At 34.2% G+C, this 57,671-nt stretch carries 57 protein-coding genes, 2 tRNA genes, 1 pseudogene and 1 other annotated feature (1 of these 61 running past the window's edge); of the genes and pseudogenes, 11 read left to right on the top strand and 49 right to left on the bottom strand.

Going from position 1 to position 57,671, the window contains the following annotated elements; genetic code table 11:
- A protein-coding gene (locus tag ACLTBU_RS12340) for a hypothetical protein (protein ID WP_412219144.1) crosses the window boundary here: on the top strand, positions 1–2,065 show its 3' portion. The gene continues 209 nt to the left of window position 1, outside the view; the window shows 2,065 of its 2,274 coding nt (coding positions 210–2,274); the start codon falls outside the window, past its left edge; its stop codon occupies positions 2,063–2,065.
- Positions 2,066–2,210: 145 nt separating this feature from the next.
- On the opposite strand, the gene ACLTBU_RS12335 is transcribed toward ACLTBU_RS12340, so the two are convergent.
- On the bottom strand, positions 2,211–2,534 hold the full coding sequence (locus ACLTBU_RS12335) for a winged helix-turn-helix transcriptional regulator (protein WP_177671736.1): 324 nt from the start codon (positions 2,532–2,534) through the stop codon (positions 2,211–2,213).
- A 132-nt stretch (positions 2,535–2,666) separates the two neighbouring features.
- Here ACLTBU_RS12335 and ACLTBU_RS12330 point away from each other — a divergent pair, with 132 nt between their 5' ends.
- On the top strand, positions 2,667–3,071 hold the full coding sequence (locus ACLTBU_RS12330) for a pyridoxamine 5'-phosphate oxidase family protein (protein ID WP_412219141.1): 405 nt from the start codon (positions 2,667–2,669) through the stop codon (positions 3,069–3,071).
- 92 nt (positions 3,072–3,163) lie between these two features.
- On the opposite strand, the gene ACLTBU_RS12325 is transcribed toward ACLTBU_RS12330, so the two are convergent.
- From ACLTBU_RS12325 to ACLTBU_RS12235, 19 genes are all read right to left on the bottom strand, one after another.
- Complete coding sequence (locus tag ACLTBU_RS12325; protein WP_320649675.1) at positions 3,164–4,786, bottom strand: ABC transporter ATP-binding protein; 1,623 nt, start codon at positions 4,784–4,786, stop codon at positions 3,164–3,166.
- Entirely contained in the window at positions 4,780–6,426 is a 1,647-nt protein-coding gene (locus ACLTBU_RS12320) for an ABC transporter ATP-binding protein (protein ID WP_412219138.1), read from the bottom strand. Before ACLTBU_RS12320 ends, ACLTBU_RS12325 begins: the two co-directional genes overlap by 7 nt.
- A 140-nt stretch (positions 6,427–6,566) precedes the next feature.
- Complete coding sequence (gene msrA, locus ACLTBU_RS12315) at positions 6,567–7,094, bottom strand: peptide-methionine (S)-S-oxide reductase MsrA (protein ID WP_177671732.1); 528 nt, start codon at positions 7,092–7,094, stop codon at positions 6,567–6,569.
- A gap of 72 nt (positions 7,095–7,166) precedes the next feature.
- Positions 7,167–8,210 (bottom strand): PTS fructose transporter subunit IIC, encoded by a 1,044-nt coding sequence (locus ACLTBU_RS12310; RefSeq protein WP_320649677.1) that lies wholly within the window; start codon positions 8,208–8,210, stop codon positions 7,167–7,169.
- Positions 8,211–8,365: 155 nt separating this feature from the next.
- Positions 8,366–9,532 (bottom strand): AI-2E family transporter, encoded by a 1,167-nt coding sequence (locus tag ACLTBU_RS12305; RefSeq protein ID WP_177671730.1) that lies wholly within the window; start codon positions 9,530–9,532, stop codon positions 8,366–8,368.
- A 13-nt stretch (positions 9,533–9,545) separates the two neighbouring features.
- On the bottom strand, positions 9,546–10,499 hold the full coding sequence (locus ACLTBU_RS12300) for a carbohydrate kinase family protein (RefSeq protein WP_249332775.1): 954 nt from the start codon (positions 10,497–10,499) through the stop codon (positions 9,546–9,548).
- 76 nt (positions 10,500–10,575) lie between these two features.
- On the bottom strand, positions 10,576–11,193 hold the full coding sequence (locus ACLTBU_RS12295) for an ATP-binding cassette domain-containing protein (protein WP_412219136.1): 618 nt from the start codon (positions 11,191–11,193) through the stop codon (positions 10,576–10,578).
- Complete coding sequence (locus ACLTBU_RS12290; RefSeq protein ID WP_412219133.1) at positions 11,190–11,948, bottom strand: ABC transporter permease; 759 nt, start codon at positions 11,946–11,948, stop codon at positions 11,190–11,192. Before ACLTBU_RS12290 ends, ACLTBU_RS12295 begins: the two co-directional genes overlap by 4 nt.
- Complete coding sequence (locus ACLTBU_RS12285) at positions 11,923–12,888, bottom strand: ABC transporter substrate-binding protein (RefSeq protein ID WP_249332778.1); 966 nt, start codon at positions 12,886–12,888, stop codon at positions 11,923–11,925. The genes ACLTBU_RS12290 and ACLTBU_RS12285 overlap by 26 nt, the downstream gene beginning before the upstream one ends.
- Before the next feature lie 28 nt (positions 12,889–12,916).
- Positions 12,917–13,453, bottom strand: a complete 537-nt coding sequence (locus ACLTBU_RS12280) for a Fe-S-containing hydro-lyase (RefSeq protein WP_177671725.1) — start codon at positions 13,451–13,453, stop codon at positions 12,917–12,919.
- Between the two features lie 15 nt (positions 13,454–13,468).
- Positions 13,469–14,311, bottom strand: coding sequence for a fumarate hydratase (locus ACLTBU_RS12275; protein WP_249332779.1), 843 nt, complete (start codon positions 14,309–14,311; stop codon positions 13,469–13,471).
- 10 nt (positions 14,312–14,321) lie between these two features.
- Positions 14,322–15,443: a sporulation integral membrane protein YtvI gene (gene ytvI / locus ACLTBU_RS12270; protein ID WP_249332780.1), complete on the bottom strand. Its 1,122-nt coding sequence runs from the start codon at positions 15,441–15,443 to the stop codon at positions 14,322–14,324.
- A 1,120-nt stretch (positions 15,444–16,563) separates the two neighbouring features.
- Positions 16,564–18,621: a hypothetical protein gene (locus ACLTBU_RS12265; RefSeq protein ID WP_412219128.1), complete on the bottom strand. Its 2,058-nt coding sequence runs from the start codon at positions 18,619–18,621 to the stop codon at positions 16,564–16,566.
- A 213-nt stretch (positions 18,622–18,834) separates the two neighbouring features.
- Positions 18,835–19,431 (bottom strand): recombinase family protein, encoded by a 597-nt coding sequence (locus ACLTBU_RS12260; RefSeq protein ID WP_412219126.1) that lies wholly within the window; start codon positions 19,429–19,431, stop codon positions 18,835–18,837.
- A gap of 259 nt (positions 19,432–19,690) precedes the next feature.
- Positions 19,691–20,809 (bottom strand): phospholipase D-like domain-containing protein, encoded by a 1,119-nt coding sequence (locus ACLTBU_RS12255; RefSeq protein ID WP_412219125.1) that lies wholly within the window; start codon positions 20,807–20,809, stop codon positions 19,691–19,693.
- Positions 20,810–20,875: 66 nt separating this feature from the next.
- Positions 20,876–21,394 (bottom strand): hypothetical protein, encoded by a 519-nt coding sequence (locus ACLTBU_RS12250; protein ID WP_412219124.1) that lies wholly within the window; start codon positions 21,392–21,394, stop codon positions 20,876–20,878.
- Positions 21,395–21,583: 189 nt separating this feature from the next.
- Positions 21,584–21,859, bottom strand: coding sequence for a hypothetical protein (locus ACLTBU_RS12245; RefSeq protein ID WP_412219122.1), 276 nt, complete (start codon positions 21,857–21,859; stop codon positions 21,584–21,586).
- 281 nt (positions 21,860–22,140) lie between these two features.
- Positions 22,141–24,333, bottom strand: a complete 2,193-nt coding sequence (locus ACLTBU_RS12240; protein ID WP_412219120.1) for a phage/plasmid primase, P4 family — start codon at positions 24,331–24,333, stop codon at positions 22,141–22,143.
- Positions 24,334–24,359: 26 nt separating this feature from the next.
- A complete protein-coding gene (locus ACLTBU_RS12235; protein WP_412219118.1) occupies positions 24,360–24,551 on the bottom strand; it encodes a helix-turn-helix transcriptional regulator in 192 nt (63 codons plus the stop codon).
- A 198-nt stretch (positions 24,552–24,749) separates the two neighbouring features.
- Here ACLTBU_RS12235 and ACLTBU_RS12230 point away from each other — a divergent pair, with 198 nt between their 5' ends.
- Complete coding sequence (locus ACLTBU_RS12230; protein ID WP_412219116.1) at positions 24,750–25,223, top strand: helix-turn-helix domain-containing protein; 474 nt, start codon at positions 24,750–24,752, stop codon at positions 25,221–25,223.
- Positions 25,224–25,259: 36 nt separating this feature from the next.
- Here ACLTBU_RS12230 and ACLTBU_RS12225 read toward each other — a convergent pair whose 3' ends face one another.
- Both ACLTBU_RS12225 and ACLTBU_RS12220 read right to left on the bottom strand, forming a co-directional pair.
- Positions 25,260–26,204 carry a tyrosine-type recombinase/integrase gene (locus ACLTBU_RS12225; protein WP_412219114.1) on the bottom strand — a complete coding sequence of 315 codons (945 nt, stop codon included), beginning with the start codon at positions 26,202–26,204 and terminating at the stop codon, positions 25,260–25,262.
- Between the two features lie 142 nt (positions 26,205–26,346).
- Positions 26,347–26,431 (bottom strand) — tRNA-Leu (locus ACLTBU_RS12220).
- 193 nt (positions 26,432–26,624) lie between these two features.
- Here ACLTBU_RS12220 and ACLTBU_RS12215 point away from each other — a divergent pair.
- Complete coding sequence (locus tag ACLTBU_RS12215; RefSeq protein ID WP_177671722.1) at positions 26,625–27,866, top strand: AI-2E family transporter; 1,242 nt, start codon at positions 26,625–26,627, stop codon at positions 27,864–27,866.
- A gap of 62 nt (positions 27,867–27,928) precedes the next feature.
- Here the strand turns inward: ACLTBU_RS12215 and trxA are convergent, their stop codons facing one another.
- The 17 genes and pseudogenes from trxA to eis form a co-directional block, all read right to left on the bottom strand.
- The gene (gene trxA / locus ACLTBU_RS12210; RefSeq protein ID WP_177671721.1) at positions 27,929–28,246 is read right to left on the bottom strand and encodes a thioredoxin; all 318 of its coding nucleotides are present in this window, start codon (positions 28,244–28,246) and stop codon (positions 27,929–27,931) included.
- A 78-nt stretch (positions 28,247–28,324) separates the two neighbouring features.
- Complete coding sequence (locus tag ACLTBU_RS12205; protein ID WP_177671720.1) at positions 28,325–28,546, bottom strand: hypothetical protein; 222 nt, start codon at positions 28,544–28,546, stop codon at positions 28,325–28,327.
- Between the two features lie 54 nt (positions 28,547–28,600).
- Positions 28,601–29,245, bottom strand: coding sequence for a tRNA (guanosine(46)-N7)-methyltransferase TrmB (gene trmB, locus ACLTBU_RS12200; RefSeq protein ID WP_412219112.1), 645 nt, complete (start codon positions 29,243–29,245; stop codon positions 28,601–28,603).
- Between the two features lie 23 nt (positions 29,246–29,268).
- Positions 29,269–29,946 carry a deoxyribose-phosphate aldolase gene (gene deoC / locus ACLTBU_RS12195; protein ID WP_177671718.1) on the bottom strand — a complete coding sequence of 226 codons (678 nt, stop codon included), beginning with the start codon at positions 29,944–29,946 and terminating at the stop codon, positions 29,269–29,271.
- 191 nt (positions 29,947–30,137) lie between these two features.
- The gene (locus ACLTBU_RS12190; protein ID WP_412219110.1) at positions 30,138–31,736 is read right to left on the bottom strand and encodes a DUF6128 domain-containing protein; all 1,599 of its coding nucleotides are present in this window, start codon (positions 31,734–31,736) and stop codon (positions 30,138–30,140) included.
- A gap of 136 nt (positions 31,737–31,872) precedes the next feature.
- Entirely contained in the window at positions 31,873–32,256 is a 384-nt protein-coding gene (locus ACLTBU_RS12185) for a RidA family protein (protein ID WP_177671716.1), read from the bottom strand.
- A gap of 25 nt (positions 32,257–32,281) precedes the next feature.
- The gene (gene pheA, locus ACLTBU_RS12180) at positions 32,282–33,232 is read right to left on the bottom strand and encodes a prephenate dehydratase (RefSeq protein ID WP_177671715.1); all 951 of its coding nucleotides are present in this window, start codon (positions 33,230–33,232) and stop codon (positions 32,282–32,284) included.
- Between the two features lies 1 nt (position 33,233).
- Positions 33,234–34,262, bottom strand: a complete 1,029-nt coding sequence (gene aroF / locus ACLTBU_RS12175; protein WP_412219108.1) for a 3-deoxy-7-phosphoheptulonate synthase — start codon at positions 34,260–34,262, stop codon at positions 33,234–33,236.
- 103 nt (positions 34,263–34,365) lie between these two features.
- The gene (locus ACLTBU_RS12170) at positions 34,366–34,497 is read right to left on the bottom strand and encodes a hypothetical protein (protein ID WP_412182993.1); all 132 of its coding nucleotides are present in this window, start codon (positions 34,495–34,497) and stop codon (positions 34,366–34,368) included.
- 50 nt (positions 34,498–34,547) lie between these two features.
- Positions 34,548–35,432, bottom strand: coding sequence for a 16S rRNA (adenine(1518)-N(6)/adenine(1519)-N(6))-dimethyltransferase RsmA (gene rsmA, locus ACLTBU_RS12165; protein ID WP_177671713.1), 885 nt, complete (start codon positions 35,430–35,432; stop codon positions 34,548–34,550).
- 122 nt (positions 35,433–35,554) lie between these two features.
- Entirely contained in the window at positions 35,555–36,577 is a 1,023-nt protein-coding gene (locus ACLTBU_RS12160; RefSeq protein ID WP_177671712.1) for a ubiquitin-like domain-containing protein, read from the bottom strand.
- A gap of 585 nt (positions 36,578–37,162) precedes the next feature.
- Positions 37,163–37,927 carry a TatD family hydrolase gene (locus ACLTBU_RS12155; RefSeq protein ID WP_412219106.1) on the bottom strand — a complete coding sequence of 255 codons (765 nt, stop codon included), beginning with the start codon at positions 37,925–37,927 and terminating at the stop codon, positions 37,163–37,165.
- A 110-nt stretch (positions 37,928–38,037) separates the two neighbouring features.
- Positions 38,038–38,238, bottom strand: a complete 201-nt coding sequence (locus tag ACLTBU_RS12150; RefSeq protein ID WP_249332790.1) for a heavy-metal-associated domain-containing protein — start codon at positions 38,236–38,238, stop codon at positions 38,038–38,040.
- 25 nt (positions 38,239–38,263) lie between these two features.
- Positions 38,264–38,533, bottom strand: a pseudogene (locus ACLTBU_RS12145) (heavy metal translocating P-type ATPase); the annotation flags it as partial.
- A 143-nt stretch (positions 38,534–38,676) separates the two neighbouring features.
- A complete protein-coding gene (locus ACLTBU_RS12140) occupies positions 38,677–39,270 on the bottom strand; it encodes a 5' nucleotidase, NT5C type (protein WP_177671710.1) in 594 nt (197 codons plus the stop codon).
- A 71-nt stretch (positions 39,271–39,341) separates the two neighbouring features.
- Positions 39,342–39,542, bottom strand: coding sequence for a hypothetical protein (locus ACLTBU_RS12135; RefSeq protein WP_177671709.1), 201 nt, complete (start codon positions 39,540–39,542; stop codon positions 39,342–39,344).
- Positions 39,543–39,556: 14 nt separating this feature from the next.
- A complete protein-coding gene (gene eis, locus ACLTBU_RS12130) occupies positions 39,557–40,729 on the bottom strand; it encodes an enhanced intracellular survival protein Eis (protein WP_412219102.1) in 1,173 nt (390 codons plus the stop codon).
- Between the two features lie 160 nt (positions 40,730–40,889).
- On the opposite strand from eis, the gene ACLTBU_RS12125 reads away from it, so the two are divergent.
- Positions 40,890–42,254 carry a glycoside hydrolase family 18 protein gene (locus ACLTBU_RS12125; protein ID WP_320649688.1) on the top strand — a complete coding sequence of 455 codons (1,365 nt, stop codon included), beginning with the start codon at positions 40,890–40,892 and terminating at the stop codon, positions 42,252–42,254.
- Between the two features lie 166 nt (positions 42,255–42,420).
- On the opposite strand, the gene metG is transcribed toward ACLTBU_RS12125, so the two are convergent.
- Positions 42,421–44,379 carry a methionine--tRNA ligase gene (gene metG / locus ACLTBU_RS12120; RefSeq protein WP_412219099.1) on the bottom strand — a complete coding sequence of 653 codons (1,959 nt, stop codon included), beginning with the start codon at positions 44,377–44,379 and terminating at the stop codon, positions 42,421–42,423.
- 142 nt (positions 44,380–44,521) lie between these two features.
- Complete coding sequence (locus ACLTBU_RS12115; RefSeq protein ID WP_177671705.1) at positions 44,522–45,091, bottom strand: NUDIX hydrolase; 570 nt, start codon at positions 45,089–45,091, stop codon at positions 44,522–44,524.
- 209 nt (positions 45,092–45,300) lie between these two features.
- Positions 45,301–45,565: a binding site (T-box leader), on the top strand.
- Positions 45,566–45,631: 66 nt separating this feature from the next.
- Here ACLTBU_RS12115 and ACLTBU_RS12110 point away from each other — a divergent pair.
- From ACLTBU_RS12110 to ACLTBU_RS12095, 4 genes are all read left to right on the top strand, one after another.
- Positions 45,632–46,663, top strand: coding sequence for a methionine ABC transporter ATP-binding protein (locus tag ACLTBU_RS12110; protein ID WP_320649689.1), 1,032 nt, complete (start codon positions 45,632–45,634; stop codon positions 46,661–46,663).
- Complete coding sequence (locus ACLTBU_RS12105) at positions 46,632–47,312, top strand: methionine ABC transporter permease (protein WP_177671786.1); 681 nt, start codon at positions 46,632–46,634, stop codon at positions 47,310–47,312. Before ACLTBU_RS12110 ends, ACLTBU_RS12105 begins: the two co-directional genes overlap by 32 nt.
- 40 nt (positions 47,313–47,352) lie before the next feature.
- The gene (locus ACLTBU_RS12100; RefSeq protein WP_412219096.1) at positions 47,353–48,177 is read left to right on the top strand and encodes a MetQ/NlpA family ABC transporter substrate-binding protein; all 825 of its coding nucleotides are present in this window, start codon (positions 47,353–47,355) and stop codon (positions 48,175–48,177) included.
- A gap of 98 nt (positions 48,178–48,275) precedes the next feature.
- Positions 48,276–49,442, top strand: a complete 1,167-nt coding sequence (locus tag ACLTBU_RS12095) for a M20 family metallopeptidase (RefSeq protein WP_177671702.1) — start codon at positions 48,276–48,278, stop codon at positions 49,440–49,442.
- A 70-nt stretch (positions 49,443–49,512) separates the two neighbouring features.
- On the opposite strand, the gene ACLTBU_RS12090 is transcribed toward ACLTBU_RS12095, so the two are convergent.
- Positions 49,513–50,856 carry an amino acid permease gene (locus ACLTBU_RS12090; protein ID WP_412219094.1) on the bottom strand — a complete coding sequence of 448 codons (1,344 nt, stop codon included), beginning with the start codon at positions 50,854–50,856 and terminating at the stop codon, positions 49,513–49,515.
- Between the two features lie 146 nt (positions 50,857–51,002).
- Between ACLTBU_RS12090 and ACLTBU_RS12085 the strand changes: the two genes are divergently transcribed.
- Positions 51,003–51,347, top strand: a complete 345-nt coding sequence (locus tag ACLTBU_RS12085) for a PH domain-containing protein (protein ID WP_177671700.1) — start codon at positions 51,003–51,005, stop codon at positions 51,345–51,347.
- Positions 51,348–51,444: 97 nt separating this feature from the next.
- On the opposite strand, the gene ACLTBU_RS12080 is transcribed toward ACLTBU_RS12085, so the two are convergent.
- Complete coding sequence (locus ACLTBU_RS12080; RefSeq protein WP_177671699.1) at positions 51,445–53,103, bottom strand: phosphoenolpyruvate carboxykinase (ATP); 1,659 nt, start codon at positions 53,101–53,103, stop codon at positions 51,445–51,447.
- A 188-nt stretch (positions 53,104–53,291) separates the two neighbouring features.
- Positions 53,292–53,870: a DUF1836 domain-containing protein gene (locus tag ACLTBU_RS12075; RefSeq protein ID WP_177671698.1), complete on the bottom strand. Its 579-nt coding sequence runs from the start codon at positions 53,868–53,870 to the stop codon at positions 53,292–53,294.
- Positions 53,871–54,039: 169 nt separating this feature from the next.
- Between ACLTBU_RS12075 and trhA the strand changes: the two genes are divergently transcribed.
- Entirely contained in the window at positions 54,040–54,687 is a 648-nt protein-coding gene (trhA, locus tag ACLTBU_RS12070; protein WP_177671697.1) for a PAQR family membrane homeostasis protein TrhA, read from the top strand.
- Between the two features lie 42 nt (positions 54,688–54,729).
- Here the strand turns inward: trhA and ACLTBU_RS12065 are convergent, their stop codons facing one another.
- The 5 genes from ACLTBU_RS12065 to ACLTBU_RS12045 all read right to left on the bottom strand — a co-directional run bounded on the left by ACLTBU_RS12065 (position 54,730) and on the right by ACLTBU_RS12045 (position 57,614).
- On the bottom strand, positions 54,730–55,305 hold the full coding sequence (locus tag ACLTBU_RS12065) for a DUF975 family protein (RefSeq protein WP_177671696.1): 576 nt from the start codon (positions 55,303–55,305) through the stop codon (positions 54,730–54,732).
- 118 nt (positions 55,306–55,423) lie between these two features.
- Positions 55,424–55,621, bottom strand: a complete 198-nt coding sequence (locus ACLTBU_RS12060; protein WP_177671695.1) for a cold shock domain-containing protein — start codon at positions 55,619–55,621, stop codon at positions 55,424–55,426.
- Between the two features lie 248 nt (positions 55,622–55,869).
- On the bottom strand, positions 55,870–56,607 hold the full coding sequence (locus ACLTBU_RS12055) for a hypothetical protein (protein ID WP_412219090.1): 738 nt from the start codon (positions 56,605–56,607) through the stop codon (positions 55,870–55,872).
- 83 nt (positions 56,608–56,690) lie between these two features.
- Complete coding sequence (locus ACLTBU_RS12050) at positions 56,691–57,428, bottom strand: alpha/beta fold hydrolase (protein ID WP_177671693.1); 738 nt, start codon at positions 57,426–57,428, stop codon at positions 56,691–56,693.
- Positions 57,429–57,532: 104 nt separating this feature from the next.
- Positions 57,533–57,614, bottom strand: a tRNA-Tyr gene (locus ACLTBU_RS12045).
- Positions 57,615–57,671: the final 57 nt, after the last annotated feature.

Here is a 57,671-nt window from a genome sequence, read left to right as displayed (position 1 = left end):
AAGCAACTACCAACTAGAACTTACATTATTTGTGCAAAATCACTCTGATCATGATTTTACTCCTAAAAGGCTCGAACTCAGGTTAGGTATTGATACTTATATGGAAAAGTTCCCTGACTGGGATAACCGCTTCTTCCCTACTATGATACGTTGTGAAAGCACACATACTTGGGGATACATGCGTTCACCAAAAGGAAGCCTACTAGCTCTTGCATCCAAAGACCCTATAGCTTCTTGGCATCATAGTTACTCACGTGCTTACTATGACCCAGTATACAGTGATACGGGGCATCGTATTTACACAACGAGTTTGGATTTACTAAATGAAGGACCTCTCCCCATACGTCACCCTCAATCTCTTAGTTGTATACCTGCTAGAGAATCTAAAATCTTTCGTATATTACTTGCACATGTAGAAACAGAGGAAGAATTACTTCCTACTTTAGAGCATTACATAGGTATGGCTAGCATTAAAATGGATAAATACACTTATGAACTAGGTGAACAAGCTACAGCAACTTCCTTTGGCGCTCTCACCTTTAAGGCCCCAAGTGGAAAGGTTTATACAGATACAACTTGCGTTACACTAGATGAATACGGTATATGGCAAGTCCTTTCCTCTCACCAAGATAAGATAAATGAGGCACTGATTTATGTACGCCAGCCTTGGTCTTATTATCTAGATGAGGCACGTAAAGCTGCCCTTACTTATAAGCAGAAAGCTACTACGCATACAGAATCCTGGTATGGCTTTTTCTCTGCCTTCTTAGCTAGGAAGTATCATCCACAGCCTGAGCTTGATGAAGCTCTAGAGCAAAAATTTGAAGAGGTTTATCAAGTTATGCTCCATGAGGATATCCCTGTCGAAGCTGCCCTTCCAGGTCGCATCCAAAACTGGGCCCAGATGATTGGGCTCCTTGTAGATGCCTATGAAGCTACCGGTAACCTTCTTTATCTAGATAGAGCGGACAAACTTGCAAGCCATGTTATGAAACACCAAAGTGACGATGGTGCTTACCGCTGTGGCTACGGTGTACATTATACTTGTGTCATTTACATTGCTAAGGCTATGCTTGAACTTTATCTAGCAGAAATTTCTAGAGCGGAGCCTGTTTATAAGGAACGCGCTCTTATTCACTACGAAAGTGCTAAATGTGCTATAGATGATTTAGAGAAGTTCAAAGATAACATACAAACTGAAGGAGAGATGACCTTTGAAGATGGTATGATTTCTTGTAGTAGCCTGCAGCTTGGCATGTTTGCTCTTATCCAGCAAGAGCAAGTCCCAGATGACCACGTAGACCCTACACCTTATATCCAAGCTGCACGCTATATGTTAGATAAACACCGCTGCTTAGAACTTACCCAAATCCCTGACTGCCGTATGCGCGGTGCTACCCTTAGATTTTGGGAGAGCATGTATGACGTTATGATTTTACAAGGCCTAATGACAAGCCCACATGGCTGGACTTCTTGGAAAAACTACGCAACTTACTACTTATATCGCTTAACAGGTGAAAAATGTTACCTCACTGACCTTATGGATACACTTGGTGCCTGCATGCAAGTTATCGACTATCAGACTGGTAAATTAAGATGGGCCTTTGCCACAGACCCTTACATAGAAGCTGACGTATTCGTTCCAGATGAAATGCGCCCTGGCAAAGGCAAAATGGTTAAACAAGTTATAGGGGAACAATATATTGATATGGTATCCGATTGGTGGCATACAGATCCAGCCATAGTTAGCATGGGCTACGCCTACCCAGATAGAAATATGACAGATGGTATCTACCAGGGCGGTGCCTGTGATAATGATGTCCACGAGCACTTTAAGTGCCTTGAAGAAGTTGCGCTCACCAAATCCTACATTCACCAAGAAGATGATGAATTGCTTCACTATAACTGTAAGATATCCCTTACAGATAACCACCTTACGATTACGCCTTCTGAAGCACTTGTAAATGAAGTTATTATTCGATTAGAAACATCACTTACGCTCCACATTCCAGAGTGGAACCGTACCCTTGAACTACTCCCTGGACTTTATACAATTCAAAAATAATTAAGCTATTATCTTAGATATATTGTTTTATACATACTACTTCTTAGCTTCAAATATAAATAGATAGATATATTTATCCTACATAAATTTCAACATTAAAAAGAGCCTCCTTCGATAGAAAGGGGCTCTTTTTAAGACCCAGATTTTAATCCTTATACATGCTCTGATAATGTTCTCCCCATTTCCATAGTGCATCCATAACAGGTTGTAAGCTATAGCCTAACTCAGTTAATGAATATTCTACTCTAGGTGGTACCTCAGGGTAAACTTGGCGTATCACAAGTCCATCGGCTTCCATAGCACGTAAATTCTGCGTTAATACCTTTTGACTAATATTTCCTATGGAGCTTTTTAACTCTCCAAAACGTTTAGTTCCCGGGAGTAAGTCTCTTAAAATTAAAACTTTCCATTTATCACCAATAAGATATAGCGTTGTTTCAATAGGGCAAGGTGGTAAAAGTCGTTGCATCACTCATCCTCCAATAGTTTCTTTTAGGTACCTATAGCACTTTAAAGTGCTTACTTTCCAAACGATACTTTTAATATTATTATAAATTCATAAGCAACCGGTGGCAATAAAATGAATAGGAAGGCATTAACAATGAATGAAGTGATACAATTTTTAAATGAAAATCCAGTACAATATTTTGCTACAGTAGGTTTAGATGGTAGACCAAAAGTAAGACCTTTTCAATTTATGCTTGAGCAAGGTGGCAAACTATACTTCTGCACAAATAATACAAAAGAAGTTTATAAAGAAATGCAAAATACTCCTTATGTAGAAATAGTAACATCAAGCTCAACTTTTGCTTGGATGCGATTAAGTGGGAAGGTAACATTCTCTAATGATTTAGAAATTAAGAAAGCGATCATTGAAGCAAGCCCACTTGTAAAATCTCTCTATCAAACAGCAGAAAATCCTATTTTCGAGATTTTCTACCTTGATGAAGCAAATGCTGTGATAGCTGATTTTTCAGGAAATCCACCTAAGACATATGTATTATAAATTAAGATATAACTATACATATAGCACCTCTTAACGCTTAGAGGTGCTATATCATTTACTAAAACAACTAATCTCCTAGGTAGTTCATATTTCTACATACTCACTACTTGTTGATGATTGACTTTAAGCACCTTATCATAGCGATGCTTCGTATCTTTAAAAAGTACATGACTTACATTAATAACTGTTACGCCTTCTAAGGCTAGTATACTTTCTTCTATTTCCTTTGCCCTTTCCATATCAAGTGCTGCAAAGGCTTCATCTAGGAAGATAATACTTGCATGTGCTAGAAGCCCTCTTGCAATAACCACTCTGCTTCTTTCCCCTCCTGATATGTTCTTACCATTATCATAAATCATAGTATCTAATCCATCAGGCAAACTTGCTACAAAGTCTGTAAGCCCCGCCTTCTTAAGGGCCTCCTCAATCTCTTCTTCACTATAATCCTTATAAAGGGTAATGTTATTTCTCAAGGTATCTTCAAAGATGAATACCTGTTGTTCTACATTGGCTACCTGTGAAAAGAAGTCTTGTTTTTTAATATCCTTTAGGCTATGCCCATCAATTAGAATTTCACCCTTTGTAGGGTTAAAGTACTTTCTAAGAAGTTTAAGTAGTGTAGACTTCCCACCTCCACTTGGCCCTACAATGAGATATTTCCCACCTTTTTTAAGTTCTAGCTGTACATTCTCAAGTATCTTATCAGACTCCTCATAACCAAAGTCTACATTTTCAAGGATGATACCTTCTTTAAAATCCTTAAAGGCTACAGTCTCTTTATAGTTATCTTCATTTTTAAGGGTTTCTTCAATCTTTTTCATTAAGTCTTTAACTGTAAAAATCTTTGGCAACTGCTCAGTCATATTCATAACAGGCCACATAACCTTTTGAAATCCTTGCACGACAAGGAATACACCACCTATAGTAATGGTTCCTTTAATAGCCATAAATCCGCATACGGCACATACTGTATACATCATTAAGTTCATTAAAGCATTTTCTGAAGCTTGGATGTAAGAAAGAATCTTATCTATAACATATCCTTTTTGCTGAACCTCTTCGCTCTTTTCATTAAAACTATTTTGTACACGTTCACGTAAGTTGTTACTCTTAATAATATGAAAAGCTGATAACACTTCTTTAGTATAAGAAGTATAACCCTCGAATAAATTACTGCGCTCCTTCATATGCCCAGAAACAGGTTTAGAAGTCGCCATAGAGAAAATAATACTTAAACACATAACACCTAATGCTAATAAAATCACCCAAGGTGTAACTGTAGCAATCATCCAAATACCTGCAAAAAAGTTAAGTAGACATACTCCAATTTCATAGATACTATCCGTTAGATTGACCTCTAACAGGTTAAAGTCATTTGTTAAGCTAGAAATATATTTAGCGTTATTCTCTTTATGAAATTCACTAATATTTTTACCGAAAACACCTTTTACATAGTAGCGCTTCATATTAAGGTTCGCCCGTCTCTTATATAAAGCTCTTGTAACTGCTGTTAAAATACATAAAGGTACAAGACATACAGCCATCAAAATCAACACGCCAGCTGTTTCTTTAAAATGGGTCATATCACCACTTAACGCAATATCCATAAGCTCTTTCATTTTAATAAAAGTATAAGAGTCTACTATGGCAAGTACTCCTGCACTCACTAGTGCTATACATAATATAGGCAGTGCCTTAAACAATTGCTTTAACATACAACCACCTCCCCAAAGTAGTCTTTTGCACTGTACGTATGAACTTTTCGATTCTTAAGCTCTAATACATAGTCATACTCTTGTGTTATCCCTTCATAGTAGCGATGGCTAATGGCTACTACAGTACAATCTAAACCAAGAAGTTCCTGCTCAATTTTTCTCCCCATCTCTTCATTGAGAGCTGAAGTTCCTTCATCTACAAAAAGAATTTTTGCATTTTTCGCTAAGGCCCTTGCTATAGAAATTCTTTGTCTTTGTCCACCTGAAAGATTCTTACCATTTTCTAAAAGCATGGTTTCAAGACCATCCTTCCCTTCAAGTAAGTCATCAAGCCCCGCTTTATGGGCTGCTTCTAATACCTTCTGGGTAGATATATCTTTATAAAGGCTAATATTGTTATGAATAGTATCTTCAAAGAGAAATACATCTTGGTATACAAAGGCTACCTGATTGTTAAAATCACTTTCCCCTATAGCCTTATAATCTTTTCCATCTACCACAATACTTCCCTCATAGTCATCATAAATCATAGATAATAGCTTCATCAAAGTAGATTTGCCCGCACCACTTACCCCTTTAATGAGATACTTCTTACCCGCTTCTATGGTAAACTGTGCCTCCTCTAAAATTTTGCCTGCCTCATAACTAAAGCTTAAATCCTTTACTTCTATAACCTGATTAAAGTCAAATGTTAACCCTTCTTTATTTTCATTTACAGAGCAGCCTTCCTTCTGTGTAATCTTATCAAAGATACGCTTAGAAGACTTAATTACATTAAAACGTGGTAGTATCTCTACAAGAGGGAATATCAAACTGCTACAAAGCTGTACGGTTATCATTTGTATCCCTAAGTTCCCTCCATTAGCCATCTTAATACCTACATAAACAACAACACCTACTAATATAATGTAACTTGCAAACATCATTAAACTACGTTGCTGTTCACTGTAAATATTAAAAGCAACTTTTCTCTTTTCAACTTTATTAATAGCTTCTAAACTCTTATCTAAGAACTTATCTTCTATATTATTAAGCTTTAAAATCTCTAATCCATTAAAAGTATTCGCTACATCTACTGTAAAATGTTCGTTTTGCTCAGAGACTTGTTCCTGCAAGCTTTCTGTCTTATTAGAAAAGAGCCTTGCAAAGAAAAACATTCCTATAGAAATCCCTGTCATAACAATTCCCAGTTTAAAGTCTACTACATAAAGAATAATCAGGCATACACTATAAAGTCCACCCATATAAATGACATTAAGCAAGTTTAAAAAGAAGTTATTCTCAAAAGTATTTACATCATTAATAAGATGTGACATATAGACTTCTTTAGACTGCTTACTGAAATCTTTATATGAAATGCTAAGGATTTTATCAAAAGCTCTTTTTCTTACTTCTAATAAAATATCCCTCATAAATCCAATACGCATTAATCTACTTGCAATGTGTAACCCACCTGCTAAAACAGATGCCCCTATAGCCAAGATGACAATCCATCTAAAAAGTATAATATCTTTTTTATCTAGAACCTCAAACATCATTCCAAATAGCCCCATACGTATAAGGCTATCTACTACTGGTAAGAAACAGGCAATGATATAAATTGCAAACTGCTTCTTTTTATTAAGTAAAAGTTCTTTCATTTAATCCTCCCCCTTCATATGATTCAATTGTTTGAATTCTAAAATAATATTAAAGAAACATTGTTTCGTTGTCAATATAATTACGCAATATTGTTTTATTTATTTATGAATAAAAAAATAAGAGCCGAAGCTCTTAGATTTTAATCTGTCCAAGTTTGTTTAATAAAATCAGCTCGTCCAGATTCTATATATTCTTTTTGATAAGCATCAGGATTCTTTTTATAATAATCCTGATGATATTCTTCTGCTAAATAGAAAGGCATAGCAGGTAGTACTTTTGTGACAACAGGTTTGCTAAACTTACCACTAGCATCTAGATCCCTAATGTAGCCCTCTACAATGTCTCTTTGGTTTTCGTCTTGATAGAATACTGCTGTTGTATAACTTTCACCTCTATCAATAAACTGTCCTGCCTCATCTGTCGGATCGATAACCTTAAAGAAAATATCTACTAGCATTTCAAAACTTATCTTGTCTTCATCAAAAGTAATTTCTACTGCTTCTCTATGTCCTGTAGTCTGAGTTTTAATTTGCTCATAAGTAGGATTTTCTACATATCCTCCCGTATAACCTGATAATACACTTTTTACACCTTCATACTTATCAAAAGGCTTAATCATACACCAAAAACATCCACCTGCAAAAATCGCTTTTTGTAATTTACCCATTTCTAACCCCCCTCTACTCTAATTTCTTTCTTACTTTTTATTCCTTTAACTTCTTGATCTTAAATTTCTTATCTATTGTACTTCTTCCTCTACTACAGGTTTTTTAAGGAATCCTATCATAAGTGCTGCAACCACCACACCACTTAAAAAAGCAATCACAAACCCTATAGGATTTTCAATAACCGGAAGGATAAAAATACCACCATGTGGTGCTCTGGATGCACATCCAAAGAACATAGCAAGTCCCCCTGCTACTGCTGACCCCAGTGTTACTGAAGGTAATACACGAAACGGATCTGCTGCCGCAAAAGAAATAGCTCCTTCTGTAATAAATGAAAGACCTAATATATAGTTTGTAAGCCCTGCTTCTCTATCTTTTTTAGTAAATTTATTTTTGAATAATGTAGTTGCAAGCGCGATACTTGTAGCTGGCACCATACCACCAATAATAACCGCTGCCATAGCCGCATAGTTACCTGCATCAAAACAGATAACCGCAAACATGTAAGCCCCTTTATTTAAAGGTCCTCCCATATCTACTGCCATCATAGCTGCTAGTACGATTCCAAGTAAAATCTGACTTGACGCTCCCATACCCGTTAAAGTTTCAGTAATCATAGTATTAAGCATTGTAACAGGCGGGTTAACTACAAACATCATAACTGCACCTACTAATATAAGTCCTAATAAAGGATAAAGCAACATAGGTTTTAAGCCCTCTAAAGACTTAGGAATAAAGCAAAGCACTTTTTCAAGTAAAACTACTATGTATCCTGCTATGAAACCAGCAAGTAAAGCTCCAAGGAATCCTGCCCCACTTTGCTGAGCCAATACTCCGCCAATAAAACCAACTACCATACCTGGTTGACCTGCTATACTTACTGCAATGTAAGCTGCAAAAACAGGTAGCATAAATCCAAAGGTTAAATCCCCGATTTGCTTAAGAAAAGCAGATAACGGTGTATTTGAACCAAAGTTAGACGGATCTATTGCATAGTCATCAAATAAAAATGCTAATGCAATAAGAAGTCCCCCGCCAATTACAAACGGAAGCATATGTGTGATGCCATCCATCAAATTGCGATAAATCTTTTGCCCTATTGATTCTTTTTTCATTTTGTCTCTCCTCATTCATGCCGTCCACTTTTGTTTTCATGATGTCAGCATTCATTATTATATATACAAAAACAGCTTCAACCCGCACAGTTAGGGGCGAGATATTTTAAACCACTAAAATATCTCGCCCCTACTGCTATGCAGTACTGTCTTGTTTACTTTTTACCTATTTTGCATTTATATAAACGATCTATATAGACACCTATCAGTGCAGCCGTTGGTACGGAAGCTATCATTCCTATACCTCCAAAATAACTCCCTCCAATTAGAACAGCTATTAAGATCCACACTGGTAGAAGTCCTACCTTGTCCCCTACTATTTTAGGTTGAACAATATTACCATCAATTTGTTGATAAAGTAAAAGAAGTACAGCTCCTGTTATACCTAATCCTAAACTTGTAAAAGCTCCGAGTACAAACGCAAGTCCCGAACCTACAATAGGTCCTACATACGGAATAACATTTGTAAAACCTGCTGCAACTCCTATTAAAATAGCAAATGGATGTTTAATAAGTATCATAAGTAGTACCGATACAACCCCTACAATAAAGGAATCCAGTATTGTACCCAATAAATACTTTCCAACCACATCATCTAACGTTTTGACAAAATCAATTATATTATCTTTTACCTTTGGTGTACATACAATAGTTCCAAATTTACTAATCATGGCAAAAAGTTTTTCCTTATCTTTAAGGAAATAGAACGTTAAAATCACTGATACAACTAAATCTATTACAAAAGAACTGAAAGAAGAAATTAATCCACCCAGGCTATTAATCAGCAACTGTCCTCCATTAATAAGGAAGTCTTTAACATAATTAAAGATATTAATATTGGTTATATCTATATTTAAAGTATTTAAAACTTTGCCTATTTCTTTCATCCATATATTAAACTGTGCTTCATACTTAGGAATAGAATGAATTAGAATTTTAATGTTGTCAAATAATGGTGGAATGATAAAGTTAATAATCATTGCAATAAGTCCTATTACAGCTAGAAAAATAAGCGTTACACTTATAAGTCTAATACTCGCTTTACGTTTTTCTCTATCTCTTTTAGGTACAAGTTTATCAAGTCCTTTATTTATCCAATTCTCAATATATACAACAGGATAATACAGTAAGTATGCAGCTATAAAAGCATTTATAACCGGAGAAATAACACCAAAGAAATTCTTAATAGCTTCCCAAATTGTCATGATTAAATTAGGTGCATTATCTACTGTCTTAAAAATGACAATCAAAATACTTCCTACGACAACCGATGTAAGCCCTACCAAAAAATACTTTTTATAAGCCTTTAACTTTTCTAGCATCTATTGATCCTTTCTAATAGCTTTTTTCTACCCATACAAGCTGCTCTCTATGATGAAGTACAGCTTCCTCACTCATTTCCGGGGCAATTGTTTCTTCATGTGCAATTGTTAAGACAGACATAGTATTAGCAAATTTAACAGTATCTTTCATACTCTTGCCATTCATATATCCATAACCAATTCCTGCAACAAAGGCATCTCCAGCACCTGTTACATTAACAACCTTTGGATTAATTACTCTAACAGTACCTTCTTTTTCACCATCAAAATAATAAATCCCATCACTATCAAGGCTAATAAAAACCTTTTTAAGCCCTTGTGCAATAAAGTATCTTCCTGCTTCTCTTATAGATTCTTCATTATCAAGTGGGAATCCACATAAGATTTCTGCCTCATAACGATTTGGCTTAAATGTATGAAGATGTGGAATAAGGTGTTTTACTGTTTCCGCTTTTGCAGCAGATACAGGGTCTAAAATAATATTAGTATACTGTGCAAAATTCTTTACAATGTACTCTGCAATTTTTGGATTATCCGCATCTAAGATAACATACTCTGCATTTTTAATAAGCTCCGCTTTAGAATCTACAAATTCCTCTGTGAATAAATCCGCAATACTAATATCTACCACAGCCGAAACCATCTCACCATTATCATCTAAAATCGCGATATAAGTTGGTGTAGATGCACCCTCTACAATTAATGAATCACTCATATCAAAATTTTGTTTATTTGCATGTTCTCTAAGGCCTTTGCCTCTTTCGTCATCACCTAGAACAGAAATAAATTTTGTATTTACACCTACTCTAGCCATATTTTCAGCAATATTTCGGCACACTCCACCATAAGACATCTTTACTGAGCCAGGATTGGAGTCGTAAGCTCTATAGTTTGAATGGGTGAATCCAAAAATATCACAAATGGACATCCCAAATACAAGTATATAAGGTTCATTTAATCGAGTCATTTTTTCGTCTTCCTTTTCTTTATGATTATGCTATTTTATCATACTCTTAAAGAGATTTCATTCATCTGTATAATATTTAAATTTTGTAAAATTTTACAGGCTTTTCGGCAAGCTTGTAGATAATATCACCTAATAACATCCCCTCTTGTTGGTTATGCGTAATAAGAAATACCGTTGTCCTATTCTCCCTCCAATGTACCTTAAGCCTTGTTATAATGCGCAATCTAAGTTCATCATCTAATCCTTTAAAAGGCTCATCCATAAAAAGAATACTATCCCTACATACAATAGCTCGAGCTAATACCACACGCCTTTGCATCCCACCACTTAAATCTTTAACAGAATAATTCACATAATCTATTAATTCCACAAGTTCCAATGCTTTATTAATTAGCTTATCCATTTCTTGCTTTTCTACAGATGATTTTAAAACAAAAGCAACATTTTCATATACATTCATCCATTCCACAAGACGATCTTCTTGAAATACTACAGCTATTTTTTTATGACTAAACCCTAAAATTTGACCTGCTTCATATTTTTCTAGCCCCAGCATCATCCGAAACAAAGTAGTTTTACCACTACCAGAACTACCAAGAATGACATTCACCTTGCTTTCTTCAAAAGCACAATTAAAGTTTCTATACAAAAATTCACCTTTATATATTTTGGAGAGATTTTTAATTTCTATCATATTTTATTCCCTCCCCTTCTTATAAGTTTTGCTACTAGCATCTCGCACAAACTACTTAGTATTACAATGATAACCACCCAAGCAAATAAAGTTTCCGTCTCCAAATAAGACTTAGCACTCAAAAGATTATATCCCATAGAATACTTGGGTACTGCTAATACTTCTGCAGCGATGACTACCTTCCAAGACAAACCTATAATCATACCCAAGGCAGACTCTATATAAGGCCTAACTTGCGGCAAGTAAAGATCTTTTAAAATATATCTTTGCTTTACCTTAAAGATATATGCCATTTCAAGTAGATCCTTATTTACCTCTTGAAGGCCCTTTAAAATATTCGTATAAACAACAGGGTAGCACATTAAAAAGCAAACAAAGATAGGCACATTATTTTTGGTAAACCATAAAAGTGCCAATATAATTACTGCCATTACAGGCGTACTTTTCAAAGTAGTTACAAAAGGTGTAAAAAGTTCCTTTATAATAGGTAAAAAATAAGCCATCAGTGCACTCAAACTTCCTAAAACAAAAGAGATGACTACTCCCATAAAAACTCTATAAAAGGTCATACCTATATCATAATAAAAGTTTGCTTGCCCCAAAAGCTCAAAAACCTTCCCCATAGTAGCATAAAAGGAAGGCACTAAAATGTCCTTCCCTACTATGTAATGTACAACTTGCCAGGTCATAATCCAAAAGAAAATGACCCAGCATTTCGTTATTATTTTTTTATTGCAGTGTGTAGAAAGCTTCATCTGGCAACTTGCCTCCTACAGCTTTTGGATTAGCCTGCTCTAAAATTTCATAGAATTTATTTAAAGAATCTTTAGAAGCACTGCTATCTCTATAAACAATATTACACTTTGGAATAGCTACTTTTGCAAGAGCTGCATTGGGCACAATACCAAATTTCTCTACAAGCGCTGCTGCATCCTCTAAATTTTCATCTATAAATTTTACAGAAGCCTCATAATCTTTAAGGAAAGCTTCTATTCCTTTGGCATTATCTTTGACAACATTAGCATTTGCAATGATAATCCCCATTGGCAAATCCATTTGATTAAGGTTATTCCAAGCTTCATTAACATCGATTGCCATGCGGATATTTTCATTCTTAGCAAGCACTGTTGTTACAAATGGCTGAGGTAATAGAGCAATAGTACCTTCTTCCGCCATAAGCTTTGAAGCAATATCAGAGTGATTGCCCATAAACTCCACTGTTACATCTTCACCAGGTACTAAGCCTGCTTCATTTAAAATGTAGTTTAATACAAATTCTGGCGTACTATCTTTACCACTTGAAAGAATTGTTTTCCCCTTTAAATCCTCTATATTTTGTACAGTTTGTCCATTTTCGACTATATACAAAACACCTAATGTATTCATACCTAAAAGTTTAATGCCACCTTCTGTCTTGTTATATAAAACAGCCCCTAAATTAGAAGGTACACATGCAATATCTAATTCACCACTCACAACCTTACCTACGATTTCATCAGGACTTTGATAAAGTGCAATATTATATTTAGGATTTTCTGCACCTTCCATCTCCTCAAGCATTTGAACCATCCCAATTCCTGTTGGCCCATTTAAAGCCGCTACTTCTAGCGGTTCTACTGGTTTAGTCGCACATCCTCCAAGTAACACAGCACTCATCAAACTTAGTACAGCAAATATTTTTTTAGCTTTTTTCATCATCTTATCCCCTTATCTTATGATTAATTTAAGCTTCTTCTCTGATGTATAAATTATGTCCCTCGCTGTCGATTGTTACAATTGCCGGAAAATCTTTTACTTCTAATTTATAAATGGCTTCAGCACCAAATTCCTCATATGCTACACATTCCATTTGTGTTACACACTTGGATAAAAGAGCGCCAGCTCCACCTATCGCGGTTAAATAAACACTTCCATAAGTTTTCATAGCTTCTATAACATTAGCATTACGAAGCCCTTTACCTATCATAACAGTTTGTCCTTGTTGCATCATCCATGGCGCATAGGCATCCATACGCCCACTTGTTGTAGGACCGCAACTTCCTATAACTTGCCCAGGTTTTGCAGGTGCAGGGCCTGCATAGTAAATAGCTATATGTTTTAAATCCACAGGTAAAGCTTTACCCTCTTTTGCTTCTTCTAGTAAACGTTTATGTGCTGCATCCCTTGCTGTATACATAGTTCCAGTAAGCAAAATACGCTCTCCTGCCCTTAGATTCCTAGCTTCTTGCTGAGTTATTGGTAAATGAATATGTTTCGTCATCCTTTATGCCCCCCCTTATAAACAAGCACTTATATGTCTATTTACATGGCACCCAATATTAATCGCAAGCGGCATAGATGCAATGTGACATGGATAAGTTTCAATATGTACCGCAAGAGCTGAAATATCTCCGCCTAACCCTTGTGGTCCTATACCTAACTCATTGATTTTTTTAAGCAATGAATGCTCTAACTCTTTCATACGTATATCTTCATTAGACGAACCTACTTCTCTTACAAGCGCCCTCTTTGCAAGCTCTGTACACTTTTCAAAGTTACCACCTATTCCAATCCCTACTACCATAGGTAGACAAGCATTAGGCCCTGCAATTTTAACGGCTTCAATTACAGCATTTTCTACACCTTGAATCCCCTGTGACGGTGTGAGCATGTAAACTTTACTCATATTCTCACTGCCGCCCCCTTTAGGTGCAAGCGTAATCTCTAGAGAATCTCCTTCTACTAAATCATAATGAATAACAGCAGGTGTATTATCTCCTGTATTTTTACGATAAAGAGGATTTTCTACTATAGATTTTCTAAGGTATCCATCTTTATATCCTTGCCTTACCCCTTCATTAATAGCATCTGTCAAAAGGCCACCTTCAATACGAACATCTTGTCCTAAGCTTACAAACACAACAGCTGTACCTGTATCTTGACAAATTGGAATTTGTTCATCCTTTGCAAGGTATGCATTCTCACAAATATCATTAAGAATTTCTTTCCCTAATGCATTCCCCTCTACAGTTCTACTATGTTCTAAAGCCTTTAGCATATCGTTTGGTAAGTTACAATTGGCATCTATACACATCTGTCTAACTATCTCTACAATCTGGTTTACATGTATTGTCTTCATGTTGTCCTCCTTACTTAATCTCTTCTTTATTATAAAAATCTTCTACTTTTTTGAATGGTGAAATCAGCCCAATAGCTTGAAGTGTCTTTAACATCACCACTGTAACAGGACCTAGTATAAGTCCAATCACACCAATTAACTTAAATCCTATATACATGGACATAAGTGTTACTAAAGCATATACTCCTATCTGACTTGAGAGCACTTTAGGTTCTAGTACCTGCCTTACAACCACAATCAGTCCATATATAGCTAATAATCCTACAGCTACAACGATATTCCCTGAAACCAAATGAAAAATAGCCCAAGGAATAAGTACAGCTCCACTTCCAAACATAGGCAAGGCATCAAAAAGAGCAATCCCTATAGCTACAAGAAGTGCATACTGTCTTTGCAACACAAATAATCCCACAAGGCAGATAGTAAAGGTAAAACACATAAGAATAAGCTGTGTCTTTACATATCCTCCTAACGCCGCCTTAAGCCCATCCTTCATTAGAATAGCTTTACTGACTACTTTCTCTGGAATCTGCGCTTTTACAAATTGTCCTATCATCCTATAATCTTTTGTCATAAAAAAGACTGCAATCAGCACTACAATAACAAAAAATAATCCATTAGGTACTTTAATGACTACATTATAAGTCCCTTCCACCAGGCCAGTTAAGAAACCACCGATATTATTTAAAACTGTATTGATTACATCATCAAGAGATTGGAATGCCTCAGGCAAAGGTAACTTATCCATAATGCCTTGGAATTGAACTTGAATATCATCTAGTACAAGCATCATTTCTAATTTATAGTTCGGAAATGCTATGGTAAAACCTACAATTTGATCCCATAGCTGCTTAACAAGGAAAGCAATCATCCCAAAAACAGCACTTAGTACTGTTACCATAGAAACCAAAGTTCCAATTCCCCGAGGAATTTTAAAGTGTTTCGATAAAAATGTTACAACTGGATTTAATAAACTTGCTAAGATCCAAGCAATAATAAAGGGAAGAACTAGTTCAAAAATATATTTAAAGAAAAAATATACTCCAACCACTCCAAGTAAAATATAAATAGCTTTCATGAGCTTCTTACCGACTCGGTCATACCATTTTTCTATGCGCTCTAATAACAACAAGCAACACCTGCTTCCTTATTTAAATAACACTATAACTTTATGCTATAACTTGCATCTCTCACTGTCAAGCTACTTAGAAAAATCTAACTATTTATGAGTATAAAAAAAGAGACACCATATTGGGGAAATATGGTGCCTTAAAATAGAGTTTTGTAAGGGTTTGCTATTTACGGGATATAACCTTGTTACTTTTATGTGTAATTATATGTTTAGGGGAGTTTAGAAATGATGCAAATACGGAATCTTTACATTTATCTAATCAAGGGTTTAGGGGAATAAAAGCAACAAAAAATTACTCCCGAAGTAATATTTTATATTACTTGTCCGTTCGTTTTATATAATAACAGCCATTTTTGAACATAATTCGACCTATTTGTAAACTAATTGTTAACGAAACCGTTTTATTGAATATTTTTCTCTATTTACCGACTTAAAAGTCTTCTTTCTGACTATATTATACAGCTTACACTTCTTGTAAGCTAGTATAATTTTTAACAAATATATTTATTTTATTTTATAAATATTCAATCACATACAGATACAAAAAAGGTCTTACAGCTCAACTGCTGTAAGACCTTAAGTATGCGATTGGGGGGACTCGAACCCCCAAGCCCGTTACAGGCACTAGATCCTTAGTCTAGCGCGTATGCCAATTGTAATATTTGCACGTGAAAGCATTGATAATCAATGAGATTGTATGATGAGCACTAGATTTTCTTAGAAATTGCGTGCTAAATTCTATAACTGTAGCTTAGCAAGAAATACTACTATTTTCAAGGTATGTTATAATGAACAGTCATATCTAAACAAAGAAACTAATATATTGTTAAAACTACAATTTCTTATTACTCATTGAACAGGAAATTGGTATCCTTTCCCCAATCAGGTCAATTACTAAGTTTCTTCCTCAAAACATCTTACTTTTTATGATTTGCACGTATAATTTTTAGTCATGATTACACCCTAATATTAATTATATTTGTGCGCAAATCTTACTTCTATACTTTTACAAACAAAAAGAGTACAACTTAATGTACTCTCACTAAATATGCATCTATTTTCCAGTATATGTTACAACTATTTTTTAGTAGTTATCAATATTAACGTATGCTTAGTATGTTTAATTTAGTGCTAACAACCTTTTCTTCGTAACACCATACATATCCTCTATATAATCTTTATCAGAAAAATACTTAGACTCTTTTATTGCATATTCTAATAACTCTTTTCCATATTTAGGTTCTGCCTTTAAAATAGTATTTTGAAAAACTTCAAAAGACTTCTTAACTAAATATATTTTTACTTTATCTACTCGTTTATTCAACAATTTATCTATAAGTTTAATGGATGCAAGAATAATTACTCCAAGCATACATACTATCCATGTTAAATATCCTTGTAAAATATTTAATCCTAAGAGCATTTTTCCTACTTCCCCTAGTATAACACCTAATATACACACTATAAATAACCATAATTTAGATAAATAGTACACCCCTTTCCATAACTTAAATCCCTTTTCATAGCTTACTAACTTTTCTTGCATTAGTTCAATGTGTTTTTGATTATTCTCTTTCAATTGTCTATCTAATTCTTTTTCTAATCTCTCCTTTTCATTCAATATTTCACCATGTTTACGTACATCATTTAGTTTTAGTGCCTCTGCTAAACTTGCATGGTTTATTTTTGAACTATCTCCTTCTGTTACTTCATATATATGCTTCTTACTTAATGCATCTAGTCGTAATTCACTAGCTTCTATATCTGTAATTTGCTTGTCTTTCTCTAATTTACTAACAACATCTATAAATTTTTCCCAAAATTGTCTAGTTGGCCTTTGTGTAGCTAATGCATCTGCAATTAACCTAAGTGATGGTAAGTCAGCAGAACTAGCTGTAGACTTAAACCATACTATACTCGTTAGTAATGTATCATCTATACTAGCTGGATAATCTTCTCTTTTCTCTATTTCTTTAAAATATTTATTTATATGATAAATTAAATTAGAGTTAGTCGCTACAAATATGGCTTTACAATTTTCAATCCTCTTATAATTATTTCTATCCCTTAATCTATATACTGCCGCTATTGACTCAATATCATTCTTCCTTCTGGTATCTTTTTTATAAGAAATACGTTCTGAAATGTATTCTTCAAACTTTATCCAATCAATATTTCTATTGTAATCTTGGTAATCGGGCATTTCCTTACAATAGATTTTCAATCGTGCTAAGTCTGATTTCACTGTCATCTTATATGCCGTAGCCTGTATATCAGTAATATTATTCTCTATAAGATATTCATAATTATATGATTGTTCTAGTCTACCCCTCTTATATTTCAATATATATGCGTCCAATATACCTTTTACTTCATCTTCATTATGTTCGAAGTAACATACCTCTGCTCCTATATCTTGTAATAGTTTTACTAGCTCAGTACACGCTTCCTTAAGTGCTTCTCCAGAGTACCCTAATATATGCATTAATAGAGGGGTATCTAAATATACTTGGGTATCCTTGAACCTCATCTGCTCTCTTAATCTTGTATTCTCTTGCATATGTATAGCCGAAACTAACATAGCCCCTTTTACAATATCCTTTATATAGTTATACACATAGATGTTATGATTATATACATACTCAATAAATTGACCAATTCTATAATTCCATATATCCTTTTGATCTACACTCAATACACTATCATTCTCAATAACTGTATATCCATATTTACTAAGATATTCTATCAGTCTCTTATCTATTTCGCTTTTTTCAAATACAATTTCTTTTTGTTGTAAAAAAGTATATAGCTCATCCAACACTCTTAATTGATTTTGTTGCGCCTTACTTCGTTCTTCCTCAAAATTACCTATTTCTATTTGTTTTTCCGTATAGAAAAATAAATTTTTTTCTCTTCTCAAATACCCATAATTATTAGTCGTCAATCTTTTCAATAATGCTTCTAAAACATTAGATGGTATTTTTATTCCAAACTCATCTAATAACCGCCTTTTTGTATCATTAATTGAAACTATATCTGCTTTTTTATCGGTTAGTATGTATAATACAAATGGTATTATCATATCAATGTAATCTTTATTATTATTAGATTCTATACTCATAATAGCAAAACTAATAATGCTTTTATCGTTCGACATAAATTTCACCCCATATTGCATTATAGCACACCTCCTCATTTTTTAAAATTTTAAATATATATAATTTTATAGATTTATTCCCTATTGATTAACCTTTTATTCATTTATTTATTTTATTTCCTCTATAGTATTTATATGTAATACCTAGTTGTACACTTCACTGATCTATTTAAATACTTTTATAAAATCTTTAGGTCTTACTTTGTTATTGAGACAAAAAAAGATAGCTCTAAACTATCCTTCATATACTTGTATATACTTATATATTGACTGCCTACTAACATCACATAATCTAGCTAACTCACTTTTGTTAATTTGTTTACTCTTATATTTTGGATAATGCTTAATAAAACTACTTGGCAAACTATCAACTGTTGTACTAGGTCTCCCAACAACTTTACCTTTTGCTACTGCATTTGCCATCCCACTCTTAACACGTTCACTTATCATATTTCGTTCCATCTCCGCAAATACACCCATCATCTTTAGCATTCCGTCTGTCATAGCATCTAACTGCCCCTTTGTACAATCTACTACAAAACCCCCAATAACAAGTTTCAAATGTTTTTCCTTTACTATCTCTATAATTTCACACAGTTGTTTAGTACTTCTTGTGATACGAGATACTTCCGTTGTTATAATGGTATCCCCTCTAGTAACTTTATCTAGTAACTTCCCTAGTTCTACCCTATCAATCTTAGTTCCACTCTCATATTCCCAATACATATTCTCTTCTTGGATGCACCCCAATACTTTAAGTTCTCTTTTTTGCCTATTTATATCCTGTCTATCTGCATCTGTCGAACATCTTGCATATCCATATGTAGCCATTTTAAGTTACCACCTTTTGTTGTTTATTAAGACTATCATAGCTTGTACTATAAAGACTGTCAATAAAATGGTTGTTTTTATTTCCTTTACACTTTTCCATTATTTTCTTATGTTTGTTGGCTATTTTGAAGCACTTTAATGTGTCAATGAAACCATTTGTTTTCTTTTACACATCATAAAAGCTCCAATCCTATTCAATTGGAGCCAATTTCTTCTATTAATATATACCTTCTTAAAAATATTTAATCTAACTATGTTGTCATGTGTTATCTATTTGAGAGTTAATTCTTTGTTCTCCTATACAACTAACTATATCAGCTATTTCCTCTAGCGAATCCAATACCTTTTTCAATTCAGTATAAAATTCATTAGCTACTTCTTCTACCTCATCCAACATATTTTCTTCTATCTCACGTGCATCATCAGTAGCTACCTCTACATAATGGTCCAGATACTCATCATATGCCTCCGCATAGTACTCTTCCAAGCAAGAGTTGATAACAGCTTCCATATCAAATTTAATAAAGTTATATAGTATTCCATCAGCTTCTGTAAGTTCTTGCAGCCTCGCTAAATCCAAAAAGTTATAAAGTTCTAAAATTCTTTGCATCTGATCATTATATTCATAATCCTCTTCTTCATATGCATTCTCTATATTTCCTACAAGGTCTTCTAGCAAATAGAGATCATAATTTAGATTATTTAATTGATTTTCAGATAACCAAGTCTCTCTTCGCACAAATTCTATGTTGTTGGTATATGGATTTTCCCAATACATCTCCTCAGAAAAGTTCATAAAATGTACTCTAAACTTTGTTAACATACTCATAACAAATACACGTAACGCCATATACTCATCATCAAAATATGTCAATGATTGCTCACTTATCCTATCAAAAAACTCATTATATAAGCTTTTAATAAAAACTTTGTCTCTAATAATAACCCCTGTTTCGATATTATTTTGACTTTCATTAGAAAAATTTGCTGATCCAATATAAACAACATTTTCTGTCCCAACTATTTTAGCATGATTACTAAAATTGAAGAATGTCATAGCCTGTGGTGGAAAATTATCTGGATTGAGTTTTCTTAGATACACCTCACAATTCTCTCTAAAACTTCTTCTCATAGCATCACCTCTTGGTGAGTTATAGTATCTATCAAAATGTGATGGTATATTTGTTATAAACTGTATATCTATATCCTCTGGCAACTTACTTATTTCATCTAGTAACTGATCACTTCTCTCATTCTTTGATATATTAAATGTCATAACCCTTACTATCTTAGCCTTTGGAAACTCATCAAGAACTTCTTGATAATTTAGTCCATTCTCAATCCAAACAAATTTTCCTTCCTTGAATTTCAACTCCAAAATATCCCCCCCCAAATATGTGTCTTTTAATACATTCTATATCAATAACTCTATTTCTAAAATACTTTATTTATCTTCTCTTAATACATATATTAGATCTAATTCAGTCCTCATAATATATTCATCTTCTCCAATATAGCCTCTCATAAAGTTCTTTACAAACAACGAGTCTTCCAGTTCCATCTCATTCGCTAACAACTTGCTTAACGGAAAGAATGTTCCTCTATAATCACCTTTTCCCCTAATATACTCAGGCACTATAGATTCATCTGTATCACATATAAGCAGTTTAGCATCTTTTCCACATTGCCTTAAGAATACTTCTGCAACACCAATCCTTCCTGTATAACTCTCTATCTTCCCATCATTAATATAGTCTGTAGCCCTAAATAACACTGGCCTTTCCTTTGGGTAATAGTTCTTCAATACTATGTCCCACACATCCTGCATATCACTACTTTTCTCCTCTGGCCCACTACATATCCAATTAGCTACAAACGTACGAGTTTTATCATTCACAGCAATACCTGTTTCTATTGCCTTTATAAGGTTCTCTGCAATATTAATCTTATCTTTTTCTTTCACTCAATCTATGTCCTCTCTTCACGAATTTCTATTTTGAAAAATTTCTGTACCTAAAAAATTTCATTTTAGGAGTTTTGTGTTCACATACCGGCCCACGTGGCCGACAATTACTCCTTATCTATATATGGGTTAGTAGGGGGGGATTGGTTTCTCCATTTTAAAAGGCACCTATTTCTAGGCACCTCCGTTTTACATACACCCTTTGATTTTACTAAGTTCCTTGGCCATATCATCTAAATCATATTTCATATACTCTAGATAACTTTCTATGTTCCCAAGCACTCTACCTGTATACCCACCTCTTAAGTACTCACAATAATCTTCTAATTTATCATCATTTTTCATTTGTACACTACCTAAAACACTACCATTTTTACCCTCAAAAATGACGCTTAATCCCTCTATTTTTACTGCTTCAACTGCATTTTTATTAATTAATTTATTGTTATCTACATCTATAAACATTTTATTGCTCCTTTTAATTTATTCTTTCTTTATAAATTTCCTGCTTCTTGCAGTAGTTTAGGCGATAGTATCTACACCCACATCCTTTGATACTTCTAGCCTGCGATAGTTTAGATAGTTTATCCTTAAACTTCCTCTTACTTCTTAAAATACGTTTATACTTCTTATTTTAATTTTATCTAACCTACTTTTACTTCTAACTGTCGAAACTATCGCAAACCTTGGTATTACTACAAACTACTATCTACAAACTATCGTTTTAACTGTCGGAAAGTCTTACTTTAGGCCTTTATAAATTGGCTCACTGTTAGAATTAGTGCAATGTCCTCATAATAAATATTTCTACCATCATGAGCTTTCTTAAGTCTTTTCTTCATATCCAGTCCAAACCTTGTTCTATTGTCAGGGGTTTCATTATTAGCCCTACACCACTCTACATATCTAGCATATAGTTCTTTGGCCTGTACTCTATTTCCCTTCTTCCCAATGGTACAATCACAAAGAAATTGCTCTAGAATATCACTTTCTTCTTTAAATTCATAAATAGCATCTAGGATAGCATCAGGCTCTTTTAATCCCTCTTCTAAATACATATCAATTCCTTGAATGCACCACCAAAAGATACCTTCTACTTCTTTCATAAGCTTATCCTTTAAATGCTTATCCTTCTTATGCTCTGGTAAATTTAATGCAAACGGAATGATCTTTAGTCTTCTCCATATCCCTTTATCTGTTCCTACTACCTCAGGTGTATGATTGGTAAAAAGCCACAGCTTGAATTGGGGAGTGAAAGAAATAGGCTCACAATAAAGTCTTCTAGCTGTTACTTTATCTTCCCCTGTTAATTGTTTAATAAGGCCTTCATTAAACCTTACCCCCTTGTTACTCTCTACACACACTACAAACCTTGCATCCATAAGATTGATAATGTCAGGGCTAGCTTCTGATCCTTGCCTTATTTGCGATATAGTTTCTGCTTGTGGGCATTTCACGTAGTCATTAAGCACATAACTTAATATATCCTTAAATACCCCTTTTCCATTAGCTCCATCACCATATCCTATAAACATACATTGTTCCTTAGTAAAGCCTGTCAAACTATAACCTATGGCTTTCTGTACATATCTTATGAGCTCCTTATCCCCTAGAAAGATTTCGTCTATAAACTTCTCCCAAGTAGGCGCCTTTGCTCCTTCGACTATAGGAATACTCGTGGATTGCGACAGATAATCTTGAGGGTTGTGTGGATAACATGTTTTCTCTAGAACGTTATAGGTGCCTTCAGGTGTGTTCAAAAGCTCACGTCTTGTATTGAAGTTGGTAGAGACTGTAGGTAAAAGATGCTTTGTCTCATTGAGTATAGAAGTCTTCCCTCTATTACTCCTACAGCTCTTTAGATGTATTGCATAAAGCTTTTCTTGCTTTTTACGTTTTTTATCATCTTCTATATCTTTAGTTAGTAACTCAAAGTCGTCTTGCATTCTATCTATCATTTGATTAGCAAGTAATCTTACTCCATCCACTCTATCCTCTTGCCATTTCACTCCGTTATAGATAAACCACTTATTAAGGTCATAGGCATAACAAAGAGAATCACCAAAAAGCTGTGCCATTGTATGAGCATTATCTGTATCATCTAACCTATAATTTTTTAGTGGTATCTTCTCCTCTAGTACCTCTTGATCCTTTTTCTCTATGAGTTCTAGAAGTTGGTACTTTGTATGTCCTTCTTGAATATAGTCCGTTACATCTCCATGTGGCTTATCACTTGGTATGACTACTTTGACACTTTTTGCAGTCGTGCATAAATCTTGTATCATTTGCCTACTTAACTTCTCACCTGCTTCATCATTATCTTGAAGAATGATAACGTCTAAGCCCTCAAAGTAATTTGCTAACTTTTTATACCAAGCTGTCGCTCCACCTGCTGTCGTAGCTAATAAGCCTAATACCTCCATTGTATGAACGTCCTTTTCACCTTCTACATAGTAGATAGGTTCTTGCATGTCTTTTGCCTTTTTTATAGCTGATTTATTGTATAATGTCTTTTGCATGTCTTTAAAGATATCTTTCCATATAACGTTATCACCATCTAATCTAAAGTGTCTTATTTCCTTGCCTTGATAACGTGCCTTATAGTACAATATCTTTTGAATATCGTCATCATAATAAGGGTATAATTCTTGCAACGGTAATTCTCCCTTTTTTTGATGGTGCCACACCTTTACTTTATCCTGCCAAGTTAGAGTAAGGGTGTTATTTTGTTTAAATAGATGTTTTAACTCAAGTCCTATACTTGCTAATATACTTTGTGTGTCACATCCTGCATGACAATGAACAAGTATTCTATCATCTACCTCTTTTATAGATAAACTTGGCTCCTTATCCCTATGAGCAGGACATATACCTATGTAGGAATTTCTCCCATTACTTTTTATGTTTTCTAATCTACTTATTAACTCTTCAATTCTCACATCGTCTTCTCCTTGTTGTCATTTTCTTAGCTCTCTTCAAAAAATAATTTTTCCACACTACTTTGCAACGCATCAGCTAATTTCAGCATTAAATCTTTAGTCACCTTATCATCTCTGCCATTTTCAATACGTGATAATATACTCCTACTAATCCCCACTTTTTCACATAATTCTTTTTGTGTTAATTTGAGCCTCATTCTAGCAAACTTTACATTCATTTCTATCACCTCCTCATTATATATACTATAGTAACTTTTTTAAATATTTTTTTAAGTACTATAGTGTGTTACCATTGTATCCTATCATAGACATTTCTTTTCAGTCAACACTATAATGTGTATTATAATATTTTTCCATATAGATACGCATACTATAATGTGTTAAACTATTTCTATCTCACTTCGGAGGTATTTTTTATGTATGGTGATAAAATTAAAGAATTACGAAAGAATCGTAAGCTATCTCAAAAAGATTTAGCTGACCAATGCGGATTATCTATTTCTTATATCCAACAAATTGAATCAGGTAAGAAAAATAACCCTTCTTTAGAAGCTCTTACAGCTATTGCCGATGTACTTCAAGTTAATATCTACTCTTTATTAGATAATGATATGGAAGAATACCGTAACCAAATACACCTTAGTAATTGTCTAGACTGGCTAAAACCTATTCTTAATCCTTCTGATTTTCCTACTGATGAAGATAATATTTTACATGGATATACTCTTCATATCTTACAGGCTCTTCAATCTGCCTATGAGAAAGAGGATATTCGAGAAGAATTTTATGCTGATACGATGCACTTTCTAACTTATCTATCTTATCGTTATGGATTTGATCCTCTTGAAAATAAACTTATTACTAACCCTGAACAACAAGAAAGGCCCTAAGTGATTTAACACACCTAAGGCCATTTTTTATTGCTATTATTTCATTCTTATTTGTTTTTTAGTATGTTGATTAAGAAAACTATCAAGTGGATTGATGCTACTAAGCTTTTGTAAATCGTCTGCGTACATACTGACATACCCCTTAACAGTTTCAAGATCCTTCCAATTACCAAGTCTTTGTACACTAAATAAATCTGCACCATTTAAAATAAGTATCTTAGCGAAAGTATGTCTCATAAGATGTATAGAAGTCTTGTACACCCCTCTTGATTTGTTATAACGTTCTACTGCACTTTGCATCCCTCTTGCTGAAAGTTTGGTTCCTGCCTCGTTACAAAAAAGGTAATCTTCTTCTGTTCCTTCTCTTATTTCCATATACTCTTGCAATATGTCACATAAAGCATGGCTTAGAGGTAGCGTTATATTATCTCTTGTTTTCATATGCCTTGTTGTCCACTCCATGCTCCTTAAATTAATATCACTTATTTTTATATGACTTACTGTTGAAAGCCTTTGTCCTGTAGCTAAGAAAAAGTTTAAAAGTACCCATGTACGATATTCTGCAAAGGTAACCTTGTCCATATTGGGTCTTACTAAAAGTTTTATAAGTTCTTCTTCTGTATAATAACCTTTTGCATCTTTAGTTACTGTTAGCATAGTGATCTGTGGCATTTCTTCAATCGCTCCTATACTTAAGCCATAACGCAATATGGCCTTTATACCTCGTAACTGGGTATTAATACTTACAGGCTTCATAGTCCCTTTAAGAAATAAGATATAATCTCTTATAAAATTTGTATCTATCTCTTCCAAATAAATAATATCCTTGAACTTATAAAGCATATGGGTACAGTTGGTGTAATAGATAATTGTCGCTTCACTTAAATTCTTTGCCCTACATGTTTTTAAATAATCCTCTGATAATTCTTTGAACATGGTCATACTTTGCCTTGAATTACGCATAACAATCTTCTTCTTCATATAAAAAACCTCCAAGTATGCACGCTAGATCCCTAAAAAATACATCAAGAATCTAGTACTCAAACTCAGAGGTATCATCAACTTTTTTCACATTTACAACAACAAAAAACCTTGAAGTATCAATACCTCAAGGTCACTTTAGTGCGATTGGGGGGACTCGAACCCCCAAGCCCGTTACAGGCACTAGATCCTTAGTCTAGCGCGTATGCCAATTCCGCCACAATCGCGTATTCCTTTTGAAGACATGATTAATTATATCTAAGAATAGGACGTTTGTCAACTACTTATTTCAATTTTATTTTTAAAAATATTTATCTCTATTTCTTATATAAAATTAAGCTTTTTTAAGGGAAATTTAATTATTATTCTTTAATTATATATGATAAAATAAAGTTAACTTGTTTTAGGAGGTTAATACCATTGAAGAAAATATGGGACACTTATTATGTTAAAATTGCCCTTTATACCCTTTTTGTCATTGTAGCTGCCATTTTAGTTTATCGTATTTCTTCTAATACAGATAATATTATCCCACATGTGTATGCTTATATTAAATCTATTATTGCTATATTTACCCCTATTCTGTACGGCCTACTCATTGCCTACTTACTTAACCCTGCAGTAGCCTTCTTTGAGCGCTACCTAATTAAGTGGACACATTCGACTACATTTAAAGATTTTAAGAGACTTCGTCTTTTATCTATTATCATTGTTTATATCTGTATATTTGGTACACTTTTTTTAACAATTCGTTTCCTTGTACCTCAAATTTTAGATAATATTAAAGTCCTCTTTAATAACTTACCAACATATCTAGATGAACTTAAAGATATAATTGCACAGCTCCAACACACGATTAACCAAAATATTTCTTACCCTGATGTAACGCAGTTCGTTAACGAAATTATTAATCCAAGTAAAGTAAGCCATCTTGTTGATTTCGCCTCACTTTCCAAGGCATTTGATCATGTTATTTCAGGAACTATGAATCTTACCGGAACTATTCTTAATCTTATCATTGGCATCATGATTGCTTCTTATGCTGTTATGCAAAAGGAAACATTCACAAATGGTTCAAAACGCTTGATCTATGCACTATTTAGACAAAATACAGCGAATAAAATTATTAGTATCGCATCAGAGTCACATACGACTATTATTAGATTCTTTGTAGGTAAGTCACTAGATTCTTTAATTATAGGAATCATTTGTTTCATTGTTCTTTCTATCATGAAAAATCCATATGCACTACTTCTCTCCTTTATTGTGGGACTTTTTAATATGATTCCATATTTTGGACCATTTATTGGAGCAATACCAGCTGTCATTTTAACACTATTTGAAGGTATTCCAGCCGCTATCGGTGTAGCAATTTTCATCTTCCTCCTTCAACAATTTGATGGCCTATATCTTGGACCAAAAATATTAGGAGAATCTATTGGAATTACACCATTTTGGATTATCTCAGCTATCACAGTAGGTGGTGCTATAGCAGGTCCATTAGGTATGTTCTTCGCTTCACCAATATTAGCTGTTATTCTCTCTATTACAAACAGATGGATTGATAAACGCCTAAACACCAAGCGTATCGACCTACCAAAACTTTCTCCAGATGAAATTATCCCTCACACACCACCTCATTTCAATAATCCCGAGGAATAATCATTTTTAATTTATTACACAAGAAAGGCATCCTCGTTAAAGGATGCCTTTCTCATTCATATTTAAAATAAAGTTGCAATTTTTTGCTCTAGTACTTGTTTTGGAAGTGCACCTACTGTTGTTTCTACTACTTCACCATCTTTGATGAAAATGATAGTAGGAATACTCATGATATTGTATTTAGAAGCAATAGCACGATTTTCATCAGTATTTACTTTACCAATTTTAACTTTTCCTTCGTATTCTGTAGCTAATTGGTCAATAATTGGAGCCATCATTTTACATGGTCCACACCAATCTGCGTAGAAATCTACGATAACAGGAATTTTTGATTCTAATGCTTCCTCTTGGAAGTTTGCATCTGTAAATTTAAATGACATTTTTAATTCCTCCTCTGTAGGGACTATATTTAAATATCATAATATAGCGTTTTTGATTTTGCAATGTTTTCTTTATTATTATTTCTTAATTTTAAAATTCCATTCATCTACTTTTTCTTCTAGATAGGCATCCATTTCCTCTAAAGAATCCATGAGATCTTTGACTTTACTGTTTTCCTTAAAGCTATGTCCCTTATCAGGATTTTTATACATCTGCTTTTGCTTTTTAATAGCCCGTTGCCTATCTTTTTCATAGAGTAAGGTTCTTGCTTTATATTGAAGTTCTTCAAAAAAGCGCATCCTACCACCTCATTTACCCATTCCTTACAGTATATGAGGTTTATAATGTAGATATTATTTTTTAGGAGGCACTGCCTCTAATCTATTGATTGTAAAACCCATTTCAGAGAATTTTTTCTCATACTCTGTCATGATATTATCTTCCATATCACTATTATGAAGATCAAGAGTTACATTTTTCATTAACCAACCTTCAAGTGAAAACTCTTCTATCGAAGATGCAAATAAACCTTTATTATCTGTTTTAAAGTGAACTTCACCTTTTTCACCTAAAATAATGGCATATTTTTTAAGGAAGTCTCTATAAGTAAGACGCTTTTTAGCATGTCTTTTCTTAGGCCATGGGTCAGAGAAGTTAAGATATAATCTATCAATTTCTCCTGCTTCAAATATATCTAAGCACTTTGCCATATCTTCAAATACAAACACTAAATTTTCTGGCGTTTCCTCACGATTTGCTTTTTTACAAGCTTTATAAACAACTGTTTCGGCTCTTTCTGCCGCTACGTAGTTAATATCTGGATTCCTTCTTGCAAGTTCAGTAATGAATCCCCCTTTTCCACATCCAAATTCTACATGGATTGGATTATCATTACCAAAAAGTGTGTGCCATTTGCCTTTATAAGCAGTTGGCTCTTGAACAACTCTTTCATCTTGTGCTAAGTATTCAGTTGCTCTTGGGTCTCTTCTAAGGCGCATATTTATCCCCTCCTGGCTTTCTTTTAGTACATACTACCTGGAGCTGCTTCTTCATCTTGATGCATAACAATTTTGATACCAGCACTAGCACCAATTCTATCAGCACCGGCTTCTACCATTTCTTTTGCACCTTTGAAATCTCTTACACCACCTGATGCTTTAACTAAAGCTTTGTCTCCAACTGTTTTTCTCATAAGTGCTACGTCAGCTGCTGTAGCACCACCTGTACTAAAACCTGTTGAAGTTTTTACAAAGTCTGCGCCAGCTTTTACAGAAAGCTCACAAGCTTTAACTTTTTCTTCATCTGTAAGAAGGCATGTTTCGATAATTACTTTAACGATTGCTTTATCGTTAGCAGCATCTACTACAGCTTTAATATCTTGTTCTACAATATCATAGTCTCCATCTTTAAGTGCACCAATGTTGATTACCATATCTACTTCTTGTGCACCATTTTGGATAGCAATTTCTGTTTCTCTAGCTTTAATCTCACTAAAAGTTGCACCTAATGGGAAGCCTACTACTACACATGTTTTAACATCTGTACCAGCAAGAGCATCTGCAACTAATTTTGTATAATATGCATTCACACATACTGATGCAAAATGATATTGTTTTGCTTCTTCACACAATCTAAGTACATCTTCTTTTTTTGCTTCTGGTTTTAAAATTGTATGATCAATATAGCCTGCTAAATTCATTATGCCACCTCACCTATTCTTTTTATTTAGTATAAGATATTTATATTTTTTCTATGAAAAAATCTTCTTGTAGATTATACCATTATTTATAGTCTTTTTCTATCCTTGTATTTTATAGTTTTACGCTATCTTTTTATAATTTATTTTTATTTAATCAAAAAGGAGGAGTATTTCTCTCTCCTCCTTTTTACCTAAATTCTTACAATCCAATAGCCATAATCTCCAGGTTTTAAATTGTCCCCTGTTCGTCCTCTGAAAGCTTCTATTTTATCTATAGAAAGGATAAAATTCCTCTTTGTATTATACATATCCGGAATGCCTATATAGTATTGCTCAATATCTTTATCTCTACCTAATATAAGGAAACCAAACTTATGGTAGCAATAAGTAATGACAGGATTTGTACACCACTCATATGAAAACTGCGGCATAGAAATCAGTTCTGCCATAGAAATTCTTACCCACTCTATATGTGGATCTTTTTCTTCAAAAGGCTCTATAGGCGAAGAATCGTTAAAAATATCTCTTACTCGCGCAATATCACATTTATACGCACTTGTTTCATTTTCTAATGGAGTTTTTTTTTCCTTTAATTCTTCCCCTATATTATTTTGGATATTTTTAAGAACACTTTCTATCTGGCTAAGGTACTCTTCTTCTTCTTTATCTACCCTATTATTAGTAGGTCTCATTTGAGGTCCTACATATATAGGACTCACACTTTCATTAATAATACTTTCTACTTTTTTTGCCAGATCTTCTTTATTAGCTGCACGTGCAAATGCCTCTTGTAATCCTCTTAAAATCTCAATTTCTGTTATATCTCCATCTTCAGAAATTGGCACATAAATTTTGCACTCACATTCATCAGAGGTAGCAGTAGAGTCTGACTTATCCCCTTCTTCTGTCATAGGCGCAATCACATGGCATTCACTTTCTTTTTGTTTCGCTTCAGATGTAGGCTTTGATTCACATTTTTCTGGTTTAGGCATAATCATAGGGTCTGGCCCCTCTTCATCCTTCATAGGTGTAATTACATAACATTTACATTCCTTTTTGGGTGGGACAATAACTGGATCTGGATCTGGTATAATCACAGGTCCCGGTCCACCTTCTGGTTCTGGCATGATCACAGGTCCTGGCTCTTCTTCTGGCTGTGGTATAATCACAGGTCCTGGTTCGCCTTCTGGTTCTGGCATAATCACAGGTCCTGGTCCACCTTCTGGCATAACAATCTCTGTTATAGGCTCTACTTTTGGTTCTACTTTAATTTCTTCCTTAGGCTCCACCTTTGGTTCTACTTTAACTTCTTTCTTATGTTCTACTTTTGGCATAGGTTTAGGTATGGGTGCACATTTTTCAGTTTCACTAGTTGCTGGTGCTGATTTTTTAGGCAATGCACTTTCAAGCATACTTGTAATTAAGTATTTTCCTTGTGTATAGCCTATAAGTATTGTATCGGTATTCCCTATAGAATCACCTTCTACGATCACTGCCGCACTATCAATATCTTTCCCCTTTAAACCTGTTCCTTTAATATTGTTTAAATCCACTTTCCAAGTTACTTGCTTATTTCCATCACAAACATTAATGCATCCAAGGCGCACTGCCTTATTTTGGTCTTTACTAATTAAGTATACTGTGTATTCTTTTGGTAATTGGCGTAGGTTCTGAACATAACATTTTACAATACCAGGTGATGTAATAGTAATATGTCCTGTTGCTCTCGCCCCATTCTTGCCGTATCCTGTTACATTTTCCTCCAAACAAATTAAAGTATTCAAATACATAGTACTCCCTCTTTTCTTGTCCAAACTTAATACTATATATATGAATAAAAATACATACTTAGAACATTTTTTTGCCTAGAACAAAAAAATGTCCTAAAAGGTGTTTTAATACTACCTTTTAGGACATGCATTTTAATTAGTTGTTTGTATGTGCAATAACTTCAATTTCTACTTTCGCATTTTTAGGAAGTTTGCCTACTTCTACAGCACTTCTTGCTGGGAAAGGTTCTGTAAAGTACTGTGCATAGATTTCATTTACTGCTACGAAATCATTGATGTCATCTAAAAATACTGTTGTTTTAATAACATTATTAATAGATGAATCTGCTGCTTCTAATACAGCCATAAGGTTTTTACATACCTGATGAGCTTGCTCTTCAAGTGTTTCTCTCATTTCCATTGTTTCTGGATTTAAGCCAATTTGACCTGATGTATACACCATTTCACCTACTACTACAGCTTGTGAGTATGGTCCGATTGCTTTTGGTGCTTTATCTGTTGATACGATTTTTTTAGTCATTTAAAGTTACCTCCTAAATTGATTTCTATAATTTAGCATACTGCTTGTAACCACCCAATATGCTGAAATACTCACTTTCTTTGCTAACTTTTCCAAGTGCAATAAGCATGTTTGCATCTTCAAGATGCCCTTCTAAGTCTACAAAGAAGAAGTAATGCCACGATTTCTCTCTAAGTGGCCTTGATTGTATCTTAAGCAAATTGAGTCCATTATAAGCAAAATGGGACAAAATATTATAAAGTGCCCCACTTGTATGTTTAGTAGTAAATACTATACTTACTTTATCACATTCAGGAGTGATTTGCATGGTTTTTGATAAAATAATGAATCTAGTGAAATTATTAGATTTCGTGTTAATTTCTTCTTGTAAAATGTGTAAATTATAAAGTTTAGCCGCACGCTGGCTACAAATAGCTGCCTTAGAAACATCATTAAGTTCACTTATATACTTTGCTGCCATAGCTGTATTAGCATAAGGAATCTGCATAATTTTCGGATGATTTTTTAGGTACTTTTGACACTGCCCTAGGGCCTGTGGGTGGGTATAAACTTCCCCAATATCATCTAGAGTAGAACCTTCTATCCCTACTAGATGATGCGTCACCTTTACTATCTCTTCACCTATAATATAGAGGTTATACTTCCTAATAAGATCATAAACATCTATTACCTCTCCTGTATAGGAATTTTCTATAGGCAATACACCATAATCTATGTCTCCCTTTGTAAGCGCCTCCATTACATCTTCAAATTCGTCATATCTGCTATATGACGCTTCACTTTCCTCGAAATAACTTTCAGCAGCTTCCTCACTAAAAGATCCCCTTACGCCCTGATAACCTACTTTAGGCTTTTCTACCTTCTGCGTGTTTAGTCCTTTTTCGATTCCTGCTAATAGACCTAGGTCATCTATATAAAGTTTCTCTATAGATACTTCTAGCTGTTTTTTTATCCCCTTATAATTTACATCTTCCATATTATTGTCCCCTTCTAATTGTACGACCTTCTATCTCTACATATTTTCTCATTTTATCTACAGCTTTAGCGAAGCGGTCTGGTGTGATAGATTGTGGCCCATCACATAAAGCTTTCGCCGGGTTATTATGCACTTCAATGATAACACCATCTGCTCCAGCTGCAATAGTTGCCATACACATTGGCTCAATCATATAATTAAGACCAGTTGCATGGCTTGGATCAACAATAACTGGAAGGTGACTCATTTTCTTCACAGCTTGAACCGCCGATAAGTCTAAAGTATTTCTTGTATAAGTTTCAAATGTACGAATCCCTCTTTCACAGAGAATAACATTTTCATTACCCCCCGCCATAATGTACTCAGCTGCCATTAACCATTCTTCAATTGTAGCAGAAAGCCCTCTCTTTAATAAGATTGGTTTATCTGTTTTACCAAGCTCTTTAAGGAGTGCAAAGTTTTGCATGTTTCTTGCTCCTACTTGGATAACATCTACATCCTTCACAAATTTTTCAATTGTTTCAGGGTACATGATCTCTGTTACAATTGGAAGCCCTGTAACTGCTCTTGCTTTTTTAAGGAGCTCTAAACCATCTTCTTCAAGACCTTGGAATGCATAAGGAGAAGTACGTGGTTTATAAGCACCACCTCTAAGGAAAGTTGCTCCTACACTTTGTACACTCTTAGCTATTTCTGTAATCTGATCTTCACTTTCTACCGAGCAAGGACCTGCAATAATAGCAAATTCATCCCCACCAATACTACTCTCACCTACTCTAATAATGCTATTTTCAGGATGGAATGCACGATTTGCTTTTTTGAAAGGTTCTTTTACACGCATTACCTTATGAATACGCTCATCTGTTCCTATGTCTTCTAGTGTAATTTTAGATGTGTCTCCAACTAAACCCAAAACTGTACACTCACTACCCTCTATAGGATGAATCTGTACCTCATAACTGTCTACAAGTTCACTTATTAAATTGGTTACATCTTTTTGCCTAACGCCTCTTTTTAATACAATAATCATATGAATTGCCCCTTTTAGTTTAATTTTATATATAAAAAAAGCTCCATGCACGCTATATGCATAGAGCTTAGAATAATCTAAGGAAACGGGATATGAAATGATATCACCCTAATACAGTATATAGCGAACGTTTATTTTTTTCACAGCAAAAAGTACCAGCGCTAAAATAAAAGTAGCCCCAGCTAAAAAAGAATGTATAAAATTTTGCTGTAATAAACATTGCTATACGATTCATTTCTTTTCCTCCATTAATTTAAATTAAGGTTTATTATATGCTTTTGCTTTTTATTTGTCAATTAAGTTTTTTCTATAATTGTCTATATAATTCGAGAGCATTGCGTAATCATCTAATGAAAGTGTTTCTCCTCTAGTGCTCGCACCTATCCCACTTTCATCTAAAACATTTTTAATCTCTTCTTTGCTAAGACCTAAATTACCATTTGAAGCAAGGGTGTTAAGAAGAGTTTTACGTCTTTGCGAAAACGCTGCTTTTATAATTTTAAGTAGTTGTTCTTCATCATTGATGTCTACAATAGGTTCTTGATGAAGTGTAAGTTTAATAACTGCTGAATCTACATTTGGTCTTGGCATAAAGCAGTTTTGTGGTACATTAGCTACAAGATAAGTATCACAATAATATTTCATAGCCACTGTAATAGCACCATATTGTTTACTTCCTGGGCCTGATGCCATACGATCTGCTACTTCTTTTTGAACCATAACTGTAATACTTTCAATTGGTAAGTTATGTTCAAGGAGCATCATAATAATTGGAGTTGTAATGTAATAAGGTAAGTTTGCTACTACCTTAATACGTCTATTTGGAGATTCTTCTGCAATAAGTTTATGAAGGTCTACTTTTAAGACATCCTTATGGATTAATCTAAAGTTCTCACATCCCCCAAACTGTTCTGTAAGGATAGGGATAAGCTGATCATCAATTTCAATCGAAATAACTTTACCTGCATTATCAATTAAAGCTTGTGTTACACTCCCAATCCCAGGTCCAATTTCAATTACACAATCCTCTTTAGTAATTTCAGCAGCATTTATGATTTTATCTAAAACGTGTGGATCAATTAAAAAGTTCTGACCAAACTTCTTTTGAAACACAAAAGGATATCTATTAAGTACAGCCTTAGTACCTTCTGGTGTTGCTATTCGGGTCATAATACTTCCTCCTTTATTTTTTCTATCATATCATATATTTTAAAGTTCTGCATAGCCTAGTCTTTTTAAAGCGAAAAAAAGGATGAACCTTCGCTCATCCTTATTATATCCATTATTTAATTTTAATAGTTTTTACGTTCCGCCTGAACGTCGATATTTTGGTCTTTTAAGATATAAACTTCTTTATCACGTCTTCCAAAGCTTCTTGCTTCACTACGTGTATTCATAAATAAGTCAATATCATGACCCTTAATCGCTCCGCCTGTGTCACCTGCTATTGCGATGCCATAGTCTTCTACATATAGAATCGTTCCAAGAGGGATAACCTTAGGGTCTACAGCAACCATTCCTACAAATGTAGGTCTTCCACTTGCTGTAATACCAGCCCATTTATCACCATCAATGTCTGTATAAGCTGTCGCTTCTAAAGTAAGTGCTTTTGTATACTCATAAGTTTTTCCAGTAGCAGAGTCTTTAATAACGTTCTTTTTGCCTTCTTTAACCACTTTTGTTTGTGGCTCTGTTAAAGTAATTTCTTGTTTGATGGTTTCAGATTGTACTTCACCACCAAAACGCACGATTTCAACTGTTTTTTCTGCAAGGCCGTTTACGCCTTCTGTGATGACTTTTTGTTCACCCGGTGCAAGATTTGCTGTTTCTTCTACTTTCACTTCAAAAGGAATTTCTTCTTGAACGATTTCAATTGAAACTTCTCTTGTCTTTACTTCTACATTAAGGCCATCTTCAACAGGTGTATCTAACGCTGGTGTTATAGTACTATGTTCATCAATTTTAATATGTCTATTCTCAATTAATTCACCAACTGTTAAGGCTGTTGTCTTTAATGTGCTTGTAGTACCATTTACGTCTACATTTACTGTAGGCCTCCATCTCTCAACAACAATTTTCATACCATCTTCTATTGTTGTGTCTAGGCTAGGTTCTACCACATCTTTTTCACCTAATACAATTTCTTGTGCTTTTAATATATCTTCTACAGTATTGTTTAATGTCTCATATTGTGTTACTTTCCCATCTTCTACAATAGCAACTGTTTTCGATAGGGATTGATACGCTGTGATTGTGCCTGTTCCAAGCATAAACAGCGCTACAATCAATAAAGCTATCCTACTTCGATTTTTCATGATTACCTCCTTGAATTCGGTTGCTACTTTGATATTAAAGTTTAGTATTATTTTTATTTATCAAAGCAGTAAGGTTTCACCCTCTCATTTCTTCAATCGTGCTAATCGGCGCTTTACTGGAAATAAAATATAGCTCATTTTTTACAAGCTACAATATAAATTGTAATATAAATTGGCTTTTAAATCAAGCCTTTTGTAATACTTACCCTTAACCAGCACGTTTTTTGCCATTTTCCATTTCCCTGGATACTTTATTTTTCAATGGTTCTAGCCAGAGTTTAAAATTTTTTCCATTTTTCCAATTTAATAACTTCGTAACATTTACTTAATAACATTTATATGCGTATTTTTAAAATCTATTACTAAAATTTAAAAATTTAGCTCTCTAATCAAATTATTTACCAAAATTATACAATTAATACGCCTGTTATCTATTTTTGTATCTTTATATAAATATACAACTAGTTTAGTTATACTATACTTTCTTTAACTTTTTAAATTTTATCTTTCTCTTAATTTTTACCCATAAAAAAATGGAGACTTTTTTGTCTCCATCCTTGATATTATCTATATTCTACAGCCTGACTATTTTTCTATTCTAAATAGCCTTTTTGTATTTTCCATTGTTACTTTAGCTACTTCTTCCTCTGTAATACCTTTAATTTCTGCTATTTTTTGAATGACATAAGATAAGTAGGAAGAATCATTACGTTTACCTCTATGAGGAACTGGTGTCAAATAAGGGCAGTCTGTTTCAATTAAAATTTTATCTAATGGAATATGTTCTACTACTTCTACTGCTTTTCTAGCATTTTTAAAAGTAAGAGATCCACCTATTCCAATGTAAAATCCACGTTTTACATATTCTTTAGCTAATTCATGGCTGCCTGAAAAGCAATGGATTACACCTTCTTTAACTCCACTTGCTACAATGGTATCAAAAGTAAGCTGACAAGCATCTCTACTATGTATACTTACTGGCAGCTCTAACTTCTTAGCTAATTCTAATTGCATTTTAAACCATTTAAGCTGATTTTCTTCTGTAGAATGGTTATAGTAAAAATCAAGACCAATCTCTCCAATACCTACAACTTTAGGATGCATAGTCATTTCTTCTAACTCTTCAAGGTCCGTTAGAGTCATTTCATCTACTTCATGAGGATGAACTCCTACTACAGCATAGATAAATGGATACTCTTCTGCTAATGCAATGCTTTCTCTAGAAGAAGGCATATCTGCCCCTACATTTATAATATAACCGACACCTTTTTCATGTATATCTTTTAAAAGTGCGTCTCTATCTTCATCAAAACGTTCATCATTATAATGTGCATGTGAATCAAAATACATAGTAATCTCCTTTTAATGTTTCATTCTTACTAATTTGTATTATAGCAACATTCTCTCAAAAATAAACCACTTCTATAAATAAAAGGCTATCCATAATGGTAGCCCGTTTTCTAATCTTCAATACTTAGTACATTATAACCTGCTTCTTCAATAGCCACTCTTACAGACTCATCAGAAACCGTTCCTTCTACATAAGCAGCTTTTTCATCTAACTTCACCTCAATATTAGTCACACCACTTAAACCTTCTAACGCTTCCTCAATATGTCCTACACAATGTGCACAACTCATTCCATCAATATTAACTTTCACTCTTTATACCTCCTTATATATTTGATTATTTATTTAATGCATTAAGCATTACAGAAACTGAACTTAAACTCATAGCTGTTACTGCAAACATCGGGTTCAAAAGAAAACTTCCAAATATGTGCAGTACGCCCATAGTTACAGGAATCCCTAGCGTATTATACCCAAATGTTTAGAATAAATTTTGTTTAATATTCCTAATTATTTTCTTACTTAAATCTATAGCTCACGGTACATCCATAAGGTCACTATGCATAAGTACAATACTTTCAGAATCTATAGCAATGCCTACACCTGCGCTTGCTAAAGCTGTTAGACTCTTTCAAAAAGCACATACCTTTCGAGACACTCTTTATAAGTATTATGGGTGTTTTGCTTGAAATTATACAAAAGGGCTGTGATACAACCCATAAATACGTTGCATCACAGCCCTTTCTTAATTTAAATTGCAGTTTCTTCTTTCTCAAAATAATGTGTATACTGCCCTGGATAGCATTCATTCATAATCCACTCTTCAAACTCTAACCAATTACCAATACGCGTATAGTCTATGCCTTCTTTTCTATTATGCGGTCTATCAAATATAATAGGTGTTCCCCCTACTTCTGCAAAATCCTTAATATTATGCAAACCGTCATCTAATAAGTAATCTCCTTTAATCATTTGCTTTTTAGAACATACAATAACATGATTAAGTGGGAAAAATGGCATATACTCCTTAATCCATTCATGTTTTGGCTCCACAGATGAAGGATGTGCTGCTGTTACAATATACATCTCAAATAGATTACTTTTATATAGTCTCTCAAAGACTTCAATGGCATTGGCTACAGGCTCTAATTCCCTAAACAGCTTTGGCCTATGCATAACATCTAGGATCTGCTCACCAAAAATAGATACTAAATCCCAGTCTACACAATCTTCTATAGTAAAATCTGTATCATATTCTTTATTAAATTCTACTATAACTCCCTTAATATATTCTGCTAACACATCATCTTGATCTACTAACAAGATAGGTTTTCTTGCTTGCAAAATCCTCACCTTCTTTCTTATATCGGTCTACTCTTTTATGTCATTTGAAAATGTATGGTACTATTATTTTATTAAAAACCAGCCTTTTCGTTCCTTAATCGCTCTAACTTTTCTATTCTGTCCATAATAGCTTGTTTCTTACGTTTAATAGACTCTGGATTTTGATTATAAGGAGAATTTTTAAACTGAATATCTAGCGTGTTCAGTAATGCTCTTTGTACTTTAAGCTCTTGTTTAATAAGTTTAAGTTCTTCTTTAATGTCCTTCTCCATGTCACACTCCTTATCTAGAAGTAGTCATATAAGGCTACCTCACTTCTAGTTGCTTTAAATAACTCCATAATATGTTCTTTATTCTGATACCATTCCACTGCCTCTACTTTATCTATGTCTTTAAGTGTCTTAAATCCAATTATAAGTTGCATTAATTCTCTTACATCTATTTTAAAATCAGGCTTTTCCTGTACTTGCTGCACCTCTACCTGATTTGCCTTAATAGTTACCTTGAAATAGCCATTGTTCCATTCACAAATATCATCTTCTACCTGTATTATAAAAGTACCTTCTTTTATAAAATTGTAGCATTCTAGGGCCTTAACTACATTAACAATTCTCCCCATCATATAGCTTATAAGCTTTGCTTCACATCTTGGATTAGGTAAGACATCTAAAATTAGATCATGTTCTTTAGCTTCTATACTCACTGTAGTAACCTGCGCATTATGAACATAAATGTAGTTAAAGAAGCTTCTTAAAGCTTTCATACTCGTATACTGCATCTCTACAACTTCCAATTGAAGTTTTTCATGAACAATTTTATAAATCATATAGCCTTCTACTTGGCCTTGGTCATTTCTATAAAGAACAGTGTAATGGTCTAATTTTTTACTTGTACGCTTACCCCATTGCACATCATCACGTATACAAGAACCATTTAGTTGCTTAATGTAAGCTTCATAAAAATCTTTAAGCTCTTGCTCATTCTTTGCTGTTACATAAGAAATATGTCCTTCATTTTTAAAACGTTTTAATCTGTCAACCTCGAAGACATATTGCATGTTATTATAACACCATTTCCACCCTAACTTCTGATAAAATTCATATGAAAATGGAGCAAGCATTGAAAAAACGGCACCTTTTTCATACATGACTTTAAGGCCTTCTTGAATGAGCCTACTACATACGCCCCCACTTCTATACGTACTGGCTGTTGTTACACCTCCAACACCTGCCATAGAAACTGGTTTTGCTTCTATATAAATAGTCTTATATGGTATAGTAATGCAACTTGCTAATACTTCTTCATCTAATAATCCAAGAATAGTCTCTCTATCTGGAGTTGATAGAAGCCAATCTAATCTAAAATCTTCTTCTGTGCACATTTTGAAGCAATAACACATTAAGTCTATAAAACGTTTTTCATATAACTCCTTTTCTTTATTTAGCTCTACTAATCTCATTTTTTTGCTCCTTTTACCTTAAAATACTTTCTCTCTTCATTTTATTTTACTTGTTCCTTATTTTTTTTGCAAAACTTAATTATTTTGGCTTTGAACAAGCAACATTGGAAACATCTTGAAATATTATTAATATATACCATAAAAAAGGAGTTGTTTATTCATGCCACGTATTCCTCAAATAGGTTATAAATTTCCTCAACTTCGTGGAATGAGTAGTAATAATAAGTGGACAGTTGTTTGTAATGCCCCTACATCCTATCTTAAAAATACTAGTTTATTAAGGGGTCCGGATGAAATCCTTCATCAAAATGATATTCAAATCGTACAGCTCCCTAGTCGAACCACAGATACTACTCTTTATATTATAGATCCTAGTGAAATTCTCAGAGCTATCATTCATGATGATATCTCTTCTCCATTAACTGCTTCCCACGTTGTGACTATTGTAGATTCTCTTAAAAAAGGTTATAGGCCTGAAATTCAAAGTGTTTCCAACCAACCTACTAACCCAGCCTGTCCTAATATCCAAAAAGTAGTAGGTGAATATGTTCTTGGCGATCCTCAAAATGTAGACCCATTTCTTTTAGACTTTGTTATTTATGCTTTTGCACTTATTCAGCCTGATGGGTCGCTAGATGTATATTCTAGAAGATATCTTCAGGAACTTGCTAACCTTAGATTTTCAGACCCTAATCTTAAAGTTATATTAGGTATTGGTGGCTGGGGTAATGATGGCTTCTCTGACGCCGCTCTTACACCACAGTCTCGCTACAATTTTGCTAGAGAAGTTAGAAGCTGGGTAGATGAATATGACTTAGATGGGGTAGATATTGACTGGGAGTATCCTGGTAGTAGTGCCGCTGGTATTACTTCAAGACCTCAAGATAGAGAAAACTTTACACTCTTACTCCAAGCATTACGTGATGTATTAGGTTCCGATGCCTGGATTAGTGTAGCTGGCACTGGGGATGCATCTTATATTCGTAATGTAGATATTGCAGGTATTGCCCCTATTATTAACTATTTCAATATTATGGCCTATGACTTTACAGCTGGTGTAACAGGCGCTCAAGGTGCAAGACATCATTCTAATCTTTTTCCATCAGACCTTGCCTTTAACAATATAAGTGCTGATTTATATGTTCAAAATCTTATTAATGCTGGTATGCCTCCAGAACAGCTTCTACTTGGTCTTCCTCTTTACGGCAGAAATGGTGCCACAATTACAAGGACCTTCGATGAAATCCGTAGGTCTTACCTTAACACAAATGGTTATACTGTAAGATGGGATAATGTTGCTAAAGCTCCTTATATCGTTGACCAATTCGGAAACTTCTTCCTTGCCTTTGATAACGGCCTTTCTATTTACTTCAAAGGCCAATATGTTGCTGATAATTGTTTAGGTGGCCTTTTTACATGGCAAACCAATATGGACCAGGCAAATATATTAGCTAATGATATGTATCTTGCTATTAATGACCCAAGAACATTAGAAGAAATCCTTGCACAAGAATATTTAGGTTAAGAAAGAAGCTATATCTATTGAAAACATTATTCAATAAAGTAGCCATGCAGCTTCTGAAACAAAAATAGCGTTAGTAAACTTGTATCTGAATTTGAACATTTTAAAAGATCATGATATAAAAAAGGTTGATGTAAACATTATTTACATCAACCTTTTTATTTGTAAATTATTTAACATCTGCACCATGAACCATTTCACCAAGTGGTCCCACTGCTACTAAGTTACCCTCATCATCTGATGCACAAAGTACCATACCTTCTGAAAGAATACCACGAAGTTTAACTGGTTTAAGGTTAGTTACTACAACTACCTTTTTACCTACAAATTCTTCTGGAGCATAGTATTTAGCAATACCTGATACGATTTGTCTTACTTCATCACCAATTCTAATTTTAGAAACAAGTAATTTATCTGCTTTTGGTACGCGTTCACATTCAATTACTTCACCAATTTTAAGTTCAACTTTTGCAAAATCATCAATTGTAATTTCTTCTTTAGCTGGTTTAGCAGGTTTTTCTTCTACTTTTGGAGCTACTGCAGCTTTTGCTGCTTCCATAGCTGCTTCAAGTTCTGCTAACTCTTTATCTTTATCAATACGAGGGAACATATTTGTGCCTTTTTTAGCATGAACAGAATTTGGCATTGTACCCCATGTATGGATTGTCTCCCAAGCTGTAAGTTCCCCACGACTTAAGCCAATTTGTTCCCAGATAAGCTCTGGTGTACGAGGCATAAATGGTTCAATCATAATACTTACAATACGTAATCCTTCTGCTAATGTATAAAGTACACCTGCAAGTTTTGGTTTGTTTGCTTCATCTTTTGCAAGTACCCATGGCATTGTTTCATCAATGTATTTGTTGAATCTTCTAATCATTACCCAGATATCTTCAAGGGCATTGTTAAAGAAGAGTTTTTCCATATTTTCTTCCATTTTTTGTGTTTGAATACGGACAACTTCTTGTACATCTGCATCAAACTCATTACCTTCATGTACTTCTGGAAGTACGCCGCCTTCAAAGTATTTTTCAATCATAGCAACTGTACGTGATGTAAGGTTACCAAGATCATTAGCAAGGTCTGAGTTGATACGTGAAATAAGTGCTTCATTTGTAAAGTTACCGTCTTGTCCGAATGCAATTTCACGAAGAAGGAAGTAACGGATTGCATCACTACCATAGCGACTTACAAGTGCACTAGGATCTACTACGTTACCTTTAGATTTACTCATTTTACCACCATCGATTACAAGCCATCCGTGACCAAATACTTGTTTTGGAAGTGGAAGGTCAAGCGCCATAAGGATAGCTGGCCAAATGATTGTATGGAAACGGATAATCTCTTTACCTACAAGGTGCACATCTGCTGGCCAGAACTTATTGTAAAGCTCATCATTGTCACTACCATAACCAAGTGCTGAGATGTAGTTTGATAAAGCATCAAGCCATACATATACTACGTGATCTGTGTCAAACTCTACTGGAATACCCCATTTAAATGATGTACGAGATACACAAAGATCTTCAAGACCTGGACGAAGGAAGTTATTCAGCATTTCGTTTTGTCTTGTTTGTGGTTGGATAAATTCTGGGTGATCTTCAATGTGCTTAATAATACGATCTTGGTATTTTGAAAGCTTGAAGAAATAAGATTCTTCTTTTACTTTCTCAACTGGTCTACCACAGTCTGGGCATTTGCCATCTACAAGTTGATGTTCTGTGAAGAATGTCTCACATGGTGTACAGTACATACCTTCATATTCACTCTTATAGATATCACCTTTATCATAAAGTGCCTTAAAGATTTTTTGTACAGTAGCTTTATGGTCTGCATCTGTTGTACGGATAAATTTATCATAGCTAATGTCCATTGTTTTCCAAAGGTCTTTGATCCAATCTACAATGCCATCTACGAATGCTTGAGGTGTTACACCTTCTTCTGCCGCACGGCGTTCAATCTTTTGACCATGTTCATCTGTTCCTGTAAGGAACATTACATCATATCCACGAAGTCTTTTATATCTTGACATGGCATCTGCTGCCACAGTTGTATACGAATGTCCGATGTGAAGCTTATTACTTGGATAGTAAATAGGGGTTGTAATATAAAAAGTTGGTTTGCTCATTACTTACCCGCCTCCTTTGTTTTGTTTTCATTATCTCTTATAGTATTATAGATACAATTGTATCTGTTTACAACACCACTACAGAAAATATTACCTACATTTACTATAGTGTGACTAAATTTTTCAGGTTTCATACTTCTAACTATAAATTATAGATTTTCATTTTTTCAAGAAACTTTTTATAAAGAATAAGCATGTCTGGCTCATTGTCTACATACTTATCTAATTCCTCTATAGCAATCCATTTAACACCACTATTTTCATCTGGTTTAACTCTAAGTAATTCTTCTTCATCTACCTCTACAAGGTATGCAATAGATAAGTGTAAATGAGCTGATACATACACACCTTTTTTAATATGCGCTGGTACAGGTAGTACATCTAAAGAAAGTATCCCTTCTGATAGAACTTTTACCTCTTGAACGCCAGTCTCTTCCTTCGCTTCCCTGATGGCTACACCTAAAAAATCTGTTTCTCCATCTGTATGACCACCAGTCCATGACCATGCATTGTAAATATTATGATGAATCATTAGTACTTTGTCTCTTGTTTTATTAACAATAAATCCTGAACTTGAAAAATGTGCTACTGGATTTTCTCTTGTAAGCAAATTATCATATGCATCCATACAAGTTAAAATTAAAGCTTTATCTTTTTCTTCTTGTTCATTATAAGGCTTGTACTGTCTTATTTCCTGCATCCACTTTTCCATGTTTTTACTCCTAAGTGCCATTTTCTTTTTATTGTACCACAGCTTCTTCAGGCCTATAAAATATTTTTCTTATAGGTAAAATAGAATATTTTTACACTATGATATAATTTATTTTATAGTTATTATTCACAATTCTTATCCTATTTTCAAAAAATATATTGCAATTGGTTTTTGTCTTATGCTAAACTTCACATTAATCAAATGAACGTACAAACGCCTTGAAAAGGAGAGTAAGTTTAGGATGTCTCTTACCAGAGAGCTTCGGTAGCTGAAAAGAAGCAGAGAATAATAAACTGAATATGGCCTTGGAGTGGTGCACCGACTGCCCTTATAGGGTTTAGGCTGCAACAGGATTCGCCTGTTATAGCGATAGAGTATACTCATCTTATTAGATGACGTACTTGAAGAGATCTATTTCGTGAGGAATAGATGAATTAGAGTGGTACCACGGTGTATATATACCCCGTCTCTATAGCATTAAAAAGCTATAGAGACGGGGTTTTTTGATTGCCTTAAAAAACTTATAGGGAGGCCTAGAAAATGATTGAAATTAAAAATGTTAGTAAAACATTCAAAAGCAAAGAGACTCATGTAGATGCATTAAAAAATGTAACACTTACAATAGATAAAGGTGATATCTTCGGTATTATCGGTTATAGCGGTGCTGGCAAGAGTACACTGCTCCGCTGCATTAATGGACTTGAAGTGCCAACTTCTGGTGAAGTACTTCTCCTGGGCCAGGACATTACACAGCTTAAAGAAAAAGAACTTCGCCATATACGTAAAAAAATTGGCATGATTTTTCAACACTTTAACTTAATGCATAGCAAAACAGTTTTTGAAAACATTGCGTATCCACTTAAAAGTCAAAAGCTTGGTAAATCAACTATAGCCAATAGAGTTAAAGACCTCCTTAGACTTGTAGACCTAGAAGATAAAGTAAATAGCTATCCTTCACAACTAAGTGGTGGTCAAAAGCAAAGAGTAGCTATCGCCCGTGCCTTAGCTACTAACCCAGAAATTCTACTCTGTGATGAGGCTACTTCTGCACTCGACCCACAGACTACACAGTCTATCCTAGCTCTACTTAAAAAAATCAATAAAGAGTTAGGTATTACTATTGTACTTATTACACACCAGATGGAAGTGATTAAAGAAATCTGTAACAAAATTGCCGTTATGGAACATGGCTGTGTTCTGGAAGTTGGCCAGCTTATTGATGTGTATACCCAACCACAAAGTCAAATCACTCAAGATTTTCTGGCAAAAGATATGCACTTTGAACGTTTAAGCCTACCTCACGAAGGTGAAATAGCTAAGATGCTTCACTTAAAATATATAGGAGGTTCTACAGGTTCACCTTTAATCTCTGCTTTATCTCAACACTTTAAAGTAACTGCTAATATTACCTTCGGTAATATTGAGAAACTGCAAGATATCTTAGTTGGGAACCTCGTTATTGATTTACATGGTAGTGAAGAAGAAGTACAAAAAGCGCTTGATTATATTAGACAACATATTGAAGTGGAGGTTATAGATGATGAACGCATTATTACAAGAACTAGTGCCTAATGTTATAGAGTATTTCCCGGAAATGATTAAAGCCCTCAATGAAACTTTTGTTACTGTGGGTATCTCCGGTCTTATCGCTTCTCTTATCGGTATTCCTTTAGGACTTATCCTTCTCATTACAAGTCCTAAGCATATTTTGGAAAACAAAGTAGTATACAGCATACTTTCTAAAGTGATTAATGTCTTTAGATCCATTCCTTTTGTTATTTTGATTGCTGCTATCGTACCTTTTACACGCTTTGTAGTCGGCACAACTATCGGTGTTAAAGGGGCACTTGTTCCTCTTATTGTAGGGGTTACACCTTTTATTGCAAGACAGGTTGAAGTAGCACTTCAAAAAGTAGATAAAGGTGTACTTGAAGCTGCAAAAGCTATGGGGAGTAGTCCTTTAGAGATTATCTTTAAAGTTATTATTCCTGAAGGCCTTCCCAACATCGTGCATGCTGTAACTATTTCACTTATCAGTCTTATTGGCTTCTCTGCAATGGCTGGTAGCGTCGGTGGTGGTGGCCTTGGAAACTTCGCTATCCAATATGGTTATCAATACTTTAAAACGGACATTATGGTTGTGACTGTTATTCTCTTACTTATTATCGTTACCCTTGTGCAAAGTATTGGAGATTACATTGCAAGAAAGCTTACACATTAAATTAAATTAAATTATTTATAGATTGAAAGGATGATAAACAATGAAATTTAAAAAATTAGCTCTTTTAACTTTAAGCCTTGTGACTGCAACTTCTATTTTTACAGGATGTGGTACTAGTGAAGATGTCTCTTCAGATACTACTAAAATAAAACTCGGTGTAAATGGTACAGACTTTAGAATCTGGGATTATATCCAAGAAGAACTTGCTAAAGAAAATATTGAACTCGAAGTGATTAGCTTTGCTGATTACATTCAGCCAAATACGGCTTTAGACCAAGGTGAAATTGACATTAACTCTTTCCAAACTAACATCTACTTTGAACAGTTCAAAGAAGAACATAAATTAGACCTTACAGCACTCGGCAACACTGTATTTGCACCAATGGGCATTTATTCTGACAAACTTGATAATGTAACTGACATTGCAGAAGGTGGGCTTGTAGCTATTCCAAACGACCTTACAAATGGTGGCCGTGCACTTCTTCTCCTCGAAGAAGCTGGTCTTATTGAAGTAGATGATGCAGCTGGTCTCATCCCTACATTAAAAGATGTAACAGCCAATCCAAAGAATCTTAAAATTCAAGATATGGCTGCTAACCAAATTCCACGTTCACTTCCAGATTTAGATTTAGCGCTCATCAACAATGGGGTAGCTGTTGACGCTGGATTTAAACCACTTGAAGACTCTATTTATATAGAAGATCCTGAATCAGAAAACGCTTTCAACTACTATAATATCTTTGCTGTTAGAACAAGTGATAAAGATAATGCAGCACTTAAACGTTTAGTAGAGATTTATCAAACAGACGAAGTAAAAGCACTTATTGATGAAGTTTATGATGGAGCAATGCTTCCAATATTTTAAAATACTTGTATGGGTATACAGAGTGTGTATATAACTTGTTAGGGAATAATTTGTCTTTATAAATATAAATGAATAAAATACTTACGGAGGTAACGAAAATGATTGCTAGGGAAATAATTTTAGATACAGTTGCTGCAATTAATGAGCGTTTAGTAGAGATTAGCCATGCTATTCATGCTAGACCTGAAATAAGTAATGAAGAAGAGTTTGCGTGTGAAATACTCTCTAAAGAATTACAATCACATGGGTTTGATGTAATAACAGATATTGCTGGTCATAGAACGGGATTTATCGCTACCAAATCTAGTAGTAAAGCGGGGGCTACTATTGGATTTCTAGCCGAATATGATGCACTCCCTGGCCTTGGGCATGCATGTGGTCATAACATTATTGGTGTAACAAGCATTGGGGCCGCTATTGCACTAAGTAAAGTTATTGATGATATTGGAGGTACTATTAAAGTATTTGGCACACCTGCTGAAGAAGGTGGCGTAAATGGAAGTGCTAAAGCAAGCTATGTAAAAGCTGGCTTATTTGAAGGAACAGATGTAGCTATGATGATCCATCCAGGTTCTCACAATCAAAAAACACCATCTTCTCTTGCTATTGCACCTATGGACTTTGAATTCTTTGGTAAGCCTGCCCATGCGGCTAGCTGCCCTGAAGATGGTATTAATGCTTTAGACGCTTTACTGCTCTTTTACAATGGTATTGCTGCTTTAAGACAACAACTTACATCTGATGTACGTATTCATGGGGTTATTTTAGATGGCGGTCAGGCAGCTAATATTATTCCTGACTATACTAGAGCACGTTTTTATCTTAGAGCTGCTACAAGTGAAGGTTTACAAGAAGTTATTAGAAAGGTTAAAAGTATTGCAGAAGGTAGCGCACTTTCTACAGGCTGTACTACTAAATACACCCATATTCAACACGTATTAGATAACCTTTCTCCAAATGCTATATTAGATGATATTTTTGCAACTACGCTTGAAGAATTAGGTGAAACAGTTTCTACTGTAGACCGCGCAATGGGTTCTACAGATGCAGGCAATGTTAGCCATGCTATACCAACTATTCACCCTACTCTTAGTATTTCAGATACGCCAATTCCTGCTCATACAGTAGAATTTGCATCAGCTTGTATCTCACCTAAAGCAGATGCTTCTATCAGCCTTGGAGCTAAAACACTTGCTTTAACAGGGCTTAAGGTATTAACTGATAGTGCATTACTTGAAAATATTAAACGTACCTTTACTGCTTAATATTTTTCTTTAATATAGAAAAACACCTTAAAGTAGACTTCAAACCTACTTTAAGGTGTTTTTTCATGCTTTATTTTATAGAATGCCCTACTTCACCTTGTAACTTCTTATAAACATAGAAAGGAATTCCTACTAACATAAGAATAAATATCCACATAGCACTTTCTGAGCCTGCACCATAGATGATGTAAATTGCATAACCAAAAGCAATTAATGAAAGGAACCCATGCTTAAGGAAACTTAATAAGGTTAATTTGTGTTCCTTTCTAAATGTAAGTATGATCTCTGCACATGCTGTTAAGGCATAAGCTGGAATGAAGGATAATGTTGCTAAGTTAATCATAAAGTCAAAAGCTTCTGTTAGGTTAGATACATAGTTTAAAAGTAATAATGCATTTGTACATAAACTTGTGATGACTAATGCTACAACTGGTGTATTGTATTTTGGATGTACTTTTGCAAAGAATTTAGGGAAAAGCCCATCTTCACCTGCTGCATAAGCAAGTCTTGCAGTTGTGAGTACCCATCCACTTAATGCACCTGCAGCGGCAATAACAATACCACCAGAAATAAAGTAACCACCCCATGTAGCACCTGTTACATAATTCATAATATCCGCTAGAGGTGCTTGTGTAGTTGCTAACATATTCTGTGGCATACTTCCCATTGCAAGAACAGATAAGAAAATATAAATGAGTACAGCTAACCCCGTTCCAATAACTGTACTTCTTTTAATATTTTTCTCTGGATTTTTAATTTCTCCCCCTGATATAGTCGCACTTTCAAGTCCTACAAATGACCATAGTGTAATAGCAATAGCTGCTGGAAGTGCCCCTAAGCTGTTTGCCTCTTCAGATACAGAGGTTGTAAGATTTGCTGCATCAAATCCAATGCATGCAATAACCATAAAAACTAAAATAACACCTATTTTAATTACTGTTGTAATAATGCTTACATAGCCTGCATTTTTTACACCTTTATAATTAATATAAGTAAATATCCATAATAATAAGGAAGAAACAGCGAAAGCTAAAATACCGTTTGTCCCAAGTGCTGGAAAGAATGTAGTCAGATAGCGTATAACTGCTGTAATAATAGCTGCATTTCCGATCCAAGATCCTAACCAGAATGTCCATGATACAAGAAATGCCATAAACTCACCGAAAGCTTTATGGGTATAAACAATAGGCCCCCCTGTTGCAGGATATTTTGTCCCAAGGTTAGCAAAAGATAGGGCTAATAACATAGATCCTAGTCCGGTAATCACCCATGCTAAGACAGTAACTATTGGATTTGCCACTTGAGCGAGACTCTGCGGCGATGTGAAAATTCCTGAACCAATCATGTTTCCTACAACAATGGACGTTGCAGCGGCAAGACCCAGTTCACGCTTTAAATGTGTTTTGTTTTTCATGATGTCTCCTTAAGTTGCTAAAATAAACTTTTATCCCTATTATGTGTAAATCCTTTCATTATATAAGTTACTAAGTGCATAGACTAATTCTAAAAATTAGATTATACTTTTCATAAAGTTTATCTAATTTTTAGGAGGTTATACACATGGGATTATTTGGTGGTAGTAAGACAGATAATACATCTCAATTTGAGCGATACCTTATAGAAGGTGAGGTTATTGAGGCTGTTTATCGTCTTGTATTAGATGAAATTTGTTTTACTAACAAACGTATCATCTTTATTGATAAAGAAGCTTTGTCTACAAAAAAACAACTCATTTCACTTCCTTACCATTCCATCTACTATTTCGGGGTCGAAAAAGGTGGAGTTTTCGAATTTGATAACGAAATTAAATTATACACTAAAGGAACACATTTTTCTATTGAATTTAGTAGAGGAACAGATATTTTAGAAGTTGAAAAATTACTAGCCTCCCACATTTGCAAGTAATTATACTTTTTCTGTCATATTTATTAATAAAATTAAAAAGATAGTAACTAGCCTTAAAAGCTAGTACTACCTTTTTTATCTCTTATTATGTATGAAATTAAATAGTGTGTGCTTCATCCACAACTTTCTGTAATGCCTCTAAAGCATCAGCTGGAAGTTTATCAAAGCCACCTTTTTCTGTATCACGAGATTTGATGAAATCTACGCGATCTTGCATACGTTTTTGTAATTGTTCAACGTAATTTTCATCTTCAAGGTTTGGTATGAAACCTTCAAGTTCCATAATTTCAATATCAGAGAATGGTCCCCATGGCTTAAATGTAGCTCTTCCTTCTACTACTGCTTCAAGTGCACCAAGTGTATCTTTTGGTGTTACTTTTTTACCCATAAAGTCCCCTGTATTTACGATATAGCAATCTACGTTTCTTTCAGCAACTAATGCTTTGAACTTTTCGTAGTCATTTACAAGTGGGTATGTTCTAAATGGGTTAGCATATGGCTCAACAACTAACGCATTAGGGTCAACCCCTGGAGCAAGTCTTTCTGCACTTGAACGTTTTGTAGCAAGTGTAGCACCCATTACAGAAGCAAGTTCTGCTCCACTTAATTTAACGATTGGTGGAATTGTAGGGTCCTTCATAATCCAGAAGATTGCATTAACTGGTTCTTCAAATTTATTTACACGATTTGGTGACCAAAGAATAGATTTAACAGCACGACCATTACCATTACGAACATCTTCTGTGACTGGTACAATCTTACCATCTTCATCTACTGTAGCACCACAGTTTTGCATTGTAACAAGGTATTTATTATCTTCACATGTAAGTGGATAATCTTGAGTTTTATCAAAATATGCTGGTTCAAGAGCTACTGATGAGCCATTTTCTGTTGAAATAACAAAAGCATCATCATGAAGTACTGTAATATCGTATTTACCACCATGGCGAGCATGTGTAAGAGTTGATTTACCTGAACCTGAAAGTCCAAATACACCAGCAACGAATGATTTACCTTCACCAAGGTTATAACGTTTTTGTCCACCATGGCATGAAGCATATCCATGACGGTTCGCCATAGCCCACGCAAGGGTTAATGTACCTTTTTTATGTTCTCCAAAGTATCTCATACCTAAGATAGCAGCACAGTTATGTTCTGGATCAAAGAATGTAAGACCCATTGGATGATCTGGATGTGACCAGTCTGGATCTGAGAATATATAAAGATCTCCTTCTGGATACTCTTTAGATTCTGCATACATTTTAGCTACTTCTTCATTAATAGCTTGGAAATTCAATAACCAAGAGTACATAATATTTTCTTGAGTTTCTGGGATACAAAGATGCGCTTTTACTGAGAAGTCTTTATCAAGGCCTACGATTGCTTGTGCATGATACAGTTTTTTAGTACGAGCTTTGTAAATTGCTTCGCTAATTTTAAGAGCATATTCACCTTGATTTACACCAGGTTCTCCCATAATTTTACGAGCTGCTGCTGCGCGCCCACTTACTGCACCGTCATTGAAGAGAAGAATTTTTGTATCATCATCTAAACCAAGTAAATCTGGTCTATAAACAGGAATATCTGTCACGATTGTTCCCGGAGCATTTTTTGCAAGTTTGTAAGCTTCCTTTAATGAAGTTACAGGTGTTACATTATTACCATAAAATGCTGTTTCAATTGTTGTACGAATTTGTCCAAAGATAGGGTTATTCGCACCAATTTCTGTTCTTGGAAATCTAGATTTTGTTGCCATTATGAAATCCTCCTTCGTTTATAAAAAATAATTGTACGCCTATTTAGGAATAATCTTCAAAATAAAATCCTTTCCCAAATCTAATTATCTAATTTGTTACAATATTTGTCAACACAAATTTCAGACATTAATAATAAATTAACAACTTTTATACTAGTTTATCCAATAAATAAAGAGTAGCCTAATGACTACTCCTCTCCCTTAATACATTTATCTATAATGTGCTCTGCTAACCTTTTATGGTAAGTAGCTTGCTCTATTAAAGTACATACTAACAACATAGCCCCTACCTTTTCATCGTGTATTTGCATTTTTTCCATTTCTTCATTGACCATTTCTATACGCTTTTCAATTCCAAAATTGAAATAAGATAACTCCTTATCTCGGCATGCTAAATATGCCTCATAAAAATTTGCTAATTTATGACTATCTAAGTTCTCATCTATTTTTAAGGATGAAAATAAATCTTTTATGTCTCCAATGCTAATAATACCTTTAAGATGGTAAAGAAGAATCATAAGAATAATATGATCTTTAGTATATTTCTTTTTATGTGCAGGCATTAATACCTTATCTTTTGTGTAATTGTTAATCATTGTTTTAGTCAAAAGCTTGTCCCCCTCATAACGCTTTGTATGACTAAGCTTGCTTTCAAACAATGTAATAAGCTGATCCATATATAAATCAAGGTCTGGAATATCTCCAAGTCCTATATATTCTTCAAGGCCTAATTTAGCAACTTCTTCTTCTAACCATTTACTCTCCATGTCCGTAGCCTCCTTGTGTTTCTTGATTTTATCATACCTAATCCCTTTTATAAAATCAAGCCAAATTATTATAGAAACTATATTGACTACAATATGTATATTATGATATATTTTAGTTATAATATTAAGTAGTATTTAAAACTACTTGTCAAGGTTAGGGGATGTTTCAATGAATCAATACATTAGAGAACCTATTAACGCTTATACTCATCTTATAGGTGCCGGCCTTTCTTTTATCGGTACTATATTATTACTTATATATGGTGGCAAAGGTTCGCCACTTACTACAACAGCTATCGTGTCTATTACTATTTTTGGTTTAAGCCTTGTAGCACTTTATACAGCTAGTGGCATTTACCATGCAGTTAGAGCCAATCAAGCTGTTTTACTTAAACTTAAGAAATTAGATCATTCTATGATTTTTATACTTATTGCAGGGTCTTATACACCATTTTGCTTACTTGCTCTTACAGGTGCATGGCAAATTAGTATTATTACCATAATCTGGTCTCTTGCTATTATAGGTATTACCCTTAAAGTTTTCTGGATTAATATGCCTAGATGGATTTCAACAGGTTTTTATATTGGCATGGGCTGGGTTGCTGTTCTTGCATTAAGTCCACTTTCTAAAGCCCTTAATACAGGTGGTCTTACATGGTTAGCATTAGGCGGTATCATGTATACTATTGGTGGTATTATCTATGGTCTAAAAAAGCCAAATATCTCTAAAACATTTGGCTTTCATGAATTATTCCATATTTTTGTTATGCTAGGCAGTGCATGCCACTACTGGTGTGTTTTTAATTATGTACTTTAAACTAAGATAGGATACCTATATAAGGTATCCTATTTTTAATTCCTATTGATTAGCAAGCTTCTTATAAGTATTAGCCATTGTCACTTGCATATAAGGTATAAGCCAAAAGTACCCTATTCCAAAAGTTAATGTTGCTAATATTCCCCATCCTATAAATGATAGCTGCAAAATGAAAAGATCCATTTTATGCCCTTGAGTCATACGTTTACTTTCATTCATAGCTTCTCGTACAGTTATTTCAGGATGATCAGCTAAAATATAGAAGCTCATACAATAACTATAAGATTTAATAATACCAGGAATGATAAATAACAGTGTCCATAAAAAAACCCATAGTAATTGCCAAAAGAAAAGTCCTATTGATTTACCAAAGTTTTTAAAGCCACTGAAAGCATCCTCTATTCCTAGAGGTTCTCTTTGAATAACTTTAAAACATATAATAATATAACTCAAAGTACAAGCTCCACTTATTATGTAATTACCTAAAAAACCAATATAGGGAATAAACTGTATTCCTATAAGCAAAATTGTAATAACAAGAAAAAGGCCTCCTACTATTCCCCAACGTCCTTTTAACTGCTCCTTACTTGCGGCTTTAACTTCTTCCCTTGTAAACATTCTATCTCCTCCTTAATTTTATTAATCCCTATTAAACTTATTAAGAAGCAATAAAAAATATACCTAATTTATACATAAAAATAGCCTATAAGCATATGCTTATAGGCTTATTATTTCATTATTTACGAATAACGTTAGCAGCTTGAGGTCCTCTGTTGCCTTCAACGATATCGAATTCAACTGTTTGACCTTCTTCTAATGTTTTGAATCCTTCTGATTGGATAGCTGTGAAATGTACGAATACGTCATCTCCATCTTCTCTTTCAATGAATCCAAAACCTTTTTCTGCGTTAAACCATTTAACTTTACCTACCATGTGCTAGGCCTCCTTATTTTAAAAAAAAGTTACTGCTAAAACACTGTACTACAAAACGCTTTCGGTCCAGTGTTTTATAGAACATGCGGCCTACCATCGTTTAATTCCAATATTTTAACTTACATGATTAGGATAACACATGTATAATAAATAATCAAGGAATTTGTCTTCATTTTTTTGTACAATTTGACTCAAATATAGTCAATTTAAGTGAAATTATTATTCGTATTTTTTTATTAAACTACTTTTTAAAACTTTGAAAATACTTCTATACTTTCCTCAATAGGCATGCCTTTTTCATTAATTGTAAAAAGATATAGTGTACTCTCATCTAACCAAAAATTCAAAGTTAGTTTTTCACTTTGCTCTTCTTTTTGCCTAGATAGCATGAGTCTGTTAGGTGCTATTACTTTATAAGTTTGTTGATCCCATAATACATCCATGTAGGTATCATTAAATAAATCTTCTTCAAAACTTAATACTCTTTCATCTTGAGATCGCCACTTACCTTGAAGTAATTCTTTAGCTTGCCTATTAGAATCTGGTAGTGGTGAATCTATAAATTCGGCTGTCTTTCCTATAATAATACTTTGTATTTTATTGTTATTACCTATTACATAGATAATAAAATCTGTTGCAACACCATAATGACTTTCCCTACCATAAGAAATCTTAACTGTGTGTTCACCCTTATTAATCCACTCTTTTGGATAAATCTCTTCGATCTTATCTACGGAATCTCCCACTTCAATTGAATCTACTTCATAGTTTTTACGGTTAATGAGTAAGGCTAAAATTTCATTATTGTCTCCGTATTTTACTTCTATACCTTTTTGTTCTAATTCTTTAGGAAGTTCTTCTTCATAAGATTTTCCTATATAAGCTTGAATATCAATTTTACGTTCTCTCTCTCTAAGCATGCTTACTCCTAGTATACTTCCTAAACCTACTATACTGATTACAACGTATACCCCATACTTTTTCATCCTCTGTCCCTCCTAAAATTAGGTTGTATCAGTATAGCATAGCTGTAAATTTTTTACAATTATTTCCTGTCGACTACCTTTGTCTATTTATGATTTAAAAAGTCTAATAGGATAGTGTTAAATAGTTGTGATTTATTATAGGGAATATCATGCCCATGTTTTTCTAATATCTGAATCTTACAATACTCTGGATTAAGCTTTTGAAGCAGCTTAACTGAAGCATGTATCTCCTCATTCTCTTTGCTTCCTGCTAAAACTAACATAGGAATCTTTAAGTCTCTATATTCATTGTAATCTTCAATGTTAACACCTTGCTTCACCATAGCAATAAGATTCTCTTTTGTTGTATTTTTACAATAAGTAATAAAACGCTCTTTATCATTCTGATTCATTCCTACCATCTGAGCTTGTAACTTAGCAACCCACTTTATATGCATTAAACTTCCCATTTGATTCATACTCTCTACGACTGATTTAAGTGCTTTTTCACTTTTACATACCCATGGACTTATTAAAATAGCCTTATCAAAATAGGCTTCTCCTTTACAAAGTATAGGAATAATAAGCTGTGCTCCTATAGAGAAACCAACAATCGTTATCTTGTCTTTTCCAAGAGACTTTATAATATCTAACACACCTTCTACACACTTATCTAATGTATAATCTTTACTAGCTTCTTCTCCATTACCATATAAATGTGGTAATACTAGATGATACTCTGTAGCTAAACTATATTGTCTTGAAAATCCTAATGGAAGACCTGCCCCATGTAGCATAATAATAGTATGATTCTTTCTATCACCCATTTCATCAAAATACATATCCTATCCTCATTCCTTTTACTAATGTCCTGAAATTCTTTTTATTATGATACACTATTTGAAAATACAAAAAAAGTGCAAGATTACATCTTGCACTTTGGTAGTGGAGGGAGAAGGATTCGAACCTTCGAAGGCGGTGCCAACAGATTTACAGTCTGCCCCCTTTGGCCACTCGGGAACCCCTCCATAAATTTGGCAACCACCTACTCTCCCAGGCCGTCTCCAGCCAAGTACCATCGGCCG

This window comes from Zhenhengia sp., assembly GCF_046966505.1.
GTDB lineage: Bacteria > Bacillota > Clostridia > Lachnospirales > Cellulosilyticaceae > Zhenhengia > Zhenhengia yiwuensis.
The sequence above is the reverse complement of the archived record's forward strand: the minus strand, read 5'-3'. Positions and strand labels throughout refer to the sequence as shown.

Coding starts and splice junctions, on each gene's coding strand:
- ACLTBU_RS12335 (WP_177671736.1), bottom strand. CDS start 2,534: ATGCAACGACTTTTACCACCTTGCCCTATTGAAACAACGCTATATCTT.
- ACLTBU_RS12330 (WP_412219141.1), top strand. CDS start 2,667: ATGAATGAAGTGATACAATTTTTAAATGAAAATCCAGTACAATATTTT.
- ACLTBU_RS12325 (WP_320649675.1), bottom strand. CDS start 4,786: ATGTTAAAGCAATTGTTTAAGGCACTGCCTATATTATGTATAGCACTA.
- ACLTBU_RS12320 (WP_412219138.1), bottom strand. CDS start 6,426: ATGAAAGAACTTTTACTTAATAAAAAGAAGCAGTTTGCAATTTATATC.
- msrA (WP_177671732.1), bottom strand. CDS start 7,094: ATGGGTAAATTACAAAAAGCGATTTTTGCAGGTGGATGTTTTTGGTGT.
- ACLTBU_RS12310 (WP_320649677.1), bottom strand. CDS start 8,210: ATGAAAAAAGAATCAATAGGGCAAAAGATTTATCGCAATTTGATGGAT.
- ACLTBU_RS12305 (WP_177671730.1), bottom strand. CDS start 9,532: ATGCTAGAAAAGTTAAAGGCTTATAAAAAGTATTTTTTGGTAGGGCTT.
- ACLTBU_RS12300 (WP_249332775.1), bottom strand. CDS start 10,499: ATGACTCGATTAAATGAACCTTATATACTTGTATTTGGGATGTCCATT.
- ACLTBU_RS12295 (WP_412219136.1), bottom strand. CDS start 11,193: ATGATAGAAATTAAAAATCTCTCCAAAATATATAAAGGTGAATTTTTG.
- ACLTBU_RS12290 (WP_412219133.1), bottom strand. CDS start 11,948: ATGAAGCTTTCTACACACTGCAATAAAAAAATAATAACGAAATGCTGG.
- ACLTBU_RS12285 (WP_249332778.1), bottom strand. CDS start 12,888: ATGAAAAAAGCTAAAAAAATATTTGCTGTACTAAGTTTGATGAGTGCT.
- ACLTBU_RS12280 (WP_177671725.1), bottom strand. CDS start 13,453: ATGACGAAACATATTCATTTACCAATAACTCAGCAAGAAGCTAGGAAT.
- ACLTBU_RS12275 (WP_249332779.1), bottom strand. CDS start 14,311: ATGAAGACAATACATGTAAACCAGATTGTAGAGATAGTTAGACAGATG.
- ACLTBU_RS12265 (WP_412219128.1), bottom strand. CDS start 18,621: ATGCAATATGGGGTGAAATTTATGTCGAACGATAAAAGCATTATTAGT.
- ACLTBU_RS12260 (WP_412219126.1), bottom strand. CDS start 19,431: ATGGCTACATATGGATATGCAAGATGTTCGACAGATGCAGATAGACAG.
- ACLTBU_RS12245 (WP_412219122.1), bottom strand. CDS start 21,859: ATGTTTATAGATGTAGATAACAATAAATTAATTAATAAAAATGCAGTT.
- ACLTBU_RS12235 (WP_412219118.1), bottom strand. CDS start 24,551: ATGAATGTAAAGTTTGCTAGAATGAGGCTCAAATTAACACAAAAAGAA.
- ACLTBU_RS12230 (WP_412219116.1), top strand. CDS start 24,750: ATGTATGGTGATAAAATTAAAGAATTACGAAAGAATCGTAAGCTATCT.
- ACLTBU_RS12225 (WP_412219114.1), bottom strand. CDS start 26,204: ATGAAGAAGAAGATTGTTATGCGTAATTCAAGGCAAAGTATGACCATG.
- trxA (WP_177671721.1), bottom strand. CDS start 28,246: ATGTCATTTAAATTTACAGATGCAAACTTCCAAGAGGAAGCATTAGAA.
- ACLTBU_RS12205 (WP_177671720.1), bottom strand. CDS start 28,546: ATGCGCTTTTTTGAAGAACTTCAATATAAAGCAAGAACCTTACTCTAT.
- trmB (WP_412219112.1), bottom strand. CDS start 29,245: ATGCGCCTTAGAAGAGACCCAAGAGCAACTGAATACTTAGCACAAGAT.
- deoC (WP_177671718.1), bottom strand. CDS start 29,946: ATGAATTTAGCAGGCTATATTGATCATACAATTTTAAAACCAGAAGCA.
- ACLTBU_RS12190 (WP_412219110.1), bottom strand. CDS start 31,736: ATGTATTTGAATACTTTAATTTGTTTGGAGGAAAATGTAACAGGATAC.
- ACLTBU_RS12185 (WP_177671716.1), bottom strand. CDS start 32,256: ATGACTAAAAAAATCGTATCAACAGATAAAGCACCAAAAGCAATCGGA.
- pheA (WP_177671715.1), bottom strand. CDS start 33,232: ATGGAAGATGTAAATTATAAGGGGATAAAAAAACAGCTAGAAGTATCT.
- aroF (WP_412219108.1), bottom strand. CDS start 34,262: ATGATTATTGTATTAAAAAGAGGCGTTAGGCAAAAAGATGTAACCAAT.
- ACLTBU_RS12170 (WP_412182993.1), bottom strand. CDS start 34,497: ATGAATCGTATAGCAATGTTTATTACAGCAAAATTTTATACATTCTTT.
- rsmA (WP_177671713.1), bottom strand. CDS start 35,432: ATGACCCGAATAGCAACACCAGAAGGTACTAAGGCTGTACTTAATAGA.
- ACLTBU_RS12160 (WP_177671712.1), bottom strand. CDS start 36,577: ATGAAAAATCGAAGTAGGATAGCTTTATTGATTGTAGCGCTGTTTATG.
- ACLTBU_RS12155 (WP_412219106.1), bottom strand. CDS start 37,927: ATGTATTTTGATTCACATGCACATTATAATGATGAACGTTTTGATGAA.
- ACLTBU_RS12135 (WP_177671709.1), bottom strand. CDS start 39,542: ATGGAGAAGGACATTAAAGAAGAACTTAAACTTATTAAACAAGAGCTT.
- eis (WP_412219102.1), bottom strand. CDS start 40,729: ATGAGATTAGTAGAGCTAAATAAAGAAAAGGAGTTATATGAAAAACGT.
- ACLTBU_RS12125 (WP_320649688.1), top strand. CDS start 40,890: ATGCCACGTATTCCTCAAATAGGTTATAAATTTCCTCAACTTCGTGGA.
- metG (WP_412219099.1), bottom strand. CDS start 44,379: ATGAGCAAACCAACTTTTTATATTACAACCCCTATTTACTATCCAAGT.
- ACLTBU_RS12115 (WP_177671705.1), bottom strand. CDS start 45,091: ATGGAAAAGTGGATGCAGGAAATAAGACAGTACAAGCCTTATAATGAA.
- ACLTBU_RS12110 (WP_320649689.1), top strand. CDS start 45,632: ATGATTGAAATTAAAAATGTTAGTAAAACATTCAAAAGCAAAGAGACT.
- ACLTBU_RS12105 (WP_177671786.1), top strand. CDS start 46,632: ATGAACGCATTATTACAAGAACTAGTGCCTAATGTTATAGAGTATTTC.
- ACLTBU_RS12100 (WP_412219096.1), top strand. CDS start 47,353: ATGAAATTTAAAAAATTAGCTCTTTTAACTTTAAGCCTTGTGACTGCA.
- ACLTBU_RS12095 (WP_177671702.1), top strand. CDS start 48,276: ATGATTGCTAGGGAAATAATTTTAGATACAGTTGCTGCAATTAATGAG.
- ACLTBU_RS12090 (WP_412219094.1), bottom strand. CDS start 50,856: ATGAAAAACAAAACACATTTAAAGCGTGAACTGGGTCTTGCCGCTGCA.
- ACLTBU_RS12085 (WP_177671700.1), top strand. CDS start 51,003: ATGGGATTATTTGGTGGTAGTAAGACAGATAATACATCTCAATTTGAG.
- ACLTBU_RS12080 (WP_177671699.1), bottom strand. CDS start 53,103: ATGGCAACAAAATCTAGATTTCCAAGAACAGAAATTGGTGCGAATAAC.
- ACLTBU_RS12075 (WP_177671698.1), bottom strand. CDS start 53,870: ATGGAGAGTAAATGGTTAGAAGAAGAAGTTGCTAAATTAGGCCTTGAA.
- trhA (WP_177671697.1), top strand. CDS start 54,040: ATGAATCAATACATTAGAGAACCTATTAACGCTTATACTCATCTTATA.
- ACLTBU_RS12065 (WP_177671696.1), bottom strand. CDS start 55,305: ATGTTTACAAGGGAAGAAGTTAAAGCCGCAAGTAAGGAGCAGTTAAAA.
- ACLTBU_RS12060 (WP_177671695.1), bottom strand. CDS start 55,621: ATGGTAGGTAAAGTTAAATGGTTTAACGCAGAAAAAGGTTTTGGATTC.
- ACLTBU_RS12055 (WP_412219090.1), bottom strand. CDS start 56,607: ATGAAAAAGTATGGGGTATACGTTGTAATCAGTATAGTAGGTTTAGGA.
- ACLTBU_RS12050 (WP_177671693.1), bottom strand. CDS start 57,428: ATGTATTTTGATGAAATGGGTGATAGAAAGAATCATACTATTATTATG.